This window comes from Alteromonas sp. OM2203, assembly GCF_048517045.1.
Taxonomy (GTDB): Bacteria; Pseudomonadota; Gammaproteobacteria; order Enterobacterales; family Alteromonadaceae; genus Alteromonas; species Alteromonas gracilis.
This window is the reverse complement of sequence record NZ_CP183209.1, coordinates 3112292-3169962: the sequence shown is the minus strand read 5'-3', so window position 1 is coordinate 3169962 and position 57671 is coordinate 3112292. Positions and strand designations below refer to the sequence as shown.

Annotated in this window: 50 protein-coding genes (2 of these 50 running past the window's edge); 26 read left to right on the top strand and 24 right to left on the bottom strand. The window is 40.9% G+C overall.

Annotated elements, in window-relative coordinates:
* Together hldE and ACM0P2_RS14095 are read left to right on the top strand one after the other, a co-directional pair.
* Positions 1 to 403: the 3' end of a bifunctional D-glycero-beta-D-manno-heptose-7-phosphate kinase/D-glycero-beta-D-manno-heptose 1-phosphate adenylyltransferase HldE gene (gene hldE / locus ACM0P2_RS14100; protein WP_159120099.1), read on the top strand. Its footprint begins 1028 nt before the window's first position; 403 of the gene's 1431 nt are visible here — the last part of the coding sequence; the start codon falls outside the window, past its left edge; the stop codon is at positions 401 to 403.
* A 149-nt stretch (positions 404 to 552) separates the two neighbouring features.
* Positions 553 to 1617, top strand: a complete 1065-nt coding sequence (locus ACM0P2_RS14095) for an XrtA/PEP-CTERM system-associated ATPase (RefSeq protein WP_159120098.1) — start codon at positions 553 to 555, stop codon at positions 1615 to 1617.
* 199 nt (positions 1618 to 1816) lie between these two features.
* On the opposite strand, the gene ACM0P2_RS14090 is transcribed toward ACM0P2_RS14095, so the two are convergent.
* The 4 genes from ACM0P2_RS14090 to ACM0P2_RS14075 are packed head-to-tail and all read right to left on the bottom strand — an operon-like array spanning position 1817 to position 6641.
* Positions 1817 to 3448 (bottom strand): TIGR03016 family PEP-CTERM system-associated outer membrane protein, encoded by a 1632-nt coding sequence (locus ACM0P2_RS14090; protein WP_236547205.1) that lies wholly within the window; start codon positions 3446 to 3448, stop codon positions 1817 to 1819.
* Positions 3449 to 3458: 10 nt separating this feature from the next.
* Positions 3459 to 4409, bottom strand: a complete 951-nt coding sequence (locus ACM0P2_RS14085) for an XrtA-associated tyrosine autokinase (RefSeq protein ID WP_159120096.1) — start codon at positions 4407 to 4409, stop codon at positions 3459 to 3461.
* Positions 4409 to 5977 carry an XrtA system polysaccharide chain length determinant gene (locus ACM0P2_RS14080; protein ID WP_159120095.1) on the bottom strand — a complete coding sequence of 523 codons (1569 nt, stop codon included), beginning with the start codon at positions 5975 to 5977 and terminating at the stop codon, positions 4409 to 4411. The genes ACM0P2_RS14085 and ACM0P2_RS14080 overlap by 1 nt, the downstream gene beginning before the upstream one ends.
* Before the next feature lie 31 nt (positions 5978 to 6008).
* Positions 6009 to 6641 carry an XrtA/PEP-CTERM system exopolysaccharide export protein gene (locus ACM0P2_RS14075; RefSeq protein ID WP_159120094.1) on the bottom strand — a complete coding sequence of 211 codons (633 nt, stop codon included), beginning with the start codon at positions 6639 to 6641 and terminating at the stop codon, positions 6009 to 6011.
* A gap of 149 nt (positions 6642 to 6790) precedes the next feature.
* On the opposite strand from ACM0P2_RS14075, the gene ACM0P2_RS14070 reads away from it, so the two are divergent.
* The 6 genes from ACM0P2_RS14070 (at position 6791) to ACM0P2_RS14045 (ending at position 14204) form a co-directional block, all read left to right on the top strand.
* Entirely contained in the window at positions 6791 to 8203 is a 1413-nt protein-coding gene (locus ACM0P2_RS14070; protein WP_159120093.1) for a TIGR03013 family XrtA/PEP-CTERM system glycosyltransferase, read from the top strand.
* A gap of 2 nt (positions 8204 to 8205) precedes the next feature.
* On the top strand, positions 8206 to 9045 hold the full coding sequence (locus tag ACM0P2_RS14065; RefSeq protein ID WP_159120092.1) for an XrtA system polysaccharide deacetylase: 840 nt from the start codon (positions 8206 to 8208) through the stop codon (positions 9043 to 9045).
* A 53-nt stretch (positions 9046 to 9098) separates the two neighbouring features.
* The gene (xrtA, locus tag ACM0P2_RS14060; RefSeq protein ID WP_159120091.1) at positions 9099 to 10586 is read left to right on the top strand and encodes an exosortase A; all 1488 of its coding nucleotides are present in this window, start codon (positions 9099 to 9101) and stop codon (positions 10584 to 10586) included.
* A 68-nt stretch (positions 10587 to 10654) separates the two neighbouring features.
* Complete coding sequence (locus ACM0P2_RS14055) at positions 10655 to 11938, top strand: right-handed parallel beta-helix repeat-containing protein (RefSeq protein WP_159120090.1); 1284 nt, start codon at positions 10655 to 10657, stop codon at positions 11936 to 11938.
* An 8-nt stretch (positions 11939 to 11946) separates the two neighbouring features.
* The gene (locus tag ACM0P2_RS14050; RefSeq protein ID WP_159120089.1) at positions 11947 to 13101 is read left to right on the top strand and encodes a glycosyltransferase family 4 protein; all 1155 of its coding nucleotides are present in this window, start codon (positions 11947 to 11949) and stop codon (positions 13099 to 13101) included.
* The gene (locus ACM0P2_RS14045) at positions 13098 to 14204 is read left to right on the top strand and encodes a glycosyltransferase (RefSeq protein WP_159120088.1); all 1107 of its coding nucleotides are present in this window, start codon (positions 13098 to 13100) and stop codon (positions 14202 to 14204) included. The genes ACM0P2_RS14050 and ACM0P2_RS14045 overlap by 4 nt, the downstream gene beginning before the upstream one ends.
* A gap of 243 nt (positions 14205 to 14447) precedes the next feature.
* Here the strand turns inward: ACM0P2_RS14045 and ACM0P2_RS14040 are convergent, their stop codons facing one another.
* Positions 14448 to 14975, bottom strand: a complete 528-nt coding sequence (locus ACM0P2_RS14040; RefSeq protein ID WP_159120087.1) for a galactosyltransferase-related protein — start codon at positions 14973 to 14975, stop codon at positions 14448 to 14450.
* 205 nt (positions 14976 to 15180) lie between these two features.
* Here ACM0P2_RS14040 and tnpA point away from each other — a divergent pair, with 205 nt between their 5' ends.
* The 10 genes from tnpA to ACM0P2_RS13990 all read left to right on the top strand — a co-directional run bounded on the left by tnpA (position 15181) and on the right by ACM0P2_RS13990 (position 24549).
* Positions 15181 to 15501 (top strand): IS66 family insertion sequence element accessory protein TnpA, encoded by a 321-nt coding sequence (gene tnpA / locus ACM0P2_RS14035; protein ID WP_159120620.1) that lies wholly within the window; start codon positions 15181 to 15183, stop codon positions 15499 to 15501.
* Complete coding sequence (tnpB, locus tag ACM0P2_RS14030) at positions 15498 to 15848, top strand: IS66 family insertion sequence element accessory protein TnpB (protein WP_008305429.1); 351 nt, start codon at positions 15498 to 15500, stop codon at positions 15846 to 15848. The genes tnpA and tnpB overlap by 4 nt, the downstream gene beginning before the upstream one ends.
* Before the next feature lie 86 nt (positions 15849 to 15934).
* Entirely contained in the window at positions 15935 to 17437 is a 1503-nt protein-coding gene (tnpC, locus tag ACM0P2_RS14025; RefSeq protein ID WP_419226713.1) for an IS66 family transposase, read from the top strand.
* Between the two features lie 913 nt (positions 17438 to 18350).
* Complete coding sequence (locus ACM0P2_RS14020) at positions 18351 to 19154, top strand: hypothetical protein (RefSeq protein WP_159119923.1); 804 nt, start codon at positions 18351 to 18353, stop codon at positions 19152 to 19154.
* 117 nt (positions 19155 to 19271) lie between these two features.
* Positions 19272 to 20027 carry a transglutaminase-like domain-containing protein gene (locus tag ACM0P2_RS14015; RefSeq protein ID WP_159119924.1) on the top strand — a complete coding sequence of 252 codons (756 nt, stop codon included), beginning with the start codon at positions 19272 to 19274 and terminating at the stop codon, positions 20025 to 20027.
* A gap of 84 nt (positions 20028 to 20111) precedes the next feature.
* Positions 20112 to 21131 carry a glycosyltransferase family 2 protein gene (locus tag ACM0P2_RS14010; RefSeq protein WP_159119925.1) on the top strand — a complete coding sequence of 340 codons (1020 nt, stop codon included), beginning with the start codon at positions 20112 to 20114 and terminating at the stop codon, positions 21129 to 21131.
* Complete coding sequence (locus ACM0P2_RS14005; protein WP_159119926.1) at positions 21121 to 21972, top strand: hypothetical protein; 852 nt, start codon at positions 21121 to 21123, stop codon at positions 21970 to 21972. Before ACM0P2_RS14010 ends, ACM0P2_RS14005 begins: the two co-directional genes overlap by 11 nt.
* Before the next feature lie 135 nt (positions 21973 to 22107).
* A complete protein-coding gene (locus ACM0P2_RS14000) occupies positions 22108 to 23100 on the top strand; it encodes a glycosyltransferase family A protein (RefSeq protein WP_159119927.1) in 993 nt (330 codons plus the stop codon).
* Complete coding sequence (locus ACM0P2_RS13995; protein ID WP_201282665.1) at positions 23097 to 23801, top strand: SGNH/GDSL hydrolase family protein; 705 nt, start codon at positions 23097 to 23099, stop codon at positions 23799 to 23801. Before ACM0P2_RS14000 ends, ACM0P2_RS13995 begins: the two co-directional genes overlap by 4 nt.
* A complete protein-coding gene (locus tag ACM0P2_RS13990; protein ID WP_419226712.1) occupies positions 23791 to 24549 on the top strand; it encodes a sulfotransferase family 2 domain-containing protein in 759 nt (252 codons plus the stop codon). Before ACM0P2_RS13995 ends, ACM0P2_RS13990 begins: the two co-directional genes overlap by 11 nt.
* A 29-nt stretch (positions 24550 to 24578) precedes the next feature.
* Here ACM0P2_RS13990 and ACM0P2_RS13985 read toward each other — a convergent pair whose 3' ends face one another.
* Genes ACM0P2_RS13985 through ACM0P2_RS13935 form a run of 11 tightly spaced genes read right to left on the bottom strand, consistent with a single transcriptional unit; the run spans position 24579 to position 38938 of the window.
* Entirely contained in the window at positions 24579 to 26051 is a 1473-nt protein-coding gene (locus ACM0P2_RS13985) for an oligosaccharide flippase family protein (RefSeq protein ID WP_419226711.1), read from the bottom strand.
* Positions 26044 to 26913: a glycosyltransferase gene (locus ACM0P2_RS13980; RefSeq protein WP_159119930.1), complete on the bottom strand. Its 870-nt coding sequence runs from the start codon at positions 26911 to 26913 to the stop codon at positions 26044 to 26046. The genes ACM0P2_RS13985 and ACM0P2_RS13980 overlap by 8 nt, the downstream gene beginning before the upstream one ends.
* Before the next feature lie 6 nt (positions 26914 to 26919).
* Positions 26920 to 28200, bottom strand: a complete 1281-nt coding sequence (locus tag ACM0P2_RS13975; protein ID WP_159119931.1) for an O-antigen ligase family protein — start codon at positions 28198 to 28200, stop codon at positions 26920 to 26922.
* Positions 28193 to 29305, bottom strand: a complete 1113-nt coding sequence (locus ACM0P2_RS13970) for a glycosyltransferase (protein WP_159119932.1) — start codon at positions 29303 to 29305, stop codon at positions 28193 to 28195. The genes ACM0P2_RS13975 and ACM0P2_RS13970 overlap by 8 nt, the downstream gene beginning before the upstream one ends.
* Positions 29298 to 30362, bottom strand: coding sequence for an acyltransferase family protein (locus ACM0P2_RS13965; RefSeq protein WP_159119933.1), 1065 nt, complete (start codon positions 30360 to 30362; stop codon positions 29298 to 29300). Before ACM0P2_RS13965 ends, ACM0P2_RS13970 begins: the two co-directional genes overlap by 8 nt.
* Complete coding sequence (gene asnB, locus ACM0P2_RS13960) at positions 30352 to 32232, bottom strand: asparagine synthase (glutamine-hydrolyzing) (protein WP_159119934.1); 1881 nt, start codon at positions 32230 to 32232, stop codon at positions 30352 to 30354. The genes ACM0P2_RS13965 and asnB overlap by 11 nt, the downstream gene beginning before the upstream one ends.
* 12 nt (positions 32233 to 32244) lie before the next feature.
* On the bottom strand, positions 32245 to 33318 hold the full coding sequence (locus ACM0P2_RS13955; protein ID WP_159119935.1) for a GNAT family N-acetyltransferase: 1074 nt from the start codon (positions 33316 to 33318) through the stop codon (positions 32245 to 32247).
* Entirely contained in the window at positions 33318 to 34334 is a 1017-nt protein-coding gene (locus ACM0P2_RS13950) for a polysaccharide deacetylase family protein (RefSeq protein WP_159119936.1), read from the bottom strand. The genes ACM0P2_RS13955 and ACM0P2_RS13950 overlap by 1 nt, the downstream gene beginning before the upstream one ends.
* Complete coding sequence (locus ACM0P2_RS13945; protein ID WP_159119937.1) at positions 34327 to 35436, bottom strand: glycosyltransferase; 1110 nt, start codon at positions 35434 to 35436, stop codon at positions 34327 to 34329. Before ACM0P2_RS13945 ends, ACM0P2_RS13950 begins: the two co-directional genes overlap by 8 nt.
* Positions 35437 to 35438: 2 nt before the next feature.
* Positions 35439 to 36404 carry a glycosyltransferase gene (locus ACM0P2_RS13940; protein ID WP_159119938.1) on the bottom strand — a complete coding sequence of 322 codons (966 nt, stop codon included), beginning with the start codon at positions 36402 to 36404 and terminating at the stop codon, positions 35439 to 35441.
* On the bottom strand, positions 36401 to 38938 hold the full coding sequence (locus ACM0P2_RS13935; RefSeq protein ID WP_159119939.1) for a hypothetical protein: 2538 nt from the start codon (positions 38936 to 38938) through the stop codon (positions 36401 to 36403). The genes ACM0P2_RS13940 and ACM0P2_RS13935 overlap by 4 nt, the downstream gene beginning before the upstream one ends.
* A 188-nt stretch (positions 38939 to 39126) precedes the next feature.
* Between ACM0P2_RS13935 and ACM0P2_RS13930 the strand changes: the two genes are divergently transcribed.
* Together ACM0P2_RS13930 and ACM0P2_RS13925 are read left to right on the top strand one after the other, a co-directional pair.
* Positions 39127 to 40338, top strand: coding sequence for a TIGR03087 family PEP-CTERM/XrtA system glycosyltransferase (locus tag ACM0P2_RS13930; protein ID WP_159119940.1), 1212 nt, complete (start codon positions 39127 to 39129; stop codon positions 40336 to 40338).
* Positions 40335 to 40919, top strand: coding sequence for an acyltransferase (locus ACM0P2_RS13925; RefSeq protein WP_159119941.1), 585 nt, complete (start codon positions 40335 to 40337; stop codon positions 40917 to 40919). The genes ACM0P2_RS13930 and ACM0P2_RS13925 overlap by 4 nt, the downstream gene beginning before the upstream one ends.
* On the opposite strand, the gene ACM0P2_RS13920 is transcribed toward ACM0P2_RS13925, so the two are convergent.
* The 6 genes from ACM0P2_RS13920 to ACM0P2_RS13895 all read right to left on the bottom strand — a co-directional run bounded on the left by ACM0P2_RS13920 (position 40900) and on the right by ACM0P2_RS13895 (position 49057).
* On the bottom strand, positions 40900 to 41961 hold the full coding sequence (locus tag ACM0P2_RS13920) for a GNAT family N-acetyltransferase (RefSeq protein ID WP_159119942.1): 1062 nt from the start codon (positions 41959 to 41961) through the stop codon (positions 40900 to 40902). The two genes, ACM0P2_RS13925 and ACM0P2_RS13920, sit on opposite strands and share 20 nt — an antisense overlap.
* A gap of 113 nt (positions 41962 to 42074) precedes the next feature.
* Positions 42075 to 43112: an EDSAP-1 family PEP-CTERM protein gene (locus ACM0P2_RS13915; RefSeq protein WP_159119943.1), complete on the bottom strand. Its 1038-nt coding sequence runs from the start codon at positions 43110 to 43112 to the stop codon at positions 42075 to 42077.
* Positions 43113 to 43293: 181 nt separating this feature from the next.
* Positions 43294 to 44925 carry an FAD-binding oxidoreductase gene (locus ACM0P2_RS13910; protein WP_159119944.1) on the bottom strand — a complete coding sequence of 544 codons (1632 nt, stop codon included), beginning with the start codon at positions 44923 to 44925 and terminating at the stop codon, positions 43294 to 43296.
* Entirely contained in the window at positions 44918 to 45739 is an 822-nt protein-coding gene (locus ACM0P2_RS13905) for a PEP-CTERM/exosortase system-associated acyltransferase (protein ID WP_159119945.1), read from the bottom strand. Before ACM0P2_RS13905 ends, ACM0P2_RS13910 begins: the two co-directional genes overlap by 8 nt.
* 108 nt (positions 45740 to 45847) lie before the next feature.
* The gene (locus ACM0P2_RS13900) at positions 45848 to 48361 is read right to left on the bottom strand and encodes a tetratricopeptide repeat protein (protein ID WP_159119946.1); all 2514 of its coding nucleotides are present in this window, start codon (positions 48359 to 48361) and stop codon (positions 45848 to 45850) included.
* Positions 48362 to 48424: 63 nt separating this feature from the next.
* Positions 48425 to 49057 carry a YdcF family protein gene (locus ACM0P2_RS13895; protein ID WP_159119947.1) on the bottom strand — a complete coding sequence of 211 codons (633 nt, stop codon included), beginning with the start codon at positions 49055 to 49057 and terminating at the stop codon, positions 48425 to 48427.
* Between the two features lie 136 nt (positions 49058 to 49193).
* Between ACM0P2_RS13895 and ACM0P2_RS13890 the strand changes: the two genes are divergently transcribed.
* The 6 genes from ACM0P2_RS13890 to ACM0P2_RS13865 all read left to right on the top strand — a co-directional run bounded on the left by ACM0P2_RS13890 (position 49194) and on the right by ACM0P2_RS13865 (position 54304).
* Complete coding sequence (locus ACM0P2_RS13890) at positions 49194 to 49994, top strand: trypsin-like peptidase domain-containing protein (RefSeq protein WP_419226710.1); 801 nt, start codon at positions 49194 to 49196, stop codon at positions 49992 to 49994.
* A gap of 389 nt (positions 49995 to 50383) precedes the next feature.
* On the top strand, positions 50384 to 51076 hold the full coding sequence (locus tag ACM0P2_RS13885; RefSeq protein ID WP_159119948.1) for a hypothetical protein: 693 nt from the start codon (positions 50384 to 50386) through the stop codon (positions 51074 to 51076).
* The gene (locus tag ACM0P2_RS13880; RefSeq protein ID WP_159119949.1) at positions 51069 to 51299 is read left to right on the top strand and encodes a hypothetical protein; all 231 of its coding nucleotides are present in this window, start codon (positions 51069 to 51071) and stop codon (positions 51297 to 51299) included. The genes ACM0P2_RS13885 and ACM0P2_RS13880 overlap by 8 nt, the downstream gene beginning before the upstream one ends.
* Positions 51290 to 52156 carry an HprK-related kinase A gene (locus ACM0P2_RS13875; protein WP_159119950.1) on the top strand — a complete coding sequence of 289 codons (867 nt, stop codon included), beginning with the start codon at positions 51290 to 51292 and terminating at the stop codon, positions 52154 to 52156. The genes ACM0P2_RS13880 and ACM0P2_RS13875 overlap by 10 nt, the downstream gene beginning before the upstream one ends.
* A complete protein-coding gene (locus ACM0P2_RS13870) occupies positions 52143 to 53261 on the top strand; it encodes a nucleotidyltransferase family protein (RefSeq protein WP_173360001.1) in 1119 nt (372 codons plus the stop codon). The genes ACM0P2_RS13875 and ACM0P2_RS13870 overlap by 14 nt, the downstream gene beginning before the upstream one ends.
* A 26-nt stretch (positions 53262 to 53287) precedes the next feature.
* Positions 53288 to 54304, top strand: a complete 1017-nt coding sequence (locus ACM0P2_RS13865) for an NAD-dependent epimerase (protein ID WP_159119952.1) — start codon at positions 53288 to 53290, stop codon at positions 54302 to 54304.
* A gap of 23 nt (positions 54305 to 54327) precedes the next feature.
* Here the strand turns inward: ACM0P2_RS13865 and ACM0P2_RS13860 are convergent, their stop codons facing one another.
* Together ACM0P2_RS13860 and ACM0P2_RS13855 are read right to left on the bottom strand one after the other, a co-directional pair.
* A complete protein-coding gene (locus ACM0P2_RS13860) occupies positions 54328 to 55221 on the bottom strand; it encodes a patatin-like phospholipase family protein (RefSeq protein ID WP_159119953.1) in 894 nt (297 codons plus the stop codon).
* A gap of 338 nt (positions 55222 to 55559) precedes the next feature.
* Positions 55560 to 57671, bottom strand: the 3' portion of a protein-coding gene (locus ACM0P2_RS13855; protein ID WP_419226709.1) for a malate synthase G. 84 nt of this gene lie beyond the right edge of the window; only the last 2112 of its 2196 coding nucleotides appear in the window; its start codon lies off the right edge, out of view; its stop codon occupies positions 55560 to 55562.

The window sequence follows — 57671 nt, the reverse complement described above, 5'->3', positions numbered from 1 at the left end:
GACAAACGGCTGTTTTGATATTCTGCACTCTGGCCACGTTGCCTATTTAGAAGAGGCTGCGCAGCTTGGCGACCGATTAATTGTAGCGGTCAATACCGATGCGTCTGTCACTAAATTAAAGGGACCTGGCCGCCCGGTAAATAACGTAAGCCGACGTATGGCAGTACTAGCAGGCCTAAGCGCTGTCGACTGGGTTGTACCTTTTGAAGAAGATACGCCACAGCGCGTTATCGCCCGATTGTTACCCGATGTGCTCGTTAAAGGCGGTGACTACAAGGTTGAAGACATTGCGGGTGGCAAAGAAGTTGTGGCTAATGGCGGTGAAGTTAAGGTGCTTACCTTTGAAGATGGTGTGTCTACCACGGGTATTATAGAACGCATCACGCAAAATAAGCTGCGATAGCATTCAAGGTTTAACAAATAAAGAGATAACACTTCGAGAATGGCGCGTTGTTGGTTACCATATAATCAAAAGTTACGCGCCGCGTCTAGCACCAAAACTATTACGTTTTTTTTGAACGCACATTCTTTAATGGAATAACGGTAAATTGCATGTACGAAAGTTACTACGGACTTAACTCGAAACCGTTTCAGTTAACCCCCGACCCTCAATTTTTCTTCGCGAGTAAATGGCACAAACGCGCCATGTCTTATCTACAGTATGGACTTTCTCAAGCTGAAGGGTTCATTGTTATTACCGGCGGAATTGGAACCGGGAAAACCACCGTTGCCAACAGTCTACTTGAAGAAATTGAAGACGATATAGCCGCGGCCCAAATTGTAACGCCAAAGCTGTCGCCAGATGAGCTGGTAAAGATGGTAGCGTCTAAATTTGATGTTCCTACCGAAGGGCGTTCGAAAGCGGACATTCTCAAGGCTCTTGAAATATTCTTGTATGACCTAAATAGAGCGGGGCGTCGCGCTTTGCTTTTAGTGGATGAAGCGCAGAACCTTCCTCTAGAAAGCATTGAAGAACTAAGAATGCTGAGTAACTTCCAGCTCAACGGCAAGCCGCTTATTCAAAGTTTCTTACTGGGTCAAGAAGAGTTGCAGCCAATTTTGCGTGCGCCGAACATGGAGCAGTTTAGGCAGCGTATAGTGGCATCGTGTCACTTGGCTCCGCTTTCACTAGAAGAGTGCAAAGAGTACATCGAGTACCGCCTACACCATGCCGGTTGGAACGGCTCTGCATTATTTAGTGACGAAGCGTTAGAACGCATTCACATGTTCTCTCGCGGTATTCCACGTAAAATTAACACCCTTATGGATAGGGTAATGCTCTACGGTTTTCTGGAAGAGCTTGAAAGCTTTGATGCTAATGCGGTAAACGAAGTAATTGAAGAAGTAAAAGCTGAGATGTTTGAGCCTGATAAAACGGGCGCAGAAGTGACCGAACATATGGGCTTTGCTGACCACCCAGAAAGTCAAACTATCATGACCCCTAAGGGAAATGTTATACGCGATACCAAGTACTATTTGGACATGCTGGCAGAGCTAGTAGACGCATTAGATGACGCTATTTCACAGAAAGTGAAAATGACCCAATACGTTGATAAACTTATGAAGAAAAAGTTTAAGACCTATGTGCGGTTGAAGAGTGATGATAAGCGAGAGTGAGGGTTAGCATAGTTACTAAAGAGTATTTGTTACAAACCTTCGTAAATGATTTCAAACGCTAATCATGTTCAGCCAAGCCATTTAACAAACGCCCTAAGTAGGGCGTTTCTTGCAGCACATTCTATCAGCCAATGCCCTCTGGGGCTCCCCTATGCATACAAAATTGAAGTTGTTTTAGCGTTGAGCGACGCTTCGAAACTTAGTCGTATGTATAGGTGATAGATGCGCTAATACGTCGATCGGTATAGTTATTTCCGAATTGACCACCGGCGTTCAAATCACCTTCTTGCTCAAGATACCGTGCGTCAATACTTGCCTTTAATCGGCGACCGAACTCTCTTTCTAGACCGATAGATGCATTCCAATTATCACTTTCTCCACTGAAAGTTTCTTCTGCTCCCAGACCCGTAATGTTGGCGTAATTAATACTGCTCGTTAAGTTGGTATAACTACCAATTTTATAGGCTAGGTTGGTACCAAAAGAATAGGTGCGCCTTAGTCTATCTTCATCTAAGTAATCATCTTCAGAGTAGCGCCATGAAAAAGCGAGAGTTACGCGAGAAAAGTCATAGCCAGCTTGAAAATTGGCACTTTTACGCAAAATAATATTGTCGTCGAACTCTACGTTTTGAGACGTAATCTGTACTAACTGCTCACCGGCACTGGGTGTGTAGTTTAAGCTATTGGGCTGAAAACAATCGGCGATAGATGTTGTTGCCGTAGGGCAAACGAATACGCCTAAATTCTCTGGGTCGGCAAGAAGCCTTGAGGTATTAGTCACGTCCTCCGTATAACTGAACGATGTTCGCAAATATTTAGAGTTATAGCCGATACTTGCTGAAGCAGATTCACCATAAAAACGACGTCCATAAGTCGCAGCTATGCGAGTGCGGGTGCTTAATGCCCATTGCATGTCTAAACCAATAAAGGTTTCGCCATCGTCTTCTTCGAGATCAGAATCGCTCTTATTTGCCGTAATTGATATATAACGATTTTCAGCCCGACGATAAGTTAAACCTACACCGTACGAATTAAACTCTCTTACTAAGCTGTTTGTATCGTCTCTATCTGATATTTGGTTCGCTTCATGGCGCGCTGTTAGGCGGATGGCCCAGTCGCCATAAACTCGCGTGTCTATAAAGCCGTCACCAGTTCTCGATTCAAAGTCGCCCGTATTTGCTTGTCCGCGCTCGGTATTCTGATAAGTACCGGTCACTGACCAGAGAAAATATTTGGCTTCATCACCATTAATTAAGTTACCAGTAAGTTGGTAACTGTCATTGTTAAGAGCATTATTGTTTGTTATCGACCGTTCAGACGCTGTGTCTGAATATGCCGCTGTGCCTTGGCCTCTGACCCAGTCACCTTGATCAAGGGTGAGCGTTGATGAAAGGCGATTGGACCTTGTTTTCGCGAGACTGTCAGAATTAGCAATAAAGTCGCTAACTAAAAAGTTCGCAGAATTAGTGTTTTGATAATTTAAAGCGCCAGCGGCTTGAAAAGATAACAGGTTTTCAAATGGTACCCACTGCGCTGAATAGCTGTACTCTGCATAATCCTGCCGCTGATTTGCATCGTCATTGTCCCGTTCAAGGTGGGTATAAGTGCCAGACCACAATCCTTGAAATGTTCTAGTTTGATAGGTGGCATTAACTTTTGGGGCAACTGTCAACGTAGTCAGAGAACGGGTACCGTTTTCCTCAGTTTTCACGTTCTGGTGAATGGTGTCGGCAGTAGCCAGAGCATTAACTTCGAGCTTGGCTTGTGCAACGAAGCTTGTTGCTACAGACATAGCAACAAGCGAAAGCTTCATAATTCTATTTTTGGGCATCAAATAACGCCTAATCGTTACGCTCTGAGTAGTAGTACCCATAATATCCGCTTCCGTCGGTGTCATTATGAACAGATTTGTTAACCACAAATCCTATGGCCATGTCTGGGTTTAGACGTTCTACAGACATCTTTATATCGCTTATTTTTGCCTTACCTTCTTCCACTACAACCACCGCTTGACCGGCGAAATTTGCGAGTATCGCACTTTCATTGATACCAATGAGTGGTGGAGTGTCGAAAATTACTATTCGATCAGGATATCGGTTAGCAAATTCATCTACGGTTTCGTGCATCTTTTGGCTAGCAAGCAACTCTGTAGATAAGTGGTGCGACTTTCCGGCAGGAATTATTTTTAGTTTGTCGATGTTCGTGGGGTACAGCACATCTGAAATGTCGTCAACATCACCAGTTAAATATTCCATTAGCCCTTTACGACGCTCTAGTCCTAAGGTATTCAAAACATTTGGTTTAAGCACATCGGCGTCAACAAGAAGCACCGTTTTATCCTGCTCTGAGGCTATACTCATTGCCAAATTCGTCGCCGTGAAGGTTTTCCCTTCAGAAGGTCGACTACTTGTAACCATGATAATATTAGGGTTATGTAACGTTTTTGAAAGTGAGCCGAAAGCGTTAGCTAAAAGCTTACGCTTAATTTCTCGATACTCTTCGTTTATTTGCTTGCGCTCACCATTCAAAGAGATATGCCCGTTCTTATCGAGCCTATCAAAATTTATGGTGAACTCATCAAGCGGCGGCCGCTGATTAACGAACTCTTTCTCTTCCGCTACTATCTCTACAGCAGGCAGCTCTTTAGTAGATGAGGTTTCAATGGAAACTTCCGATTCTTTTACTTTGCTTGAAGAGCTGGCTTCTTCAAGTTTGTCTTCTGGTAAATTATTCTGCTTTGCAGCTTTAGCTTCTTTTTGCTTTTGAAGCGCTTTTTCAATGGTGTTTTTCATTAAAGAAGCCCCCCAAATAAATCTATATTCATAATTTCAGCCGCGACTAGCGCTCCATACATAGCCAAAATAGTACCACTAGAGAGTAAAAACACGATAAGTCGAGTTCTATTGGTTTTGTTAATCTGCTCAATGTTCAAGTGCGTGACCGTACCCCAGATAGGGTAATCTGACACATTTAGTAACTGCTTAGGTCGTATTAAAATTGGATTAAGCTGACTAATTAGAAATGCGACAGCTATTCCCGCGCCAAAACCTACCACCAAAACTGCGGTATAAAAAATAAGACGGTTAGGGCCCGAAGGGCGTTTAGGTAATAAAGGTGGTTCTATTATTCTAAATTGAAGGTCTTCCGCTGATACATCTGCTCTTCGAGATAGGTCCGCTGATTCACGGCGAGAAAGTAGCTCTTCGTATTTCTGTTTGGTGACACCGTATTCTCGGTTTAAAGAAGATGACTCAGCTTCAATTTGAGGGATTAAATCAACTTTACTTTCGAGTTCAGAAATTTTGCGTAATAAATCTGTTTCCTTAACTTGAAGTGAGGCAATCTGACTCTCTAAACGGCTTGCTTCTAGTTTAATTTCGCGGTTAAGTTCAGACAGGGGTTGATTGTTATCGCCTTCGTCAGCGCTTAGGAAAGCCTCAATTTCTTTGTCTCTAGAGTCTTCTAAACTTTCTAGTAGTGCTTTAGTTTCTACCACATCAGGGTGCAAATCCGTAAAGCGAAGCGTAAGTCTGTCGAGCTCTTCTTCTAACGCACGTATACGTTCATCGTAGCGGGTGCGAAGGACCGGTTCGTCTTGGTTTGTTACACCAAAACTATCGTTGCGTTTCACACCGCTTATTTGTTTAGTAAGCGTTTCAGCTTGCTGCTGTGTTTGCTTTATCTGAAGGCGCGTAGCTTCTAGCTCATCATTCAAGCTTTGCAAGCTAGAATAATACGAGCCCGCCAGCGGCAGAATGTCGTTGTACTGACGTTTGAAGTTAGCCAAACGTTGCTCTGCTTCTGTAAGGCGTGATTCATATTCGGCAATCTGCTCGTCTAAAAAGCGTCCGGCAGTATCTGTATCTTTGCGGTTATTGCCTAAAGCACCCTCAACGAACAGATCTAATGTTTCTTGAACTACTCTTTGAGCAACCAAAGGCTCTTTATTAGAAAACGAAATATTGTAAATGTTATCTCGTCCAGTCGACGATAGTTTAATTTCCTTCGTAAGTGACGTTACAAGAGATTCAAATTCGTTTTCTGTAGTCGTGGTAATATCAAGATCGCTTTCTCTGGCTATTTTCTCTACGTTACTTCTACTAAGTAATGTTTTGGCCATCATTTGAATTTCTTGGTCAGGATTTGTCTGTATAGCGAGCCCACGTAATAACGGCTGTAATACAGAACGCGTGTCTACGAACACTTGGGCTTTCGACGAATAGACATCAGGAAGGCTGGCTACATACAAAAAGCCAACAGGGCAGATTAACCATGAAAAGATAATAACGTAACGCTTTTTAATCCAAACTCCTTTTACATAATCAAGGATCTGGGTTAGCGTTTGTTGTAAGTCCTGCATTTTATTATTTGTTCCGTTTACTACTTAACAACTAGAACCAAGCTTCTGGAATAATTACGATATCGCCAGGTAGCATATCGACATTTTTAGAGATGTCGCCATCTCGTATCAGGTCGTCGATATCGATTTCGAAGGTCTTTTGTCTTCCTTCAATAACCCTTACAAGTTTTGCGTTGTTTCCGTCAGCAAATTCAGTAAGACCGCCAACGGCTATCATTAAATCAAGAAGGGTCATGTGTTCCGAATAACTGACTGCGCTGGGGTTCGTGGCCTCGCCAATTACTCTAACTTGCTCACTCAATGGGCCTGTGAAGTTATTTACACTTACAGTAACTCTAGGATTGTTGATATAAGTCGAGAGTTGCTCTTCAATTTCTCTGGCTAGCATTGTTGGCGTGCGGCCGGCCACATCGATATCTTCGACTAATGAGGTAGTAACCTTGCCATCGGGACGAACAATGAAGTTTCCTGACACTTCTGGGTTACGCCAAACAAAAATAGTTAACGAGTCGCCTGGGCCTATCAGGTACTGGTAATCGTTCACGTCGGTGGTCAGCGAAGGTCGCGTGGTCGCTTCGGGCAATGCCGCGGTATTACTACAACCGTTAAGACCAATAAATAAAATAGGGGCACAGCATGTAATTAGCGTTCTAAAGCGGAACATAAGAGATCATCCTACACTCATTATGGTTAATATATGGCTTTTGTCGTTTACCCTACGGTAAATGCCACTATAATGCCAATAACAATTGTAGTCTATTGGAATAAATCCCTTTATGATGGGAAAAACGCCGCAGTTTTAGGGGGCCAGGGGTGGCAGTAAACAAGCGCAATCAAAATAAACGCTCAAACATACTAGTAATAACAGAAGCGTTGCTCATAGCTTACATGGGCTATATTTCTCATTTTATACTCACGCAAATCGGAATGTCGCCAAATGTTTCGGTTGAAAAACTTGTTATAAATGTGGGAATGCTTACCGTTTCCATATTACTTTGCTCGTTATCTGTCGGCTTGTATGAAGCCAAACTTAGAGAAACGTTTCGAGGCATAATTCGCCGTATTTTTGTAAGTGTTGGCCTTAGCTATTTTTTAGTAGAAGTATTGAGTCGTGCGTTTTTCGACGACTTGGTCATGGATTCGTATTTTTTACCTGCTTCGGTGTGTTCAATAATTATTACTTTGGTTGTATTTAGATACTTCACTAATCGACTAGGGCTGTTGGGCCTAGGTAAAGTGCGTATTTTAGTGCTTGGTGCCGGAGAAAGGGCATCAATTATTGAAAAACGGATGCGAAGAGATGTTGACCGAATAGGGTTTGAGTTAGTGGGTTTTATCCCTATTCCAGGTGACAATCGCGAAGATGGCATTAAAAAAGAAAAAATAATCCATCTAAAAGTTGATGAGAGCTTCCAGCAGTTTATTGTAGACAATGAAATTGAAGAAATAGTTATTGCTTGTGACCAAAGGCGAGGAACGTTACCGGTAGAAGTTCTGTTTGATTGCAGATTGCGTGGTATAGAAGTAACAGAACTTTTAGATTTCATGGAGCGCGAGACAGGGCAAATTGTAGTTAATCTGATGTATCCAAGTTGGGTCATCTATTCGAACGGTTTCCAAAGTCAGAACTATTTAAGAGATGCGTTAGATTACACGCTTAATGCGATATTAGCATTTTTCATATTTCTCTTTGTTTGGCCAATCATGCTGACAACAGCATTAATAATCTATCTTGATGATGGTCGCAAAACAGGTGTCTCTGTGTTTTACAAACAGGAGCGCGTGGGTTTAAACGGTAAGCTTTTCAAAATCATTAAGTTTAGGAGCATGCGACCTGATGCAGAGAAAGACGGTGCAAAGTGGGCAAGTAAAAACGATGATCGTGTCACCCGCATAGGTCACTTCATTCGAAAATACCGAGTAGATGAATTACCCCAGCTTTTAAATGTATTTAAAGGCGAAATGGCATTTATCGGCCCTCGCCCAGAAAGGCCACAATTTGTAGAGCAGCTTGTTCGTGAGGTGCCTTATTACAATCAGCGCCACAATGTTAAGCCAGGTTTGGCTGGTTGGGCGCAGCTAAATTACCCCTATGGCGCAAGTGTTGAAGATTCCATGGAAAAGCTAAAGTTCGACCTTTATTACGTTAAGCACCAGAGTCTATTGTTAGACATTCTTATTTTAATTCGTACCGTTGAAGTTGTGCTGTTTGGTAAAGGGCGATAATTATGAAATTAGATAATCGTCTTAATGCAATGACGGTAGATGTGGAAGACTACTTTCAAGTTTCTGCTTTTGAAGGCGTAATCGATAAAAAAGATTGGGATAACATCAGCCTTCGAGTGGGTGACAACACCCATAGGCTATTGGATTTATTCTCAGAGAATAATGTTAAATCCACATTTTTCACGCTTGGCTGGGTAGCACAGCGCTGTCCTGATGTAATAAAACGAATAGTGAGCGAAGGGCACGAGCTAGCCAGTCATGGCCTAGCACACCAGCGCGCTACCACTATGAGCGAGCAGGAACTTTTCAATGATATTAAGCAAAGTAAAGATATCCTCGAAGATATAGGCGGTGTGGCGTTAAAAGGATATAGAGCGCCGAGTTTTTCTATCAACGATTCTAATACTTGGGCGTACGACATTCTCAAAGACCTTGGGTTTGTTTATTCATCCAGTACTTACCCAATTAATCATGACCTTTATGGTGTGCCAGAATGGCCTCGCTTTAAGTACGAGCGTGATAATGGCCTTATTGAAATACCTATTCCTACAGTTCGTAAAAAAGGAAACAATGTGGGAATTGGCGGTGGTGGTTATTTTCGTCTTTATCCTTATTGGTTATCTAAACGTCGTATTACTGAGTTCATGCAATCTGAAAGTGCGCCATACAGTTTCTATTTTCATCCTTGGGAGATAGATGCTGATCAACCAAAATTTAATTCTGCACCATGGAAGTCTAAGGCTCGTCATTATATCAACCTTTCTAGAATGGAAGGGAAGGTAGAAAAACTACTTGGTGACTTTAATTGGGTGACTATGGCTAAAGCCTACGGCATTGAGTAAACCCGACACCTTCTAAATGAACTTAGGAAGCTAGTGAGATAGGATGCTGTAACATGGACAAAGGTGATAAAGTGACACAAGAAGAAAAAACAGGAAGCCAAGAACAGTCACTTTCTTTAGCGTTCGATAAGCAATTTTATTTATCGAGTGCATGCTTTCTTTTTTTATGGATTTGGCTGTGTTGGGAAGGATTAGTATCCGTAATTGATATCTGGTACGGAAACGAAATATTCAATCATGGATTCTTTATTGTTCCCGGCGCACTCTACCTTATTTACTTAAAGAAAGAGGCGTTACTAGCGTCTCCAAAGTTGACATCAAGTATGTCTTTAGCTCTTATTATACCTGCAATTCTGTTATACGCGATCGGTATAGCAGGTGATGTACAGCTCTTTACTCATACTGCGACGTTCACTCTTCTTCCCGCGCTTATCTGGTTGCTAATCGGTGATGTTGCTGCAAAAAAAATCTTTTTTCCTCTATGCTTCATGCTATTTAGCATCCCTGTTGGTGAGCAACTTATACCGTATCTTCAAGAAATTGCTGCGACAGGTTCAGTAGCATTGCTAAATTTAACTGGTATTCCTTTGTTTAGAAGCGGTTTGTACATTGAAATACCGCAAGGGCGTTTTTTAGTAGCAGAAGCTTGCTCGGGCGTAAGCTTTTTCATAGCGAGTTTCGTTATAGGAAGCCTTTACGCTTATCTGAACCTACACTCATTTAAAAGAAAGATTATCTTTGTTTTCATTTCTTTAATTTTTCCTATAGTGGCAAATGTGGTTCGTGTATACGGGATTATTCTTATTGCTTACTCAACTGATATGGAGTACGCAGCTGGTGCCGATCACCTTATATATGGGTGGTTCTTTTTTGCGTTTGTGATTATTTGTTTGCTTTGCATTGGTGAGTTTATGAGAAATGCGCAGTCCAAAGTTAATGATGATACAGCGTTTTATAAAAAAGTAGAAAACCGAAATAGTGTTCTATTGACTGTATTTTTTATATTGGTCGCGTCAATAATTTGGACTAATTGGTTGATGCACAACACTATGAAAGAATCTCAGCAGGGCGACCCTATATTTTCTCATCTATCGAATGAGCACTTATGTGCGCCCAGCAAAGAATGGCAACCCATCTTAAACGAACCAACATATCAAGCTACCAAAGGGATTCAAACTAGTGATGAGTGCGTTACAGTTGTTTACGCTTGGTATGACGGTATTGATAATGAACTAGTTAGTTCACTAAATCGCTCTTACTCACCTGACATGTGGTCGCGTGAAAGCGTAAACTCTTTTAACCATATAAAAATTGCTAACACATCCATTGAAGTTACTAAATTGGCATCACCGTCTGGTAAAACGCGATTTGTAACTAAGTGGTTTGTTATAAATGAAAAGATTTTCAGTAGTGATTTAAAAGCGAAACTGTATCAAATTTATTTGGTGTTCTTAGGTCAACCTGTATCCGGAAGTCTGATTTTTGTTTCAAGCGAAAATCAGGAGTATGTACCTGAAGCTATTAGTACCCTTTATCATTAAATTAGGTCTGTATTTCTTTTTTAGAAAAACTCTTAAACCTCGCTCTGCACTAGAGAACCTTGTTAGATATGAAAAAGTTTATAAAGAAGTTGTTGGACGGAATGGTCATGGGCCTGGGCTTCACTATATTTTGTTTGGTTGTCGGTGGAGTTATCTTTTATTTTTTCGCTGACTTCAAAACGAAAGCGAGTATTCGAGCAAAGCTTGAAGATAAAGGGTTTATCGAGGAAGTAGTGCAAGAGCCTGATAGCGTGCGTTCTACAGTGGAAAGAGTTTATTTGTCGCGCCCTATCGATACTCCAAAGGGATACGAGGAGATCTGGGTAAGTAGTACCGAAGAATTCGGGAGAGCTATGAAAAGGGCTAATGAACAGGGGCACACTGCAGTAATTCTTGAACAGGGCTTGTATGAAATAAACAATACGATATACGTAACAGCAGATCATGTCATGGTGAAGTCTGCAACTGGAAACCCGTATGATGTTGTTCTTAAAGGAACGGGCATGGCTAAGGGCGGCCGCGTTAAAGGAATATTTCGAGTAAATAAAAACTACTTCACGCTGGATGGCGTGACACTTACAGATGTGCCAAATCACTTAGTTCAAGTTGCTGGTGAAATAAATGCTAGTTATCCACACTTTCGAAACGTTATTTTTCAGGATTCTTATGAACAGATGCTTAAAGTTTCGTACAACTATAAAACTGAAGAATCACAGAATAATAGATCTTTCGGTGGGGTTGTAGAAGGTTGCATATTTCAATACACAAAAGGTATTGGTCCTAACTACTATATTGGTGGTGTTGATGCTTTAGGCGCAGTCAACTGGACTATCAAAAATAGTATCTTTCGAGACATTGCAAGCCCAAAAGGGAGAATCGCTCAACATGCGGTGCACCTTTGGGATAATGCTGAAAATAACTCTGTAATTAGTAATATTTTCGTTGATAACGACCGAGCCATAGGTTTTGGTATGAGACTGCGAGACAGGGGAGTGCGTTTCGCGCACCGAAATGGTGTAGCAAAGGGTAATGTCATTTATCATACGGATAATGGAGACCCCTTTGCGGACGTAGGTATAGTCGCAGAAGGTAACTTAGGAGTACTAATCGAAGACAACCTAATCTACCAAATGCACCCTTACGATAACGCCATAGAGTATCGCTGGGAAGACTCTACAGGCGTACTTATTAAAAGAAACAGTACCAACAAAAAAATCCAATCAAGAGATGGCGCAGAGGCTTCTTTAGAACTAAATGATGAACTGGAACTCGATGATTTTCTTATTAAGTTTCAAAAACAATCTACTCTATTAAATGTCGTCGATTATAAAAAAGTTATTCAGGGGCAGTAGTAATTAGAATGAAGAAAGTTTTGTTGCTGACAGAAAACTTTCCTCCTATTGAGGGAGGTAGTGGGCGCTGGTTTTGGGAGTTATACTCTAGACTCCCTAGAGACAAAGTGCTCGTTTGTACTCATCACTTTGAAAAAGGTTTTACGTTCGATAAAACACACAACATTCCGATTATCCGTATACCACTTCACTCTCCTGAGTGGGGAGTGAAAAGCATTTTTGGTTTGCAGTTTTACTTCTCCTGCGTAAAAAAGCTTTTAAAAATCATAAAAGAACATGAAATAGAGGAAATTCATTGCGGCAGAGTTATTCATGAAGGCGTGACGGCATGGATTGTTAGCATGTTAACTGGCACTCGATATAGCTGCTTTGTACATGGAGAAGATGTTGAAACAGCTGCAACAAGCAGAGAGCAGAGTATATTAGTTAAACAAGTTTGTAAGCATGCCTTTTCATTAATATGCAATAGCCACAACTCTCAAAAACTTGTTGAATCATTAGGGTTTTCTAATGTAAATAAGTGCGAGGTACTTCATCCTGGTGTAGATATTAGTACGTTTCAACCAGCTTCAGAAAATCAAGAAATAAGGAAACGCTTCGGTTGGGCCAAAGATTCACTGTTGCTGTTGACGGTAGGTCGCTTGCAAAAAAGAAAAGGGCAAGATTTTCTCATTGAAGCCATGCCTCGGCTGCTTCAACAGGTGCCAAACCTGCAGTATGCTATTGTCGGAAGGGGCGAAGAGCTAGAAAATCTACGCAACCTCATATACAAACATAAGTTGCAAGATAATGTATTCATCCATACAAACTTCGACGATAACGACTTAATAAGTGCTTACCAACAATGCGATGTATTTATTCTTCCCAATCGAACTATTCAGAATGACATTGAGGGCTTTGGTATGGTTCTAGTTGAGGCTCAAGCTTGCGGTAAGCCAGTGATCGCTGGAAACTCAGGAGGGACTTCCGAAACATTCAAAGAAGGTGAGACAGGGTTTATTGTCGACTGCTCATCACCACATGCTATTGAGACAGCGTTGCCTAGTATTTTAAAAAAATGCAAAACGCTGGATCGTGAAAATATTTCTGGAAGTGCGGCACAATTGTTTAATTGGGACAAGCATGCTGAAGCCTTTATTGAGCTAATGGACACAAATAAATGACAGCTATTGATAGTAAAAAAAACCAAGTGCTTTTTGCACACAGTAGCTCTGCGATGGGCGGTGCAGAAAGAGTCACGTTGTCAGTAATAGATTCCATAAAGGAAAAGTATACTGTCAGTTTAGTTTGTCCCGAAGGGGATTTACCTCGCTTTGCAGAAGAGAGTAAAACGACACACATAGAGTGGACTTTTTTTCAGTATAGTTTTCGCAAACCCTTTTCATCTTTAAAGTATCTGTACAACTCCTTACTTTTACTCAAAAGATTAGCACCCAAGCTTATTCATACTGGTGATATATTAGCTCTCAGAAGCCTCGCGCCCGCGTGTAAAGTGCTAAATATTCCTATTATTTGTCACGTGCATTTTCCATACGAAACTAGCTTTATTGATTGGGTTTTTTCCAAACGCCCTCTGGTGCACACCTTCATATACTGTAGTCATGAACTAAAGACAAATCTAAGTCCTAAATTAAGGGGGAAGGTGCCCCTAGCCAATCACATTGTTATTCATAATGGCGTTGATATTCAAAAGTTTAAACCCAAGGATAAACCGCTTAGCAACTTTGTGCCACGAATCGGAATCATAGGAAATCTGCAGAAAAGAAAAGGGCATGAAGAATTTTTGCAAATGGCTAGAATACTCACGAAGAGCGGCGTGAAAGCGCAGTTTGATGTGATAGGTGGAGATATTCTTCAAGAGCCGAGGCAACCTTTTCTTGAAAAAGAGGCTGCAAGGTTAGAAGTACACCACTGCACAACGTTTCATGGCCAAGTAGACAACGTTTTTGATCTCTTAAGTGATTTGGATATCGTCGTATGTGCAAGTCATCAAGAAGCATTTCCCGTCACACTATTGGAAGCCATGGCAGCGGGAAAAGCTATAGTTACAACCAATGTAAATGGCATCACTGAAGCGGTCGATCAGCACTGCGGTATTCTTACCGAAGCTCACAACGCCAATGGCTTAGCCGATGGTGTTCGATTCTTATTGGAAAATGAAAGTGAAAAAGTACAGTTTGAGAAAAACGCCCGAGAAAAAGTAAAAAGAGAATTCTCCAGTGATAACTTCAAAGGACTTGTTTTAAGCGTTTATGAAAGTATATAAATAATATATTTCATCTAAATTTAGATGCGGGATAGAGAGTTATTTCGCCGTTAGGAAGACGTTAGACCGATAAGTTCTGGGTCATCAATCATAAAGCTGCGTAACGAGTATTGATAAATGGTACTAAATGGATTGCCACTTAAAATAATTTCCATCAAACTTAACCCAGTCCTCTACTGTGTTTCCTTTCGTGAGTAAAAATGTGCAAAATTTGAGGTTGGGTTAGGGAATTGTGGGACCGACCTAGGGTTTTTTTCGTGATACAATCCGCATTAATTCAATGATTATTTGCTTAGCTAAGTATTTCCGTGCTGCGAATATACCAGTTTGTTTTAAGTGTAAATAGGTCTGACTGCTCAACCATACTTTCGTGTAAAAGATGTTTTTTTCGAGGTCATTACTTCTCCACGTTACTCCCGCATCGTGTTTTATTCCCAAGTTACGTGCAAAAGAGGTAGTCAACCCTAATTGTCTAACCCTCAAACATAAGTCAGTGTCTTCACCCCAAAGGAAAAAATTCTCATCCCAGCCAGATAGGCGCTCAAATATTCTTTTTCTAATTATGTAGAGACAACTAATAGCTTTATTCGATACATCTAAAATAGTTATGTCTTGTGAGTTTCCTAGGTTATTGGAAGTGTCAATAAACAATAACCCTATGGTTTCAGAACTTTTAGTTACGTCAACTAAATATTTGATTTGCTCAAAGGTAGAATGTATGTCTGGATTGCAAAAGACTAACATTTCAGATTGTGCACTTTTTGCGCCCAAGTTACATGCCCGAGCGTATCCACAATTCACGTCACAATATAATACTTGGCAAGTTCGTAGTATTGCTTCAGAAGCTATTGCTCCACTATTGGATACGACAATAACTTCAAACTGTCTTTAGGTTTTTCGTGTCCGTCCGGTAATCCCCACATTCAATTCATAAATTAGCTACGGCATGGTGTTCGCTTTGCAAAGGAGAATGACCATGCAGCAATATCAACGAAGAGAAGTGCAAGATTGGCTCAATTTATTTGAGCAACAAAAACAAAGCGGACTCACCGCAGTGGAGTTTTGTCGTCAGCAGCAGATTAACGTTCAAACTTATTATACCCGACGTCGCGATATTCGGCTTCAACGAACAAGTAGCAAGTTTGTTCAGGTGAACCGTGAAGTCACGAAGGTTGAATCCTACACCGAAGCAATGGGTGGCGAACTTCTCTTGCAACTTGGAAATGCCCAACTTACCGTGCCAACCAATATTAACCCTCACTGGGTTGCTACTGTGATGAAGGCATTGGCCGAATGAAGATGTTCGTAGAGCCTGCCGACATTTACCTGTACATGGATATCGTCGACTTCCGCAAATCGATTAATGGCTTAATTGTCGTGGTTGAGCAGGATATGAAACTGAATCCGTTTCGCGATGCGCTGTTCGTCTTCTGCAACAAAAAGCGCGATAAGGTCAAAATACTCTATTGGGATAAAACGGGCTTCGCACTCTGGTATAAACGCCTCGAAAAACATCGCTTTAAATGGCCTGTCGATGCGAACTTAAAACAGATGCATATGAGTGAACAGCAACTACAGTGGCTGTTATCGGGCTACGATGTCATAGGGCATCAGCCGTTGCACTACAACGCATCCGGCTTATAACCTGTGATCATAAGTAGCGATTAACGATCACGAAATAGTCTTAATAATGTAAGGTAATCAGCAGCTTAATACGGGATAATAGCGGTATGAACGAGAAAGAATACCAATCCCGCATCGCTGAACTTGAAGCGCTTCTTGAAGAGAAGCGCGCGCGGATTGCCTATTTAGAAGAACAGTTCCGTGTTGCCCAGCACAAGCAGTTCGGAAAAAGCACCGAAGGTCACCCTGGGCAAGGTGAGTTGTTCAATGAAGCGGAAGAATTAGTTGTTGAGGCTGAAACTGAAACAGCTGAAGAAGCGATTAGCTACACTCGTAAAAAGCCCACACGTAAATCGCTACCTAAAGACCTGCCTCGTGAAGTTATCGTTCACGATATTAGCGACGAAGAAAAAACCTGTGACTGCTGTTCGGGCGAATTACACCGCATTGGTGAAGATAAGGCAGAGACGCTTCAGTTTATCCCTGCTCAGGTAAAAGTGATTGAGCATGTTCGCCCTAAATATGCGTGCCGTACCTGTGAAAAGGGCGGTATCAGCAACACGATTAAACAAGCGCCCGTACCTCACAGCGTTATCCCAAAAGGTTATGCGACGCCAAGCTTATTAAGTCAAATCATTACCAGCAAATATCAGTATGGCTTACCGCTGTATCGACAAGAAGCGATGTTCAAACAGCATGGTATCGAATTAAATCGTAAGACGATGGCGGACTGGATAATCCGCTGTGCTGCGTTGTTTAAACCGCTTTACGAGCAGCTTCGTCAACACCTGTTAAAGCAAGCTGTTATCGCGGCGGATGAAACCACGCTGAAGGTGGTTGAATCTGATAAAGCGACTAGCTATATGTGGCTGTACGCCTGTGGTGCTGACTCACCTGGCGGAAATATACCTGGTACAGAGACACCCAATATCGTGCTGTACGACTATCACAATAGTCGCGCAGGGCAATGCGCGGTAAACTTCTTGAAAGGCTATAACGGCTACTTACAAGTGGATGGCTATCAAGGCTATGAGCAAACGCAAGCGACACTCATTGGCTGTTGGGCACATGCACGTCGTAAGTTCATGGAAGCCAAAAAAGGCGCAGGTAAAAAAGGCAGTGGCAAAGCAGACTGGGCACTCAATCACATCCAAAAGCTCTACCGCATCGAAACACAGTTAAAAGATAAAACAGTGGAAGAGCGCTATCTCATCAGACAAGAAAAAAGTCTGCCACTACTCAATCAGTTCCATACATGGCTCACAAAGTCAGTGCAACAGGTGTTACCGAAAACCAAATTAGGTGAAGCGATACAATACTGCTTGAACCAATGGGAAAAGCTTGTACGTTATACACTCGATGGGCTACTCAGTATTGATAATAATCGTGCTGAGCGCGCAATTAAACCGTTCGTCATCGGCCGGAAAAACTGGCTGTTTAGCCAAACTGCCACAGGCGCAAACGCCAGCGCAGTGCTCTACAGCATGATCGAAACTGCTAAAGCCAACGACCTCAATGTGTTCGAATATATGATGACTTGCCTTGACGAACTCAGCTTCCCCAACGTCGATATTGAGCAACTGCTACCATGGCAGTTTGCTAAGCGCTAGGTGGTATTGCCGGACGGATACGGTTTTTCTTTGCTCAGCAGGCCGAGTAAGTTTTCAATTTGTTTCTCGGAATTGTAGTTAACCACGATCATTGAGAAAAGCATGTCAAATACTCCTTTTTACAAATATGTCCCTTTATGTCCAAATTATTATTCAGTATTCGTGACGACAGTTACTACACGTACTATTTTAATTTTAAATTAATATATACTTATAGCAGCTTAATGCTGGCTTTCTTGGGTTGGCTAAAAAATAGCCATCGAGAATAGTGGTAACAAAAATATGTTACAAAATAGAGATTTTAAGTAGAAATGTTTGTAATTTAATGCTTTAAGCGGATAAAGAAGAATTCACAAGAATAAGATTACAGTGTTGGTATCTCATAATTAATGACATGTCCCACTCGCAATTTAGTTAAAATTAAAACAAAAAAGGCGCGAGTCAAAGTCCTGAGTACACTATCTAATGAAACTTTTTCTCGAAGTGCACTTATTTACCGAAGCTACGTTAGCGCGATCAAAGTGGATAATGGCTACGGGTTTTGTGACATTGAAATGATAACCTAGAAGTTGAAAATGGCTATTTACTTCTCCATCTCTCTGAGTCACGAGAACGAAGACAAAATGAAAACTTCAACGGTCTGTTGAGTCAGTATATACGAAATGGCACTGACTTAAGGACAGTAACCGATAAGCAGAATTGAAGTTAAAAAAGTAATGAATGCCAAGTCAAGTCAAGAAAGTGACTAGGCTATAGCCACACTATTGCAGTATTCAATGAGGTATGAAAGGTAGTTAAGCGAAAGATTTACTTCGGACTTAAATTTGTGCGCACAACTAAGCAAATCGATTATTATTGCAACTACAACCTTTCAAGATTAAGTTATGACTAACAGTATCAAAAAGGAATTGATATGACTGCTTTTATGCTTTACGCCACAGCAAACGAAGGTGATTATTCTTTAGACTTTCTACATTTCAAACAGTTGAAAAAGTTTTCATCGGGAGTCGATGTAATAAAACTAGTATTGGTTGTAAGCCTGGTAATTGAGAAAACGTCAAAGGACGAGCTGTTTGAACTTGCTGTCAGAAAGTTTTTTTCATATACAAGCTCTATCAAACTAGATAGTGTTATTTTCAAGAGTAATGTTGGTCGAGACTTTAGTTCCGTTGCATTGGGACTCGCTCATATAAAGAATACCTACGGCTTTCACGATAGCTTTATTTTGGTTAGAAATAGAAGTGCCTATGGTCCATTTTCTAATTACTGGTTTTCGAAGTTCAAAGACCAATTGATGAAAGCAGATATTGGAATGGTAGGCGCGACTCTAAATTTTCTTGAGCATCCCGATATCGGCAAGAGAGTTCGACCTCATGTCCAAACCTATGTTTACATGATAAAGCCATGTTTACTGGATAAATTACTTGACGATTTTCCTGCTACAAACTGCGAAGAACGTTTACAGTTAATCGATGAAGGTGAAATCAGACTCAGCGAGAGGATATGTTCTGAAGGATTTAAACTTTTGAGCCTACAGTTTCCTGAGCAAAAGGTCGGAGGAAATACTCCAATTTCAGATGGTAGATTAGTACGTGACCCAAGAGACTATTCTTCTAAATTGGTATTCAAACACAGAAATGTTGTTAAATACTACCCATCTTTTCTGGAGCTTTTTTTATCGAAGGTGAGGAAGAAGGTTTCTAAAATTTTTCGATAAGGCATTTTTTCAAATTGAAGTGGTGAGCTAATTTTGTTCAGAAGTTTAATATTATTTTTTTTAGCTTTTATATCGATAGCTTTAATTTCGCTAAACATATGGGGGTTAACCCAAACTATGGATTTGGGTAATATTGAGGTAGAGAGTTTACGTTTCAAAGATGCCGACGTTACTCTTTCGAAAGACAGTATGCGTTCCCAACTTTTACGTTTGAAAGGTGAGAGTGAACCAGATTATGCAAAAAGAGTTACAAAGGTTATTGCTTCGGGAATTGCTCACGTTCACTGGGAGCGTTATTCTCCCGCACGCTATCATCAAACAGTTCCGATTTGGGAAAACTATATACTTTATGCCATGGGAAGATGGTCAGGCATTCCTGAATTCGAAAGGTACCACTTTAGCTCTCCTATAAAATCTATTGAACGTGGTATTGGTATTTGTGGTGACGCATCAATTTTGCTTTCCCAAATATTAAATGAAAATGGAATAAAAAACCGTATCGTAACTGTACCTGGGCATGTCATGGTTGAAGTACAGTTCAAAGAAAGTGCCCAACTCTTAGACCCTGATTTTGGCGTCGTCTTCGATAAAGGGGCAGAGTTCTATCACAAAAATATCGAACAATTGCAAAAAATGTATAATACAGCGGGCTTTGATGGTAATGGTGAAGACGTTGTTGTTAATGGATTAAGCCAAAAATATAAATACTGGAATGGCGTCTCCCATTTTATTACCAAAAAACACTATTTTGAAAAATTGAGCTATATTGCCATTTGGCTCTTACCCTTGTTTATTCTATTTCTTTGTTTCTTTATTTGGCAAAGTCAAAAGAAGAAAAGTAATCAAATTTGGTTGTTTTGGCGGAAAAAGTAAGTCTTTTGGGAAGAATACAAACTACTAAGCTGTTAAGGTAATAATATAAGTTATTTACCGATGACGATTAATGGATAACATAGTGTGACTAAAAATAGCGCTTTAAGCCACGCCCCGATGGTGTCAATAATTATCCCTATATTCAACCGAGAAGGACTTGTTGGAAGGGTGATAAATACAGTTCTCAAACAAACCTTTCAGAATTGGGAATTGCTTTTCATTGATGATGGAAGTACAGATAAGACAAAAAACAAAATTTCATTACTGTGTGGCAATGATGTTCGAATTCGATGTATTGACAATGTACACACTAAAGGGCCGAGCGGCGCCAGAAACACTGGGCTAGACAATGCTCAGGGTAAATATATAGCCTATCAAGACAGTGATGATGAATGGATTGAATCTCATCTTGAAACGATGGTTTCATACTTGGAAAAATATCCTGATAAGATCGATGTGATGACAGCTGACCCTCTACGCAAGTATGAGGAAACAAGAGAAGTATTTAATTACGATAAATTAGATTTATCTGATTTTAAAACTACTGATTTAGGTGGCGCATATTTGTTTGATAAATCTGAAATTTTTGATCGTCAGTTGAGAGGAAGGGTCGTAACAACTCAATGCATTGTAGGAAAGGCTGACATACTAAAATCAGTTCGGTGGAACGAAAGACTTAATGCTGCTGTTGATATTATGTATAACTTGGAGCTTTGTTCCAAAAATATTAATGTTTGTCATGTAAGTCAATACCATGCAGTTTACTGGGCGCATAGTGATAATTTGACAAATGTTTCTGGTGGTCATAGTCCTGAAAGAATGGAGCGTATTCATAGTGCCTTTGCACTTTACTGGGAGTTGGTGCTTACGACGTTAAAACTCGATCAAGCTCAAACAGAATTCGTTGAAATGAATCTGGCAAAGTGTTACGCGTGGCATTTGGCTTATCATACGTTTGAGCCTCAGAAGAAATATACAGTTGCGATTCAATATTATCAGAAAGCCCTAGCTTTGCTTCCTAATGACAATCATATTAAAAAGGCAATGAAGAAAGCCAAGTTCAAGCAGTTTTTTAATAAGCTTAGGGCAGGCCATGGAGACTAAAAGAATTGCTATTTGTTTCTTTGGTATTACGAGGTCATTAAGCTTTACTATTGAAAGCGTCGTTGAAAATGTTATTGATCCGGCTAAAGAAACAGGTGAAGTAAAGGTTTTTGCTCATTTCTTCAAACAACGCAAAATAGAAAACTCAAGGACAGGAGAATCTGCACTTTTAAACCCAAACGAGCATCATCTTCTAAACGCAGATGAAGTAGAATTGGAACAACCTGATAAGTTCTTAGCCTCATCGAACTTTGGGGCTGTGAGCAAGTTTGGTGATGGCTTCGGCGATCAATTCCAGTCTCTACGGAATTTGTTCCATCAACTGTACTCGTTGCAAAAAGTCACGTTAAATGCATTGGAGTGGAACCCTGATATAGTTGTTTTTGTTCGTCCAGACCTTCAATATCACGATAGCATGTTTAATATATACAAAAGAGCTAGCCGGTTATCTGATGGAGTGTTTGTACCAAATTGGCAACATTGGGACGGATTGAATGATAGATTTTCAGTTGCTGTGGGAACAAAAGCTATTCGTGCTTATGGACTACGCTTTGAGCAGGTTTTATCTTATTGTGAGCACATGAACGCTCCATTGCATAGTGAGAAACTACTTAAGTATGTACTCAGGAATGAACGAATTAGAACAATGGGAATTAGAGCATCAAGAGTTCGGGCTAATCTTACCCTTGCAGAAGAACCATTTCATCACTATAGAATACTTTCCTTACACAACTATCTAGCGCATTTGTGCCGCTGTAGCTTCGACAATAAATTACTTGTTAGTGCAATGTGGAGCCTTCAAGTTCTTATCTATGGCAACCCTTATAAAAACTTAAAGTAGTTGATGACTTACGACATGGTTTACCTTATTAATCATAATAAATTCGTTTGGAGAGTGAGATGCATGCTAACTAGACACATTGGTGCTAAATTTCTCGCCAGCTCGAGGCATCATAGTGGCAAAGAGAACTAAAAAATGACAGCTGTAAGCATTATTCTACCAACCTATAATCGTTCACATTTTTTAGACAACGCTTTTCAGTCTCTTTTAGCGCAGACATTTAAAGAGTGGGAGCTTATAATTGTTGATGATGGAAGCACTGACAATACAGAAGAAAAAGTTAAAGAGCTTCAATCAAAAAATACTTTCCCTATTAAATATTGTAAAAGAGAGAACGGCGGAGCTGCTTTAGCACGTAACACGGGCATTCCACTAGCTAAGGGAGAGTTTATTGCATTCTTTGATAGCGATGACTACTGGGATGCAGACCACTTAAGTCGCGCTATTTCAGCACTCAAGAAAAACCCCAGCTTAGACTGGTTATATTTTGCGTGCCGTCGTAAAGATTTTTTGACTGGAGCGCTGCTGCTTCCTTCAACGTTTTATACCAATAATCAGAAAAACCCGCTTTTTTCATGCGCTTCCCATAAATCTGATGATATCTACTTTCTTGAAAATGAAAAAGCCGCGCTCTGTCAAATAAAAGTCGGAATTGATAGCGGACTACAGAATTCAGTTTTTAGACGCCATATATTTAATAAGTTTTTACTTCCGAATTTTAGAGTTGGTGAAGACAGGCTTTTTATTCTTCAAATACTTAAAGCCAATTTTAAAGGAGCTTTCGTTGATAGGGTCACTGTGACCTATAATGTACATGATAATAATACGTCAGATACAAATTTGAATGAAAGCAATAAAGAAAAGCGCATACTAGCCATGGAGAGGTTAATTGCTAGCTATATTGAAACATTTAAGTTGTCTTCTCTTTCTTTACGCGAGAAAAATGCGCTGAGGAAGCGTCTTTCTGAAGATTATGTTTGGAAACTCGGATATAGTTTGCAGCGTGAAAATGGGAACTACAGAGATGCTGCTGCATCTATGATCAGAGGTATCAGATATTGGCCGTTCAAACTAAGCTATTGGAAAACTCTGTTGGTAACGTTGCTCAAGGGAGTTAAAGGCGGGTGAAATTCGGTTTGATAGAAAAATTTAAGGCGAACGTGCTAAAGAAAAAGAAGGTACTCGTTCTTGGTGATTCTCATACTGCTATCTTTTCACATAATTTGCTGAAACAATTTTTTGAACCAAAATACCTATTACTGGTTCAAACTGTTGGCGGGGCAACAATATCAGGTTTATCAAACCCTAATTCTCAAACTCAAGCATTGCCAATTTTCACGAAATCATTCGAAACCGTTGATCCAGATGTAACTATAATCCAACTTGGAGAAGTAGATACGGGGTTTTTATTATGGTACCAGGCGGATAAATACGAAATATCGATAAATGATATGCTTCAAAGATGTATTGAAAATTATAAGTCATTTATTCGTAACTGTAGCGGAAAATTAGGAGCGGTCGTTGTAAGCGCCCCCCTTCCTACCATAAGAGATAACCAAGATTGGGGGGACGTAGCAACTGCAAGAAAGGATGTAAAGTCTTCGCAACACGAACGTACTGAGCTTACATTACGATTTAACCAAGCCGTAAAAAAGTTCTGCATTGAGCATTCAATTCATTTCATTGATTTAGACCCAGAATCCGTAGGTGAAAATGGGCTTGTTAGTGATAAATTGCTCAATGCAGACCCCAATGATCATCACTATAACACCTGCTACTATAGTTCACTGTTAAAGCCTCATTTAGCACAGATATTCTATGAAGAATAAATTTATTCAGTTATTACCCGTTAAAGCCTATCTTCACATTCGTTGGTGGGACTTTAAAATAAATCGTAAAAAGTATTTTAATAATATTCAGGCATTGAGGCTTCGAGATACTCACGAGTGGTCTTCGTACAAGCCGTTTGACCAATCTAAAAGTATATTCGTTCATGTGCCAAAGTGTGCCGGTATTGCTGTAAATAAAGCCTTGTACGGAAACTTAGCCGGAGGTCACACTTCTTTAGATGAATATATTAATATTTTCGAACCTTCTAATTTTACGTCTTATTTTAAATTTACTTTTGTGCGCAACCCTTGGGACAGATTGGTTTCGGCTTACACCTTTTTACAAAAAGGTGGTTTTAACGAATGGGATAGAACTTTTTTCGATGATGAACTCTCACGTTATGACAATTTTCATGATTTCGTACGTAATTGGTTGACGCCCGAAAATATCACTAAACATCACCATTTCAAACCTCAATATAGCTACATTATTGATAAATACAACCGCGTCTCAGTCGACTATATAGGGTATTTTGAAAATATTGAGGATGATTTTGAAACAATCAAAACGAAAATTGGAGTTGATGCAAGGCTTGAGAAAAAAAACGCTGTCAACCGAAAGAGTTATACTGATTATTATGATGATGAAACTATAGCTATTGTAGAAAGTGTATATGAGAAAGATATAAAGCTATTTAATTATTGCTTCACTGGACCTAAAAGCTTTGTGCGAACATTAAAACTATAGTCTCGTATTTTTAAAAAGTAGGAATGTCGCTAGGCAATCTTACTTTTTAAAAGAGAGATTCCTTTGGTTATAAGTCCTTCAATATAACCCCACTCCTCAGTTTTTCTCGCTGCCGAATAATGAATGATACTGAGCGTTAATACAAAGAGACTCATAAAAATAAATCCATTCAATATCAAGTTCAAAACTTTATAGTGAGTGTCTAAACTTACCATGTTAACGACTGAACTAGCTACCACTACGGCAATTAGTGCTGGAAGGCTTATGGTTAATAGTCGTAGGCAGTTTCTTAGACCGGTATACGAAGACGTAATATAAATAAGAAAAATTAAACATATCGCATTTTCTAAACCTACGCGCATTGCTCCGAATAAAAATAGATCTTCGAGGCCGATTAAAAAGAGGCTGCCATAAATGGTTAAAAAAGATACTACTTCGTAGTACAACATATGTTTTGTTTTGCCAAAAACTACTAAAACTCGCCGCGCTTGATTTAAAATAGCAAATGCCGGTATTAAAAGACTAAAGCAAGCGAATAACTCAGAATATTCTACCCAATTAGGCCCCAAGAATACGTAAATAATAAGCTGATGTTGGCTAGCCATAAAGCCACTTATTGGCAGGGCTAATAACATAGTACCTATGAAGCTAATGTTAAATTGCCTGGCGAATAGGGTTGCGTCGTTTTTCGTCTTATTGAGCTCTACAAGTAATGGCTGTGTTGCAGGTAATAATATTTCTGAACTTGGAATAAAGGCGAGATATTTCAAAATGTGGTAAGAGCCCAAAGAGGCTTTTCCAAAAGTACTACTAACCATGATTGTATCTAATTGAGTTCTAAAGTAGCCAAGAATAGATTGCGGAATAAGCCATCCAGAAAAGTGCCACTGCTCTTTAGCATTTATAAGAGTCAGCTTTGGTTTGTGTGGGTGAATAAAATAGGACCCCGCCACCATTGTTATCCCGTTAGCACATTGACCTAGAATCAATGCCCAGTAAGATTCAAATATCAGAGCAATACTCACTGCAATTGACACCGACAAGAATTTGGCGATGATACTTACTTTCACTAGCGGAGCGTAGTTTTGCTCTCTTCTAAGAAAGGCTACGCCTGGATTTCCTAAACAGCGAAAAATCATAAGGGCTGCAAATACATAAAAAATTGCAGTTAGCCGCGAATCTTCGTAGTAATCGGAAACAAACGGCGCTACTGCTATCATTACGAGGGCAATAAATGTCCTCAAGATTAAATCTATCGTCCAAGATGTATTAACAGTGTCGCTATCTATAGTATCTGAGCGAAGGAGGTATTGCGTAGTACCTGTATTCGCTAAAACATCCAAAAAGCCCATAAATAGAGTAGCAATAGCGACTAATCCAAAATCCTCAGGAACAAGGACTCTCGCTAGTATTAGGGTACTAACAACGCCTATAAGTTTTTTTGCGAGAGACTCAGCTACTAACAATATGCTACTTATTAGCCCTTTTTTAACGTTACTCATTATAACTAGCTTTTTTTATGAGTTTTCTTAACCTTTGCTTTACCATAACTTTTTTATAGATTGGAATGTTGTCAGAGTGTTTACTGAAGTTATTAAATATTGTGAGGTTGATTTCGTCTAGATCATTAGGCCATTTCGATACAGGGATAGCGTCCAGATAAAACTCTTGCATTTTACCTAGTTCATACCGTGCGATCCTGTTTTTATACAAAATTAGGTCATTAATTTTTAAAGGAGAAAGACTTACAAAATTATATCCCGTACCCGGTAAATGTGTAACACGATTGGGTAAATTTCTTGGCTTAAAATCTAAATTTGTATTCACAGCTTTTGTAATAAAGCTATCAATCCAATTTAATCCTCGAGGGAGTCTAAATTCGGATTGCTTTATGTGCTTAATGAAAGTGCCCTTTAGCCCGTAAAGGTTTCCAAAAAGGCAGCTCCTTTCCGTAACTAAACTTTCATAAAAAACTTGATTTCTGCCAGATAGTGGTAAACCAGCAATAGCAACCGTTTCAGGCGAAGTTGAATAGAGTTTTGAAGCCATTTTTTGAAAACAGCAAGCTGAAAATAAAACGTCGGCATCTACGAAAAAATGTATGTCTGCTTCGTCAGCAAGTTCGTGCATGTAATGATTCCATGCATTGCACTTATCACCAATGGCTAATTCTGTTATAGATAATTTGTCGAATGATAGTAAAGATTTTATTTCGTGAGCTTTTGTTACGGTATCGTCAGTACATCCATTTGCAACCAGGTGAAAAGTGCCTAGGCCTGTATCTGTGTTTTGCCATACGGACTCTATGCTCGCTTGGATATTTTCAGACTCATTGTAAGCGAACATCGTGATGTTATATTTCATTGGAATTCAACTTTTCTTATGCGTTTCATTTGTACTTTTTATAAGGAAGTAATTAACACTTAATAGTAAAACTATAAAGTAAAATGGCTCGAAAATGATAAGGTCGAGAAAAATTGCTCCAACAAAAAAACCAAGTAAACCACACATACACGCATTGTTTATGTAAGCGTAGATACTGTCCGGTTTCGCGTGCAGCTTTACGTATTTAAAATTTGAATAAGATTTTACGAAAAAATACAAGTAAATAAGTCCTGCAAGGATACCGGTATTGGCAGAAAAATTCAGTAAAGTATTGTGCGCAACGTGCGGTGACTCTCCGGGAAAATGGACACGAGATGCAATCTGAAATCGTTGGGGACCCACTCCGAAAAGAGGGTATTCTCCAGTGAGTTTTACACCGACGCTCCAAGACGCTAATCTCGGGTTGATGGGCTCATCACTGTGTTCTGCTCTACTCACAGTTTCCGATGTCCTGTTTAACAGCGCGCCTCCTTGCCAGATCACTGCGCCAACGAATGCCATCAATAATATAGTGTTAAGCTTCTTTGACCGAATTAGTGTTGTAGCAAAGAGGGTAGATATTCCTGCGCTTAACAAAGCACCTCGAGAGGCGCAAAGTATAAGAGCGTGCCACAAAAACGGAATAAGAATGATGAGCCCTATCTTTATCCTCTTATCCTTAAAGAAAAAAATGCCGAAAAGAATAAAATGCATGAGTATGACTAACAGGATAGAAAATGCATTTTCGTCTCTATATGGGCCGCTAGGAAGCCCTGAAAACCTACCTGCTTTGAACATACCCCAGTCTTGTGTGAAATATGCCTTATTTGTCCAATAAGTGTAATATACAGCTATTGCCAACATGGTATAACAGAAAATAACCAGTGCTTTTTTATTTTGAATTAAACCCAACACAATAGTGTACATAATAAATATCGTACGCATTGTGCTGAGAACAATTTCAGCTCCAGTACCGGCGAAATAGCTATCAAAGGGGGTTAACCAGTTCGAAATGTGCATAATAGCAACCAGCAGTGCTAAAGCACGATATTGACCAGACCTATATACAGCCCAGTTTATTTCACCTTTTGCAGCTTGTATCGCCCAAGCTATTATGGATAGACCTGCAGTGATTTTGAACAAAGGAATCCCTTCAAAGCTCCAAAACCAAATATATTGAGGCTGCATGACAGAAACCGTTGTATAACTCAGTGCGGCTAAATAGGGCGCGCTTACTAGCATTATTGTTGTAAACAACAATGCTAGTATGGTTAGGATTTTAACCATGGCGGCTAAGCTCCTCATAAATAGCCGTATATTGTTTATTCATAATGTTTGCATGGAAGTTAGTGTTAAAATGAGGTAAGCATTTTTCCTCCATTTTTTGGAGTAGGCTTGGATCGTTGATTATAACGCTAATCGCTTGAGAGAATGCTTCTATATCATTATTAGGGGCTACTAGACCAACCTCTCCATTTAATATAATTTCCGAGTTTCCGCCAGCATCTGTTACTACACAGGGTGTTTGCAAGGCCATCGCTTCTAATAGAGTCATTGATGTTCCCTCGCTTAAGGACGAGAGTAAAAAAAGATCCATAGCATCTATAAACGAGGACGCATTTTCCTTATATCCAGTTAAAATAACGTCACTTTCCAACTGTAGCTCATTAATAAGTCGTTCAATATTTTGTCTCTCGTCGCCGTCCCCCACCATGAGCAACTTGATATTGTTATTGCATTGTTTTACACGATGAAACGCATGCAGCATCATTTTATGATTCTTTATAGGGTCAAAGCGAGCAATAGTACCGAGTAGAAAAGTTTCATCTTTAACGCCAAGTTCTAGTCGTATGCTTTTTCGATTTTGCAAATCTTTAAATCTTGGAATTATACCGTTGTAAACAACGCTAGTTAGATTTTTAGGAAGGTACTCAAATTCTGCGAGCGCTTGCTTGGTCGCTTCAGATATAGAGGTGATTTTAGAAGTACACTGAACAAGGAATGGGTTTACTATTTTTCTCTTGTAACTTCGACTATCAGGGTAGAAGCGTCCGTGTTCGGTGAATATAACGTGAGCGTTCGTGAAGATGCTTGCCAGAGCGCCATATACCCAAGGAGTGTATTGATGGCAGTGAACAACATCAATTTTTTCCTCTACAATGTAACGCCTTAATTTCTTCACGATATCTGTATCGAATCCAGGCTTTCTTTTTTCAGCTACAATCGCTATACCTTGAGAAACAAGCGATTTACCCCAAGGGCCTATTGGAGATTCTATGCAAAAGATAGACATCGGGTGCTTAGATAAGTCACTACCTTCGATAATGTTTTTAATTACCATTTCGGTGCCACCTATCCGCATGTCAAAGGTGACGTGTAAAACTCTAGCCATTGGAGTAACTTTCCCTGTTTATTACTTTTTCATTGTGTTCGCGTGACTTCGAAAACGAGAAGTTTTTCCTAGCATTTATGAAAGGCATTTCTATAATTCTGTACATCACTTCTGATAAAACAAGAGTTATGAATAAAGTGGTAGTGTAATAAAACACAATATTTTCTTTATTTATGATATGGCCTGCAATTGCAAGGGCGTCTACATGAAGCAGATACATTGCATAAGAACGTGTGGATATATGCATAATAATCGAATGATACCGGTGCTCTCTAATACGTTTTTGGCCGTCAGCCCAGATAATCCATATTCCGAAAATAATCGCTAATTGTAACTTACCTGGTTCTATTATATGCCACTCTGGGTAATATCTTGCTACGTAATAAAAAATGTAGAGCGCTATGGAAAAGTAAAACAATCCTTGTATATGTTTTGCGAAATTTTGCCAAGTTTTATACTGGTTAAACTTTAAATAAGCCAGCAAAACTCCCATTGCACAACAATCAAGTCTTACGTGTGTTTCTTTTAAAGAATTAAATAACTCTAAACTGCGAAAAAAAGATGGGCTTAAAAGAAAAATGAAAAGAGCTGTAACCTGGACTTTATGACCAAGGCGAAAGCCCACAACTAATAGTGGTGCAATAAATAAATAAAACTGTTCCTCTACTGAAAGTGACCAGCTCACGTAAAATAAATTTAAATCAGAATTATAGTTTTGAGTAAAAAATAGATGGCTCCAAGGGAACTCAAAGTTGTTCTTGGTTAGGTATTGTTGAGCGATAGTCACAGCTAGTACTGCATAATAAGCTGGCAGTGTTCTCATCCAACGGCGAATCCAAAAGCGTGAGATGTCGATATTGCCGAACTTAGATTGTTCTTTAAAAAGCTGGTTTCCAATCAACCAACCCGAAAGAACAAAAAACAGGTCAACGCCAGTGCCACCAAATTGTAGAGGCGCGAGTACCTGAGGAGAGCCTAGGCTATTTATCGTATGACCCGTAAACACAAGCATTATTGCCAGCGCTCTAAAGCAGTCTAAAGCAAAATTACGCTGCATAACGTTCAAACCACATTTGATACATCAACATACTCCACAGCACTATGCCGTGATCGGCTTTGCGCGTTTGATGTTCTTCCCAAAATTTCTTTATAACACCGCTATCGAATACGTCGTTAAGACCACGCTGTGAATCGATGATTTGAGATTCAGACAGTGATTTCAATTCACCTCTAAACCACTCATCCAGCGGCGTACTGAAGCCCATTTTCTTTCTATACAACAGTGAATCGGGGATAAAGGGCTTAAAGACTTCTTTAAGTAGGTATTTTTTCTCACCGTCGCGATATTTCTGTGAAGAGGGTAGGGTGGCGGCGAACTCTGCAACTTGGTAATCCAGAATAGGCGCTCGTACCTCTAACGAATTTGCCATACTCATGCGATCAACTTTCACAAGGATATCGCCCGTCATGTAGGTCTTGATGTCGGTGTAAAGAATCTTGCTTAAATGGTCCGGACCGTCGGCTTTGTTATACATGTCTAAGGTATATTGACTAGGGTGGTAATCGGCGAGCTGCTGTGCAACTTCAGGCTTAACTAAGCTTTGCCACATTTCGTCAGTCATCATACTGTTTGTGATATAAAAGCCCATCGCCGGTTCGTGAGACAAGCTCGTAAGCAACGATTTGGCTTTTTTTCCGAGCGTGCCAGGCACTTTTCCAGCCAATTTCGCTAAATGTGGAAAAACAGACTTTCGGACCGCTTCGGGGAATTTGCTTCTTAGCTTGTTTTCGACATCGTCAATCGAGTACTTTTCGTAGCCAGCGAACATCTCATCGCCGCCGTCTCCCGCGAGCGCAACGGTTACAGCCTTTCTTGCCAGTTCCGAAACGAAGAAGGTCGGCACTAACGAGGGGTCAGCAAAAGGTTCATCAAAAAAGCTCACGATATGTTCTAGTCTGTCGCTAACGTTTTGGTGAACGGTAAATTCATGGTGCTCTGTTTCGTATTTTTCAGCTATTTCACGAGCGAAATCAGCTTCGTTAAATGCTTTATCATCAAATCCTATGGTACAGGTTTTTACGGGAGTTTCGCTGGCTTGTGCCATCATAGCGACAACACCCGAGCTATCCACACCGCCGCTTAAGAAAGCGCCAAGCGGAACATCACTGATCATTCTTTGTTTAGTGACTTTTTCAAGTAAGGTTTTTAACTGCGCTTTATTGGCATCTTCACTGGCACTTGTGGTGTTTTTAAAGCTCAAATCCCAATATTCATGAATGCTGAAACCGTCTTTATTAAGCATTAAATAATGAGCAGGTGGTAACTTGTGAATGTGCTTAAAAATACTCTTTGGGTCGGGAACGTATTGATATGCAAAGAAGTCATATACGGCGTCTAAGCGAATTTCTCTTGGAATGTTCTCCAGCGCCAATATAGCTTTAATCTCAGAGCCAAACGCAAATCGACCATTATCATTAAAATAGTAAAGGGGTTTTTTACCCAATCGGTCGCGTGCAATAAACAGTTCTTGCTTGTTTTTGTCCCACAGAGCAAAGGCAAACATTCCGTTTAGTTTATCTAAACACTCGGTTCCTTCGCGTGCATATAGCTCTAAAATAACTTCGGTATCTGTATGGCTTTTAAATGTAACACCGTCGTTTTCAAGCTCGGCTCGCAATTCAAGGAAGTTGTAGATCTCGCCATTAAAAACAATAACCAAGTCACCCTCTTTCGAGTACATGGGCTGATTGCCTGCTTCTGAGAGATCAAGAATACTCAGCCGCCTATGACAAAGGCCGATATGTTCATCGATATACATGCCGCTGGCATCTGGGCCTCTGTGATGAATAGCCTTGTGCATAGCTTCTAATGAAGTTTCACCGCCTTCGTTGAAATTAAAAAGGCTAAATCCTGCAATGCCACACATGAATGGTTATCCCTACAAACTGATATAAGGTCGAAGAATTGACCCAGTTACAATGGTAAATTTTAAGGGAAGTTCACGCCAAATGTTTTCGGCTATTTCTCTTACCCTGCTTGAGCCTGACTCAGCGTCGCTTTTAGTGTCTATCAACTCATTATTTTTATCAAAACTCTGCCAGTTAAGCAGCTGAGGTTCTGCGCCCCATTGTTTTTTAAATTTATATGTACCTTCTTCAAAGGTTGAGCGGCCAAAGTCAAAAACTTTCACGCCATTGTCGGCGCAATGGGAAAGCAAAGACCAATACAACAACATATTAGGAGCAAGGCGATTGAAGTCACGAAGTGTTGAGGCCCATGGAATAGAAGCGTTGTCACCCGATTTTATGATAATGCCACCACCAATAGGCTGGCCATCGTGATAAACCACGCTAATTAAACTACTTTGGCCGTAACTTTTTATAACTGCCTTAAACCATTTTTCAGCGTGAACAGGAGAGCCGAGATCTCTCATGTTTTGAGCATATACGTTGTAGAAATCACTTACCAGAACGTTCGATGTGCCTAATTCAAAGGTAAGCCCATTTTTTTCAGCCTTTCTTATTTGGCTACGTAATTTAGATTTGAAACTTGATAACAGTATTTCACTTGACTCAGGCAGAGGCAAAAGCATACGCACTTTTTTGTTCTCAAACTGGGTTTTGTCTAAAGGTGATTGTTCTATACCTCTAACTTCTAATCTTTTTCCTGTTACGTTTCGCATCTGCGCAGCAAGAAGCGCATGCATGTCATTTAACACCTTGTCGTTGTCGGCTAAGCCATAGCCTACATCGCAATAAGGTAAAGAACATATTTGCTTGCCCAGCAAAGGTATATTCATTAAAACAGCAGGGAAAACACCAACAACTTGCCCCGTATTAGCACATGTGGCAATAACGCCAAGCATTGAATGACCGTAAGCGGCTTTTACTGCTTCAAGCCACGCAAACTTGTGATAAGCGGAAGCATTTTTGTGTTGTGATACATAGGCATCCCACAAAGGTTTGTCGCTGGCTGACGCTATTCGTAACTTTGTATTTTGATGTGCCGTCATTAATTTTGCTCACCTTTAATAACACCGCTTGAAGCGCTGCGGTTACTTAAATGCACCTTGGCTTCTGAGATAGTGCAAAATCTAACATTGGCATGTTTCGCTAAGTGTTGAGTTACAACCTCAATGCGCTGGCATATTGTTTCAAATGCATTTGGCCCATCTAAAAGGCCCGTTGCTCCGTCGATTAAACTAGAGCTGTGTAAGTACATGTGAATAACGGGTTGTTTTTTCTGAATGCTTTGGTCGACTAACGCAAGCATGTCTTCGATTTCGGTAAGCTCTGGACTCAAATAAATCTTTCTTAAAAGTTTACTGTGCCAAAGCAGACCGACAGATTTAACCCAATTAAAAGGCGGTTTAGATAGTCGATTATGAATGCGTTCACCAAGAGAGAAGTTTTGAATATTAAACCCTGCGGTAACAGGGATCTCAAGCAGTTGACGCTGCTCTCCAGGAGCCAGTGCGTTGTCAAACGAAGGCCAATAAGGCGATTCTGGTGCACCAAGGCAGCTAAAATAGTCGTTCCTGTAAAAGGGATAAACGCTTGAATCTACTACATAGCCTCTTGATGCAAGTAATCTAAGCATTTTGGCACTTACGCCCCATCGCCCGCTTCTAAAGGACTGTGGGCGAACGCCTATTTTGTCGTGTAAAAGGGCGTTTAGTGCATCGAGTTTTTGCTCTACTTGCTCTAAAGGAAGGTTTATTACATGAGATTCCGCTTCGGTTGTTTTACCGAAATAGGGAGGGTTACACCAAGGGTGTAGATGTGCTCCAATCTCCGCGCTGTTAGATTTAGCAAAGGTTCGCAGAGTTTGACTACCAACATTATTGCTTGCAACGGCGTAATCAACAAAATATGTAGGACGGATACCAAGGCTTTCACAGAAAGTTTGAAATGCAGGAAGCTTTTCAACATTTTCAACTGAACAGTTATGCTGCGGAAACTCTTCGTCCCACTGCCATTCTTCTTCAGTATCAATAGTTAAAACAAATAACACGTCCTGTTTATGCATTTACACTCTCTTTCAGGATTCCTTTGAATAATTCAAGGTATTCATCAGCCATTCTCTTAGCAGAGAAATTGGCTTCTACAAACGACTTTGAGTTTTGAGCTAGTGAGGTGGCGAGCGCTTTGTCGTCTAGCAGTCTCTCCCAATCTTTCTCAAGCTGCTTGCTGTTGTGAAGAGGAGCCAATAAACCAGACTCGTTGTGTGTTATTAGCTGGTCGATACCCGCAATGTCATAAGCAGACACCGGAATTTCCATGGCGCATGCTTCCATTAAGCAGCGAGGGATGCCTTCAAGCGTCGACGTCATTACGAACAAGTCAAAGTCGCGCAGCAGCTGTAGCCTGTCATTTCTAAAGCCTAAAAAATGAATGTCGCTGGCACTAGCCAGTGTTTTCGAATACGCCTCTAAGCTGGGGCGGTCTTCGCCGTCACCCAGCAGTACTAATTCAATATCTTGACGCTTTTTATATAAAGACTCGAAGCAGTCTAAAATGGCTTTTATATTTTTCCGGCTGATCATTTGGCCCACAAAGCCAATGGTCTTCTTTTCTTTTGGCTTGTCTGTTTTTGTTTGTCTAACGGCTTCTACTTCAGACAAGTCTACGCCATTTTGGATATACTCAAGCTTTTCAGGCGATATATTAAACTTCTCCACATCACTCATTAGTTGCTTAGAAAGTGGAACAACTTTGTCGGCAAAGCGCATCGACTGACACCCTAACCAAATAAAGAGACGGAGTTTCAAGTCGGCAGCATTTTCAAAGCCGTGGGGTGTTACAACACACGGAATACCTGCTTTTCTAGCCGCCATTACGCCCAAAATATCTGACTTATAGCCGTGAGTATGGATAATATCGATATCTTGTTCTTGAATTAAATCCGCCAATTTCGAAACGGCACGCAGGTCAAAACGACCCTGCATAGGAATGTGGTGAGTTTTTCCTATCGCTTTGAACTGTTTTACTAGCTCTAGCTCTTCTGTACCCGGCTCTAAGGTAACAACAAGTTCACTCGAAACACTATCTGGCAAATGCTTTGATAACGCTAACACCCATCTTTCTGCACCGTAAAAACCGGTTGAACAAATAAACTGTAAAACTTTCATTGTTATTTATGCGAGCTGGTACTAACAGCGCCGCGTACTCCTATTAATGTTCCAAGTGCTCTAGCCGGAAAATAAAGCAGATAAAAAAGTGAGCAATGCCACCAAGTTACTTGCTGCTTAACAAGCCTTTTTAGTCGCCACGTGTACGCTGTAAAAGGCAGAAAAGCGCCTACTAACATAACTATAGCGACAATAGGTTGCGAGAATATTATCGCGAGAAAAGCCAGTAAAAGACCACCTGTAAATGCAAAAGGAACAACAAAACTTGGCCATTCTCTCAGCGGAATGCGCCTTCCTTTTAAAGATGCAATATTGGACTGGCCGCGCCATATTTCTTTTTTATACATCGGTGCGTAAGCTTTGTCTTCGCCAATGTGAATATACTGGGTTTGTGAGGTGTAAAACAACTCACCTAATTTATTAACCTTATCGGTAAAGAAATAATCTTCACAAGTAAGAAGGTGTTCAGGAAACTTACCTGCTGCCTCAAAAGTTTCCTTTAAAAGAAATAAGTTGCGGCCAGGCAGAAAACTGACAGGCACATCAAGTTCAGCATTGCTTAACGCCGTTCTTATTCTCTCTAAAGGCGGAGCGTTAGGGCTGTTCACCTGCATGGCGCTAACTAGAGCCGTATTGTCTCGCGTTTTGAGAGTATCAATCATCACGTCTAGCCAATTCGAAGCAAGTGCAACATCTGCGTCTAAAAATGCCAAGTATTCACCTGTCGCCAAGCCGGCGCCCAGATTCCTAGAATGTGAAATCGTGTTATTTTCGTCGTTATATACAACTCGCAAATTTACTGTTTCGATAAATGCGCTGAGCGTATTTGAAATTTCTTTATTCTGACTTACCAAAACAACTTCGTATTGTTCTTTAGGTGTTGTTAGGCCCGCAATACTTGTTAGTGTTTCAATGAGCATGTCTTCACGCCCCTTATGAGGAATGATAAAAGACGTATTAATACTCATGGTTTACCTAACCATTTTTGAAGTTGTGGAAAACGTTTCACTAGCTGTTTTCTCTCTCTTGACGGAGATAAATCGATAAGGTTGGACAAAAGAAAACTCAATGAATTGGATTTCTCTGTTGAGGCCTGACCTTTTTGTGTAGAAGTCGATGAAAGAGGGCGGGCAGCCTGCTTAAAACCTGAGTAATGGCCGTTTTGCATCATCAAACAAAGTAGGCGCGTGGTACTCGTCTCAGCACTCGTACTAAGGCGATGATAAATTGTATCTGCTAGTTGTTCGGCTTTTTGTTCAGCAAGCGTACGTTGGGCTTCAGTTAGATAGTTAGACGCAAAATGCAGTACGCATAGTTTTCTTAGGTCTTGCCCACTCCACGTTTGATTCGGAAACTCAAGAATGTCAGGCTTGTCTAAATAAGCGTATTCGTTCACTGCCATCCAATTGGCATAGTGAGTAAGGGAGTTTACGGCGTATTGATAGCTCGAGTCACATTCACAGCGCTGTTCTTTAAGTGATATAAATCGGCAAACAGCTTGTAGGAAGACAGTATAAAACCACGTTGCTTCGACATTATCCAATTGCAACTGGTCGAAGTCATCGGTGGGGGAGACCGTATTCGCTATAATATAGGCCGCGGCTTCAATATCGCTATCACAACCTTGTAGTTCGTATCTATCTAGCCTTGCTTGCAGGTAGTTACCCGTGCCTCTGTCTAAAGGGTACTTCCCTGTTTTTACATTTTTAACACCAGGAATATCGCTATTTTTAAAAGCAAGTAGGGCGCCTAAAAACGTACCGTCGCCTTCATAATAATTGGTTACCCATTGCGTTATGGATAATGCGGCGTCTCGAGACGGTGTGTATCCAGTAAGCAGATAATGCAAAGTGAGACCATTGGTATAACAATGCTGCCCACCCGGTCCGCCGCCTCCAGCATGATCATCGTAAACACCAGTCGGCTGATGTTTAGAGTACGTTCTATGAGAAGCTGTATATGCCTGAACATAATGGTCGGTATGCCAAAATAATCCGCCGCTATACTCTGGCTTATCGTCACGGGTGTGATAAACATCAATATCTGCAACATGCTTGGCAAGGTCATCTGCTAGTTCAAACCAACGAGGTTCGCCGCTTAACAACCACTGTATTAGCATTCCAAATATGGGGTCGTATTGATTGTTGTAATGTGACACGAAAAAGGGCTCGTCAGGTGCGAGTGCCTTTTCGTGATCCGCGTACAGCTCACCGAAGTGTCGCCAGCCAAACTCGTCGATATCGAGCCGCTTTTGATAAAAAGAAGACGGACCTTCAATGCCACTTTTTATAAGAGAGTCAAACTTGCATGATTTAGAAGGAAGGAAAGGTAAAACAGATGCGTTTTTTAGCCAAGCGCTATCAATAACCACTTGTAGAGATTGCATCTCGAAAGGTGCGATCGAAACGCATCGTGTTTTTTGTTCCCCAGGCTGTAGTTCAGTACTCTCACTATATCTAGAACCTAACAAGCTAACGCTCAACCTGTCTGATGTTAATTGTGCTGAACTAGGAAAGTTTTGCCAAAATTTATCAACATGAATATTAAAAGTGCTACCGCTGTTTGAAATCTTAATTTGCGGTTTTGCTTGGTCACCCGAAAGCAATAAGTGGTCTGGTTGGTAAAGTTTAAAACCGCGAAACGGAAGCGAGTTAACGTTGTCTTGATTTACATGGACTGGACTTTGCCAGTTTTCAAAACCACTGGAGGCCTGATGAAGTGTCAGCTCTTCATGTTCAGATGAACTAAAGACATCAGAATTTAGCGTCAGCGTAGGCTCTAGCGATTTACCTTTGAACGAGATACAGCACTCTTTTAAATAAATACTGTTTGGGTCTCCCAAGTCCCACTTCCCATTTGGGTGTGCCGCAGCGCTTGGGTTTCGCATTGTTAAATGAGCACAAACCGTTCCGGTACTAAGGAAGATTGACGCTTCTGTTTCAACAATCAGCTTTTTATCGCTGCCGAGCCTAATCTCGTATTTTTGTTCAACGGTTAATGCGCTGTATTCGTTGTTATTGCAATGAAGAGCATAAGAGAGTGCAATAGGGGTTATCGATTGAGGAGTAATATCAACCATATCGAAAGAGCTGGATAAGTGCTTGTTGGTTGCAAACTCAAAAGGCTTGGCTTTGTTAATTGTGAATGTTTCGCCACAGCCTAGTGACAGTGAAAGCGCCTCATCGTTATCGTTTACAGGTGAGACAAGCTTGTTCGATGGTGAGTCGCTCTCCACCGCTTCTAACGTCAGAACTATTTCATCGCTTACCGAATGGTGCTGTAAATCAATCAAACCTTCACATAACAACCACTTTATTGAACCATCTGGCCATAGCTGCGAGGTTTTGATAAAAGTATCAGTTAAGAGTATTCCGTTTGCGGCAAGCCGAAATTGAGTGACGGCGGGCCACATTCCCTTAGGGCAGGGCAACCCTGTTTTAAAATGTCCGCACGTCTCTTTGGCTAAAGAGGCAACCTGGATAGTTCCAACCGTTTGTGTCATTACTGCTTTCTTTATTTCTTCCGTGAGCAATATTCTTGATGAACATATGCATAATGACTCTAGTATGCCAATGGAATTGCCACTTGTGTAGCCTTCATCACTAATTTGTTACTTTGACCTTATATTTGCTTCGAAGTAGTATGACAATAGGACAAATAAAAATACTAAAGATAGCTTGGAAGGCGCTGATGTCGAAAGTTTGCGTGTTGTCGCAACGAGTACCGTATCCCCCAAATAAGGGCGAAAAACTTAGAACATATCATCAAATTGAATTTCTAAATCGCTTAGGGTACGAAGTCGAAGTTTTTTCTCTCATAGAAACTGCAGAAGATAAGAAAAATGCCGAAGCGTTAGCCAAGCATCTTGGAATTTCGGTCAACTCTTACCAGTTAGGTAGTAAATTCACGCGTTATGCTTCGGCCTTACTGCAAGGTTTGCCCATAAGTGTTGGGGCGTTTTACTCAAAAACACTTCAACGTGTTATTGATGAGAAACTGAAAGAGGGTGATGATGCGCTGCTGTTAACTGCGTCGAGTTTAAGCTATTACATCTTCAGCTCGCCTTATTACAACAATACCCATTGTCGATTGTTTATGGACTTTATGGACGTTGATTCAGATAAGTGGGCACAATACGCAGATTCTTCTTCTTTCTTGATGCGCTGCGTATACAAGCGTGAAAGCAAAGGTATAAAAAAACTTGAGGCTAAAACAAACCAACGGTTTGATGAGTGCTTTTTGATTGCAAGCGAAGAGGCGCAGCTATTTAATTCTTCAGTAGACTCATCGAAAGCGATAACAGTGCTTGGAAACGGATTAGACCTCGATGCGTTTTATCCAGCGAAAGCGCAGCCTTGCGCGGCGACAATAAGCACTGCACCGCATTTCTTGTTCACGGGCGTGATGGACTACAAACCTAATGTAGACGCGGTACTTTGGTTTGTTAAAAATTGCTGGCCACTCATTCGTGAAAAAGCACCCAATGCAAAATTTACCGTGGGTGGTATGAACCCTGTTGAAGAAATAAAGGCGTTGTCAGACCGCGATGGCATAGATGTCACGGGCTTTGTCGATGATATATTGCCTTATTTTCACCAAGCTCATGCGTTTGTTGCGCCATTTAGGTTGGCAAGAGGCGTGCAGAACAAAGTGCTTCAAGCGGCAGCATGTAAACTACCGATAATAACCACGTCTATGGGAGCTGAAGGGATCTCGTTTGCCAACGCCGACAGCATGTGGATAGTAGATGACGTAGACAGCTTTGTAGCTGCATGCGTGGAAAGTATTGAAAACTTTGAGCTATCACAACATAAAGCACAACGTAGCTACCAAGCAATAGTTAGCGAATATAGCTGGGAACAACAATTGAGCCCGTTGAAAGTGGCAATGGCAAGAATATGAAATCAATAATTAAGACAAGTTTTTTTGCTCTTTGTGCACTGGTTATGCTTCCTTTCACGCTTTTGTATTTAATGCTGTCTATTGTGGTAAACAAAGACTCGCTGCTTTCCTCTTTTAGCCAGCTGCTATCGCTTATACCCGGTAAACTAGGGTGTTATTTACGTTCGGGCTTTTATCGGTTTGTCATGACCTCGTGTGCGCCAAACGTTCTCATCGGTTTCGCCACGTTGTTTTCACAACAAGATACTGAGATTGACGAGGGGGTGTACATAGGGCCGCAATGTAACATTGGTAAATGCGCAATTGGGAAAAATACTTTGTTGGGAAGCGGTGTGCACATTATGAGTGGCAAAGGACAACATAATTTTTCTGACCCAGAAAAGCCGATAAAAGATCAGGGCGGCGTTTTTACCAAAGTCTCTGTAGGAGAGAACTGTTGGTTGGGCAACGGTGCCTTAGTTATGGCAAACATAGGGAAGGGGAGCGTTGTCGCAGCAGGTTCTGTGGTTGTTGATGATGTTCCTGAGGGTGTTATTGTTGGAGGGAATCCGGCTAGAGTACTTAAGAAAGTCTCTGCTTAAGGCGTTGAAGTAAACGGGCTAGTCGTCCTCCAGTCGACTTGGTATAAAAAGTTAAGTTAGTGAAAGCATATACTTGTGTGCAAAGACTTTCTTTATATCGACTCTCTCCGCCCAAGAAATCATACCAATGAAACCCCTGTTTGCGATAATACTCCATCAAGGTGAAATGCAAAGTATACCCAGGCTTAATTTTATTGTTTGCAAACTGATAATTTATGCCTGAGCAATAAAAATACACTGTATCACCAAAAACGAAATTATAAGTGTAGCCCAATAAAGTAGTGCCTGCCTTTACTTCTGCAATACTTACATATTCAGAAAAATTTTCTAAAAAATAGGTGTGGTGGGCGAGAAAAGATGGATTTTCAAATCCACTACCTTCTGTGCTGTCGCTCCACTTCTCTTTATGCAACGCGCCTAAATTATCCAAAAAAATATGACGCTGGGTTTCTGATGCTTCATTCACCGAAATCGAGCCATATTGGTCTTCAAGCAATCTAGTAGAGCGGCGAATTTGAGAACGGGTGTTTTTTGAAAATTGCTTTTCCAAGTCTGGTGTAAACATTGAAGTTCGATAGCCATTAATTGTTTCGGCTTTAATGCCTAAGGTGTTTTCAATTATCTCTTTGCTAATTGATATATCGTTCGCCATAGAAATATACAGCTTACAAACATGACTTCTATTGGCTTCCTCTAAGAGGGATATAAGGCATGCTTGTTCGTGTTTTTTTGAGCAAATAAGAGTGTTATATTCAATCCAAACTTGGTCCTCATTAATTATGCCAGATTGGTTTAAATACCATGAATGAATGGGAGGAAAATGCAGCGTCTTTTTACTCGCTATCCAACAATAGCCGATAGGCTGGTTTTCTAACTTGAAGATGTAAAGACTAGGAAATAGTTTCAGGGAATATGCCCAAGATTCCTGCCAAGCTAGAGAAGTAAAGGGGGTACGTGTGTCAATATGCTCATGAACTTCTCTTAGAAATATTTTAACCTCTTCAAATGAAGCAAAAATTTTACGCTCTAGGAATACTGCCATAAACAAAATTTTAAGTTGAGAAAGCTTGATATCAAGCCTAACGATAAAAATGGTTTCAGTAAAATGAAAAAAGCCCTCTTACGAGGGCCTTTTAGTAAACTTACTATCGTATCTTACGATTTTCTGCGTCGCGCCGCAGCTAAGCCTAGAAGGCCTAAGCCAGCGATAGCTAAAGTTCCAGGAGCCGAAACTAAAGACACGCCTGCTGATGAAGCTTGTACAATTGATACTTGATAATCACCGTTACCAACACGATAAAACCCAGTTGCACTAGAGCCGTTTTCAACAGAAACGCCCGTATCACTGCCAGTAAAGTCATCGCTCGCCGATACTAAGCTCTGAGGGAATAGTGGAAGAAGATTAGTAACGTCTACGAATCCTGCACCAGTGTCAAAACCAACTGACCCGCCATCTTGGCTTGTACTGTCAGTTCCAAGGGAGATAGTGAAGTCAGCCGATGCAGTGGCATTAGCAGTCTGTGATGGATCGGCAGCAATGTCGGGTGTCTGACTTGCATCTACAAAAAGTGAATAGCTTGCTGTAAATGAAAGATAAAGTTCAGTAACACCCTGAATCGCAAAGTTTACCACAGTAGTCAATGAATCAGTAATATCAGAAGTTGCCGAAGCGTTATTGTTAGCTCCGCCGACCGATGCGCCTGCGTATGTCATACCTGACGCTGAAACGGCAGGGTTGACCAATGCACTACCATCAACGATCGAATCCGCGACTGCATAACCATAACCATTCGCGAGACTGTCAGCGTGAATCGCCTCAACGTTACTGTGCTGACCAATCAGACTGTTGTTTGTTAAGCCAAGAATGTTGCAAGAAGGACCTGCGCAATCAAATACCCCATCAGCAGTACCTGTGCCATTGGGGCCAGTCGCGAACACTCGAGTATCAGGTAAACCGACACCGTTGAAACCCGTACTAGTTTGAGCCGAACGAGTACCGCCACTTACTTGAATAAACGTGCCCAAGTCTTGCGGGAGCACAGGTTGTGTCATCGCTTCGTCATAAAAAGCAATAATTCCAAAAGACTGCACGTCCAAATAAGACGTTGCCACAACGCCCGCATTTGCGGAGAGTGAAGCGCCCGCTAGAACTGCGCCAGCTACTAAGCTCTTTTTAATTTTAGAAAATTTCATGTCTTTTCCTTTTGAATAAGCATTCTGTTTTTCGCGACTATTTGACTGCACGGCGTTAGAAGCGATTGTCTCAAAAGAACACGCAGATAATGTGCCATTATTTCAAGTGTCTGATTTATCTGTGTTTTGTTCTTTGTTTTGTGTTTGGTGGGCGACTTTTGTTAAATAACCTGACACATTATCAGAGCCCGTAACGCCCTGACGCTATCACTGAGTTGGGGTCGAGTGTTTGTTTAATCTCTCTAATGCTTTCTATCAACGTAGAAGAATAGTATTTGTCATAATCACGATGCTGTAAGCTGTTGAGCCGGTAGGTCAGGTAGCCGCTCTCTATGAGTCGTCTTACCAATGAATTATGGCAGCTCTCCGCATGATGATCTGAACTACCAGAACGTCTGTCGTATAACAAAGAGATTACACATTCAATTGCTGTTGAGGTGAGTACAGTCATCGATATTGCAGACTCAACGTCGAATTCCTCTAGAACTTCAGAAACGATAGATACGAGTTTTTCGGCATTTTTACCTGTAGCTGGGGCAGTAGGTGCAAGCCATATAAGACCAACTTTGTTCCTCTCGAGTTTTGTGAAGTCATTGTCAGAAGGTAGTTGGGTCAGTTTATAATGCACACTCTTTAGAAAGTCATTAGTAGGTTCACCGCGTTTCAGTTTCATTAGGCTATTTAATTTGTCGAGAGTTTTGTCGACTTTTAAACCGCTTAATTGAGAAACTTTTGGGGCAATTCTCTTTAACCATTTGAATTTGGCTTCACTAATAAACTGTACTTTAAACTCTCCATTTGCAAACGTGCGTTTAATTTTCTTCTTCCAAACTTCTACTTCGTCGCTACTCCCGTAAAGTGCACCTGAAGCAGTCCATTCGTTTAACATGTAAGCTTTTGTATGTCTCTTTCTGTCTTCGTCTGATAGTGAAAGCTTTGATAGGGGCCAGTCACTTTCATCAAGGGCTGCCTGCAGGGATTTATCGAGATTTGTTATGTGGACGCAGCTTTTTATAATTTGCCTTTCTCGTAAATCACGAATTCTATCGACCAACACATTAATGTTTGTGTCTTTCTGTGTCGTAATGAAGAATGGAAGATAGCATTCAGGTGCAGCTATAAGTTTAAGTGTTGCCTCAGTCACAATACCCAGCGTTGATTGAGAAAAAATCCCGTCGACATAAGGGCCCACGCCCCATTTGTATATGCCTTCACTCGCAAATCGTTTTGATTCGTCAGAAAATTGTCTAAACCCAGTTGAGATAGCTTTTCCATTTCCTAAAACTACGTCAAAGTCGCTAATGAACTCAAAGTGGTTTCCGGCGGGAGTATGACCAAAGCCTCGTTCCAGACTGTTGCCCAAAACGCTGCAATCTACTGATGAGCCTGTTGCGTCCATCCAAAACTTAAGGCCTTTTTCCTTTAAAAATTCATAAAGCTGCTTTTGGGTAACACCAGCCCCAATTCGTACTGTACCCAAAGTGTCGTCATATTCTGTGATGATATTAAGGTTGACTAGATACAGTAAGAAAGCATTGTCGCTTCCCGCTTCCGAGCATGTATAGCCCCAGTTTTTTCCACTACTTATAGGGTGTAATTGGAACTTTTCATCGTTTTGACTATTTGCGTCGTTGAACAATTTAACTATCTGGAAAACTTCATTTTTGTCATTGGGTATGATTACAGCACAAGGGTGTGTTTGTTCCTTTGTTGTACTTGTAGAAAACTCGTCAAACATTTCGCCATGTGTAAGAACATTCGGTTTTCCTACGATAGCTTCAATTTTGTTCACTAATTCCAGTTTTTTAGGCATTATCGAGTTGCTCTTTCATGTCTTTTCCAATGACCATCATCAACTTCTTAAAACCAGGAGATAGAGTTTGGAATAACACTTTGGGGTCAATATGATAAGGTGCTCTTTTCCCATGATATTCAGTCACCTTTCCTATTTGCGTAAAAGGGATTCCTACAAATCTGAGACTGCGCGCAAGTCTGGGTTCCATCATTACGAAAATATGATTGATGCCCTTTTGTTGTGTTACCGTCGCGGCCATAAAGTATAAACTTATAGCAATGAAGGGAAAACAACGCATTTCGTTTTGTGAGAAGCTATGTTCATCAATTACACCAGTACCTGCGCCCTCATACTGGTCAGTTTTCCGTTTACGAAATTGCGCGGGAACAGCGAGACGTGATATTTCACAAATCTCTTCACGCCTATAATTTTTTGGATGAAGGACTTCATCTTCTATTGCATGACTACAAAATTGCTCGATGGGGAGTAGTTGCTCTGAAGAATTCGACATCACCATGCGAACAGTGCCTGCAAAGTTTTTTGACCCTTTATGCTGGACTAAGCAATGGATCGAGTGCTCGTCAAATTCATCTTTCTCCAAGCCGTCTGATTTTTCCGGTTCAAACGCTAGCTCAGTGCAGTAAACATCATGTCTTATCCTGAATGATAGTTCCTTCGTGGCCTGGTCATTTGCTATCGTGGTATTAAAAAACTGTTTAAAGTGGGTAGCTATTTTACTTACTTCTCTGTTTGCAAGCGTGGTCTGGAGTGATTTAGACACATTCCTAAGCAGTGGGTTGCTATCCATTTTTTTAAACAATTGCTTTAGCATTGTCATTCTCTTATTGGCAACGGTGTTACTATTAGATAAGCATAGCCCAAATAGGCTGTCTAGACCTACTTTGGGCTACAATTGTTTATGTAGACCTTGAAGATAAAGTTAATTTTTTATTGATCTCAGTGTATCTTCGTAATTAGGGTTATTAGGTTTTAATTCTAACGCTTTTTCAATTAGTGTTAATGCATTCTGTTTATTACCAAGCTCATTCTCGATCCAAGCCAAGTTATTCATGACAGCATGGTTATTCTGCGTTGCTTCAAGCAGGAATATGTAATAACTCCGAGCTTTTAGCTTATCTCTCTCAACTAAAGCGTCTGCCAACAAGCGCATATTGATAATATCTGACGGTAGATACGAAACATGCTTTTCTAAGAATGAAATTGCTTCGCTAGCTTTTCTTTGGTTCATCAGTGCGCTGAACATCATGGAAGCAACTCGCGGGCTAGGTGCTTTTTCATATGCTTCGGCGAGTCGTTCTTCGGCTAAAGCAAAATTTTTACTCGTCAATGCAAAGCTTGCCGAGATCCCCCTGCCTAAAGGAGTATTTTGAGTTGCTTTCGGTATTTGAGCGAATTTCTGTTTAGCTAACTCTAACGAACTTGTTAACAACAAAAAGTTGACTTGAAGTAACTGTAATCTAGGATCATCAAATTTCTTAAGAGCTTGCTCTGTTGTTTCTAGTGCTTTATTCGCGTTTCCTAACGTCTCAAGATAATTTATTTTAGCAATATAGGCATCCGGAACGTCGGGGGTGTGTTTTATCCATTCATCTAACGCTATCAAAACCTCTTCAGGTTCTGTCGCCATTACTTTATTTTTTAATAGTAACTTCCAATAAGCAGAATTTAGTTGTTGAGCATTTTTTTTGTAGCGAGAAAGAGAACTTAAGGATTCTTTATTTTTGCTCTCTAGTAGTAAAAATTTGGCTTTCAAAAGCTCAAATTCAAAAGACTTTTCAATGAGTGAGTCAGTAACTTTATAGACGAAGTTCTGACTATAGTTATTTTCTGAATTTACAATAAACAGCTGATTAAGCAATAGTAGGTCAGGTTTGTCAGTTGATATTGCTTCCTCTAGATATTCACTTGCTTGCTTAGCGTTCTGAGTTGCTAAGAGTGACTCAACGATGAGCGTATGTTTCAGAGGACTGACGACTTTATTTGCCTGAAGACTATCAAGAGCAGCGTCGTAATCGCCTTCCAGGTAGCTTGCGACGCTGCCAGCAAACATTGCTGCCTCTTTGTTTTTGCTTTGCCATGTGTCAGCAATCTGTTTTAATTTCTCTACTTGATTGTACTGATAAAGTGTCCCAATCATTACCTGCGCTAAAGCACCATTCTCAGGTGCTACTAAAGGAATGAAATCAAAATTCATTTCCTCTGAATTTGCTTTAAATTTATTTAATTGAGAAAACTTTTGAAATTCAGATGATAAAGAAGAAGTTTCGATCGAGGCGATACTTTGGATGAGTTGATTTCTTGTATCAATATCGCCTTCTGCTTGAGCAGCGTTAGCGGCAATAGCAAATAGCGAAAGATTAGCTTCGTCGCTATCAACTAAACTATTTTTAAATACCTCTATTCCTTTTTTGTAATTCCCAAGCTTTATCTCAGTTATAGCGAGGACTTTTCTTGCAGGATGTCCTTTCGGAAATACTGAGTTGGCCCCTTTTAGCTGTTGAAATGCTTTCTCGTAATATCCCTGTTGGAGGTATAGCGTGCCAAGGTAAGTTTTGAGGGCGCTGTCATTGGGATAAAAATCTGCAGATTTAAGTAGATATTGTTCAGCTTCTCCAAGAGAACCGTTAAGAAAATTGATCGTTCCTTTCAACCTGTTCGCTAATGGTTGATCGGGGAATCGAGACAAAACTTCATCGGAATACAACAGTGCTTCATCATATTCTTTGTTATTGTAATAGCATTGCGCCAACCGTAGGGTGGAGTATGGGTGAGTAAAAAGTTGTTCATTTACTTTTTCAAAGGTATCAATGCACTTTGTAGCCTCACCGTTAGCAAGATAATAGTGCCCTAGCATGGGTAAAAAAATACCATCGCTTTCTGTTTCGATGGCAGCAGTTTCGTCTTGAGATAGCTTCAGTTTTTGGTCCGAAATATTGTTCTCTAGTGCAATGAGCGCTTGGTCTAATAAATCTTGGGTTTTGGCGCTTTTTTTCTCAGTACTCCCCACAAGGATCAAGAATCTATCATTAAGTTTACTAATTCTTGAGTTCTTTTGTAACTCTGGAAATGTAGTATTGAAAGACTCAATATCTTCGAATTCCTGATTAAAAAAACTCAGTAAAAAGTAGTTTTCTATCGCCGAAAAGGCTTTGTCAGCATTTTCTTCTTTAATATTTTCGAGTATGCGAGTGTATTCCCTCTTAGCATTTAATATCTGACCAGTTTTCAAATATGCGTCCGCTAACAGAAGTCTAGCATCCAAAAACGTTTCATTTTCCTGAACTAAGCTTTTCAACTGAATAATTGACTTTTCGTAGGCGCTAGCTTCATAGTCCTTCTCAGCTAATAAAAACTTCTCTTGGTCAGTTTCTTGTGTGCACCCTAGTGACAGAAGGCTAGTTAAGCCTAGAAATAAAATTTGTTTTTTATTCATGGTTGAATCCATTTCCTTTGTTTCGCTAACATTACTCACTTCTTTTCGGCTTTTCAAAGCAATTTAGTTTAGCAAGAAATATTTTACGCGGGCTCCGTATTCGTACATCGCCATCTCTACTCGACGCATTGCGTTTGCAGATGGCATCTTAACGTATGGGGTAAGGCTTCCCGAACTGTGGAAATCTACTGGGAAAATACTGACCTCGTTACAGTATTCAGAAAGAAGTAATGACGCTCTTTTCGTATGTTTTGCTGAAGTAACTAGAATGATATTTCTTTTAGTTATATAGTCTTTTATCGATTCAACTTCACTCGCGGTGTCTGTACCTTTAGCTACTAATATTAAATTTTTTCGTGAAACGCCAAGGTCAAAAAGCAATTCAAACGCTTTTTGGGAGTAGTTTATATCAGGGTCATGTAAAAAATTTCCACCCGTCACCAAAATTGGTTTATCTAGTTTCTTTGAAAGCTTACTTGCTTGAACTAGTCTTTGTAGGGAGCAATGACTCCATCTTGATATTTCTGACACTTTGCCGACTGTAGAGTAATAACAAGCGGGAGTGACGATAAAGTCTGTTACTTCGGACTCCGCCAATGATTCTGAGTATGCTATATCATGTTCCAAAGGATATAAAAGAAGATCTGCAACGTAAGGCTGTGTTGTTAGCAACGCTAGTGATATAACACTATACATGCATGCCTTGCATAATCGTTTGAAATTAAACTGTCTCAGAATTAAGGCAATAGCTAAAATCAAGCACATTAAGCTTAATGGTGAAGAAATAATGAAAAACAGCTCTCGTAAAAGATGCACAGTTAGCAACGTCCTAGTGTTAGCTCGATTTTTGAAAATGGTAGGTAGTTTAAACAAGCTAATGGGGTTTTGTACTATATTCTTGTTGGCCACATCAACTCATTTACGCGCAGAACAACAATTTATTGATGTAGTTGAGAGCGTTACAAAGAGTACCGTTGCGATTGCGTTAGATGCTCCGTATAAGCATGCATCTCCGAGGGTTTTAGGAACGGGCTTCATAGTTGATGATGGGTCTTATGCTATTACCAACTATCACGTGGTATCTGAACCGCTAGATCCGAAGTATGTTGAAAATTACGTAGTGCTTAGTGGTGAAGGTACGGTTGTTAAAAAAATAAAAGCAGAGATTATTAAAATAGATCTTAAGCACGACTTAGCTTTGTTAAAGCTAGATAGCATTTTGACTCCTGTAGCACTATCTTCTAAAAACATGCTCAGGCCAGGTACTGACATAGCGTTTACTGGCTTTCCCATTGGAGCGATACTAGGGATTTACCCTGCGACTCACCGTGGCTACGTATCAGCAATAACGCCTGACGCTATACCAGCAATGAATTCGCAACAATTAAACTTAAAGATGATGGAGAGATTAGATAGCGTTAGTCTGATATATCAACTGGATGCTACTGCTTATCCAGGAAATAGTGGTAGCCCTATGTACGAACCCAGAACAGGTGAGGTTATTGGAGTAATAAATAAAGTCTTAGTTAAAGACACGAAAGAAAGCGCGTTGTCTTCACCTACAGGAATCTCTTATGCGATTCCTGTTAAATTTGTTATTAAGTTATTAGAGAGTAATTTCGGTAAGGATTGATGGTATAGACATTTGATTGTGGTTGAACAATCGTCGGTGTCTCTGTGTTTCTAGAGAGATAGTGTTATTTTCTATAAGGTCGATTATATAGTAGAGCTTAGGTTTGAGTATCTTTATACCTGTGTATCATTTGAACGAATGTAATGGAAGTTGCTTATCAGGTAACCTTTAATAATTCAAAAGGTGAGTTCTCAAACTTTTCTTGCTACAATTCAATGAGAAAAGCTCTGTAATCTCAGCCTATACGGTTAGTCTATACTGAAAGGGTGTATGATTTTTTTACAGTTTTTTAGAGAATAGAATAAAAAGCTCTATACAACAAAGAATTAAGTTTCGGTATGAAACTTGTGTGTCACAGTGCGAATTGATTTTTCTAGGATGTGGTTAGAATGGATAACAAGATAAATAACGATGAAGCGAAAAGAAACGCTCGTCGTAAATTTTTAAAGAGAACATCCGCTGGCGCGATTTTAGCGTCATTACCCGCTGCATCTGTGTGGGGGCAGGATTCTCTTATTGCAGGTTCCATTGCGGCATCCGGTACCGGTTCTGACTATGCTGGAGGCTCGTCAATAGCGCTGCTTTCACCAGGATACTGGAAGAACCACACCCAAGAGTGGGGAGTTGTTTCAATTACAGCTAGTTATTACTCATATACCAACAGTAAACCTTTTGGTTATGGGATATCGGGTTCGTTGATGAAAGACTCTGATGGTAACGTCCTATCTGACACGGATATGCAAAACCTTACCCTTCTTAAAATATTGCAAAACCCTGGGGGCGGTAACGGTGAAGGTAATATTAAGGGAAAATTTGCAGGTCCAGGTAACATTAATTGCTACATCGCTGAAATGATCTTGAATGCAGCTAATCATGGAAAAACTCTTGATGGGCAACTAATTAACTTTCCGGTTTTGTATGATTCAGCGAATGTAGGGTTAGGCAGCAATAGCGGTACACCGCACAGGGGTCTATTTCCTAGTTTAAATGCGTTTGCCAACTATCTTCATACCAGCGCTATTGGAAAAGAAACCGCCATGGCACTTGAGTTGGAAGCGTTGCTTAACGGAAATCATGCCTAAGAAGCTTGATAAGTACCTTGAAGAAGGCGTGATGTACCACGCCTTTTCTGATCTAAGTGGCGTAACATTTTATTCGACGATAAGTAACGAAATTTTCGTGGCGGCTGTTTCAGAGAGTGACCTGCTTAGTGCTTTTCACTTGAAAAGTGATATGACGGCGGATGTTTCAAATGTTGCGAGCGTTCTTGTCAAACAGGGGTTTATAAAAACTGAATGGCATTAAGCAGTTTTGTGCTAAACACTCACCCATTTTCTTTTCGAGTGTCGACAGATATTGAGCAAATAGTTGAAAGTGTCAAGCTTCTTTACGGCGATGCTGTAGAATTAGACTCTCGAATTTCCCTTCCTTATTACGAAATTAAAATCAAGCATACTAGCCTTGCTAGAAAGCTGTTTAAATCACAAAGCCAGTTTTTCTGCGATCAGCGCGAACCTTTTCTTCCAATGCCAATCGATAAGTGTCTGGCCATGTTCGAATGGGGCCTCAATTGGGTGGTGAGTGCTCATGAATTCAGGCATGTGATTCTTCACTCGGCGGTATTAGCTAAGGGTGACAAGGCGGTATTGTTTCCTGCGCCTCCTGGCTCAGGAAAAAGCACGTTGACAAGTTGGTTGAGTCATAATGGTTGGCGACTATTGTCTGATGAAATGGCTTTAATGACCCCAAATACTACACAAGTTACCCCTTTTGTTAGGCCTATTTGCCTGAAAAATAACGCAATTGCTTTAGCGAAAGAGTGGTTCCCTGATGGGCGATTTTCACATATTTCTCCTAACACTCATAAAGGTGATGTAATACACCTCTCACCACCTCAAGCGTCGTGGCATGAGCGATTTAATACAGCAGAGGTAGTTGCTATTGTTTATCCTCAATATTCTACGAGCACATTCTGCGATATTTACGAGCTTACCAAGGCTGAAGCGTTTTCTACGCTTACTACAAACGCATTCAATTATGGCGTTCTAGGTGGAACGGGGTTTACAACACTGACGAATTTAGTTGAGAAATGTCAAACTTTTGAAGTTAAGTATAATAATTTAGAAGAACTACAGAGCTTCTTGGAAAATGATGTCCTCTAATTCGTTACCTATAACCGAAGAAGCAATTGTTCGAGCGCTTCAAGACCCCGAGAGCTGCATAGGTAAAAGTGATGCGTGGTGGTTTAGTTTTATAAAAATTTTGCGTTTCGAGCGCTTACTGTCACTCTTTGCTTTTAGATGTGAAGAGTTAGATTTACTTGTCAGTTTTCCAATGGTAGTGCAAGGGCACCTTAAAAATGCGTTGATCATGGCTCAGCGACAAGCCGATCATTTAAAGTATGAAGTTTCGCTTCTATCTGATTCAATCAAAACCGTCACGCCTCAATGCTTGTACTTGAAAGGCGCAGCTTACTGCCTAGCTAACATGACAGTTTCTAAAGGCCGCTTGTTTTCAGATATTGATGTTTTAGTACCGAAGGAATGTTTGGATAAAATTGAAAAGAGCCTTTTATTTAAAGGTTGGCTGAGTAAACCGATCAATGATTATGATGAACGGTACTATCGAGAGTGGGCACACGAGATTCCTCCTCTTGTGCAGTCTAGACGAGGCACTGTTGTGGACATTCATCACAATCTGGTCCCTCCTATATCAGGGAAAGCACCAGATATTGAAGCATTTTTATCTCAGACCATGCATGTTAATGGTGTAACGGTACTCAAACCTCACGCCATGCTGCTTCACTCATGTATTCATCTTATCTTTAATGAAACATTCAAGCAGGCACATCGCGATTTGTATGACATTTCTTCTATTATCAAAGACTATGGCAATTCAACATTTTGGGATGAGGTTATTCGTCTCGCGAAAGAAACAGGCTTTTATAAAGAACTATTTTTGGGGTGTCGCTACAGCAGTAAGAAGCTTGGTTATGAACTGCCGCCTAAACTCATCAGTGATGTGCCCTATACAAGCGCTAAACTAATGTTGTTAGACTTGGTAATGCTAAAAGCATTGTCGCCTCATCACCCACTATGTAAAGTACCCGGTAGAGGTGTCGCTAATTTTCTTGCGTGGGCGAGAGGCCATTGGTGTAAAATGCCCTTAATGTTGCTCATTTATCATCTTTCTATCAAATCTGGCAGAGCGCTTGCACAGTCTATTTTGGGTAAACATTTTTTTGATGCTGAAGGGACACCTAAATAGTGGGTAATAATCTTATGGAGAAAAAATTGAAAATCTTAGTCACCGGAGCAGCTGGTTTCATTGGTGCAGCTGTATCGCAATACCTTATCAATCGTGGTGACCAAGTTGTCGGGATAGACAACATTAACGATTATTACGATGTCAATTTAAAGCATGCTCGTCTAGACGAGATTAAGTCATCAACTGCAGCTGATTTGTTTTCATTTGTAGAAATGGGCGTTGAAGAGCGCGACAAAATGGCCACGCTGTTCGAAGAACACAAGTTCGACAGGGTAGTGCACTTGGCCGCTCAAGCGGGTGTGCGCTATTCCCTTGAAAATCCTAACGCTTATGTCGACTCTAACATAGTCGGTTTTGTGAACATTCTGGAAGGCTGTCGCCATAATAAAGTCGAGCATTTAGTGTATGCGTCTTCTAGCTCAGTTTACGGCGCGAATGAAACAATGCCGTTCTCAGAGCAGCACAATGTCGATCATCAGGTAAGCTTGTATGCCGCCTCTAAAAAGGCCAATGAACTGATGGCGCACACATATAGCCACTTATATAACCTACCTACAACTGGGCTGCGCTTTTTTACAGTGTATGGCCCTTGGGGGCGTCCAGATATGGCGCTGTTTAAGTTCACAAAAGCTATTTTGGAAGGTAAAACAATACAGGTTTATAACTACGGTAACCACCGTCGCGATTTCACCTACATTGATGATATCGTAGAAGGCGTTATCCGTTCTTTAGATAATGTGGCTAAACCCAATGAGAGTTGGGACGGCAGCAACCCAGATCCAAGTACGAGTAAGGCACCATACAAGGTATACAACATTGGCGCGCAAACACCTGTTCACCTTCTGAAGTTTATTGAGACGCTAGAAAGTGCATTAGGCATTGAGGCGAAGAAAGAACTTCTTCCAATGCAGCCAGGCGATGTGCCTGATACTTATGCTGACGTTTCATCATTGGTCAACGACACTGGTTATCAGCCTTCAACAGACGTAGAAACGGGCGTGAAAGCCTTTGTTGATTGGTATCGAGACTTTTACAAAATTTGATTTCCAATGAGTACTTGATTAGGTTACGACACATCAAGTGCACTGCGTTTCATTACGCCCGCACACTTTTTGGGCAAAAATTCTTTTGTGGTTGCGTAACCAAGCTCAAAAAGTGTGTTCTTTATCTCAGGCGATAGTGAGAAGTCTACCGCTGAAATCTCACCTGTATTTACCACCACGGTATTATGCCAATACTTTGCATTAACGTATTCCCGAGAAATTGCCGTCATAAACGTTCTAATAAGCATGCTGACATACTGAGGCAGTTGAAGCATATTCTTCTTAATTGCTTTGCGCTTTTGTTCGGTGCTTTGCAGCCGGAAACATACAGAGGGCGTTCCATCACCTCGCCAATCTTCAAAAAGTGCGTCTTCTGATAATATTGCGCCATCCACTAGTAAATGTTCTTTGAACGGCTTAAATGAAAATATAAGTGGGATTGACATGGAGTAACGCACAGCCTCTGACACTTTCATATCAGGCGCAGTCTTTTTGTTGAATAACACAGGCCCGCCGCCGTTCACATCGGTGGCAAGAATGTTCAAATTCATCGGCATATCGTTAAACACTGCCCCTTCGAGTTGCCTATCAATCCATTTTTGAAAGACATCACCAGATGAGAGACCGCCTTCACGCAGCAGTCTTACGAGTGAGAACTCAGTAAATTGTTTGAAGTCAGTGACTAGCGCTAGCTCTCGCATTTGCTCAACGGAGTAACCTTTGGCGTAAAGCGATGCGACAATAGAGCCCCCCGATACACCTACTAGCGTATCGAAGCCAATATGCATATCGTTCAAGGCCTTAATAATACCGATGTGTGCACTTAGACGTGTGCCGCCACCTGAAAAGATGGGCACAATTTGTGTGATGCCCGCTCGTAATAGGTCATTCGGAACTGTTGCTGGGGCTATCTGCATGTACATACTCCATAATGATGAGGCTGCTACAACCGCAGTTTTTTGCTTTCGTTGTCACTGCTTAACCTCTTATTAAAAGCGTAGTTTACTGAGCTCGTAACGGCAAAATAGAGATGCTATTTAGTCAGGAACTTTAGTCTAGGGTGTTGCTTTTTCGCTACGAGATGGGATGGGGTGAGATGGAGTGTGGGGAGAAGGAACTACCTCGTGTTAATTTCCTGATGTAAAGCAATAAACGAGAAAAGGTAGCCAATAGAGATGAACAAAACAAAAAGCCCACCTCTGTTACAACAGTAGGTGGGCTCTATTTCTCTAGCGTATAATTTTCAATAGCTAAATTAATTACCAGCTAGTTTCGCTTTCATCTCCCGTCGACGGGCGTGCAACAAAGGCTCGGTGTAGCCGCTAGGTTGCTCTTTACCTTTAAAGATAAGGTCGCTCGCGGCTAAGAAGCCGATAGAGTTGTCTAGGTCCGGGCTCATCGGAATATATTCAGGGTCGCCGGCGTTTTGCTCATCCACTAGCACTGCCATACGCGCCAAAGACTCTTTTACCTGATCAACGCTCACAATGCCATGCTCTAGCCAGTTGGCGATGTGCTGGGATGAAATACGCAAGGTTGCGCGGTCTTCCATCAGCCCTACATTGCTGATATCCGGCACCTTTGAGCAACCTACGCCTTGGTGAACCCAGCGTACAACGTAGCCCAAAATACCCTGAACGTTGTTGTCGATTTCTCGCTTAATACCGTCTCGAGTGAGTGTTGAACCATCTTCTAACAAAGGAATGGTGAGAATATCGCTTAACCCATCAAAATCGGCATCAAGAGACTTCTGAACGTCAAACACGTTTACGTCATGATAATGAAGCGCGTGAAGTGTCGCGGCAGTAGGTGAGGGCACCCACGCCGTATTAGCCCCAGCCTTTGGATGGCCAATTTTAGTGGTCATCATATTTTTCATTTCATCAGGTATTGGCCACATGCCTTTACCAATTTGGGCTTTGCCAGAAAGGCCGCAGCGAAGCCCCACAGCCACATTTGCAGTTTCATAAGCCTTAATCCACGCCATCGACTTAAGCGCAGCTTTTTCTGCAAATGGCCCTGCAAGCATTGAGGTGTGAATTTCATCACCGGTTCTATCTAAGAAACCTGTGTTAATAAACACAACACGTGAGGTGGCCTCAGCAATACACGCTTGAAGGTTGATGCTCGTGCGGCGTTCTTCATCCATTATGCCCATTTTAAGGGTGTTGGCTGGCACATCGATAATCGTTTCGATAGCGCCAAACAGTGCGTTAGAGAATGCGACTTCCTCTGGCCCGTGCATTTTAGGTTTAACAATATAAATACTGCCTTCGCGGCTGTTTTTAAATTTGCTGTTACCTAAAAGATCATGCTTCGCGATAAGAGATGTCACTATACCGTCCATGATCCCCTCTGGCACTTCTTCTCCGTCAAAGAGCATGGCATTGTTAGTCATAAGGTGGCCCACGTTTCTAACGAACATAAGGCTTCTGCCAGAAAGTACTAGCTCTCCTTCCTGTAGCTTGTTCTGCGATACGTGCTTCGACGGTTGATAATGTCTATCGTCGTGCATAGCGCGAACAAGCTGCTTGCCGCCTTTTGTCATCTCAATGCTAAGCGTGCCTTTCATAAGGCCTAGCCAGTTGCTATACACCAAGGTTTTGTCTTCGGCATCAACCGCGGCAACGGAATCTTCACAATCCATAATGGTGGTTAGTGCGGCTTCAACCAGAACGTCTTTTACGTTTGCGGCATCGCTCTCACCGATAGGGTGTGTGGGGTCAATTTGAATTTCAAAGTGCAGGCCGTTGTGAGCGAAAAGCAGGCTCGTGGGAGCGCTTATGTCACCTTGATATCCTTGCCATTGCTCAGTGTTTGCTAGCGTAGTTTCATCACCATCGGAAAGGGTAATAGCCAATTTACCTGTTTCAATTTTGTATTTGGTAACGTCGGCATGACTGCCCTTAGCAAGCGGTATCATGCTATCTAAGTAGTCTTTCGCTTTCGCAACAACTTTGGCACCGCGAACAGGATTGTAGCTTTTACCTGCTTCAGCACCGTCTTCATCACTTATAACGTCAGTGCCGTACAATGCGTCGTACAGGCTTCCCCAGCGCGCATTTACCGCATTAAGAGCGTAGCGGGCGTTATTGATTGGTACAACTAGCTGAGGACCAGCCATCGTTGCAATTTCAGCATCAACATTTTGTGTTTGAGCACTTACATTTGAAGGTTGTTCAACGAGGTAGCCAATATTTTTGAGGAAATCAGTATATTGATTTCCACTTACTGGGTTGCCAGCCTTGTGGTAGTCGTCAATTGCACGTTGAAGCTGCTCTCGCTTTTCTAACAGCGCGCGATTTTGAGGAATGAATTTTTCGAAGAGGGCTTCAGCACCTTGCCAGAAAGCATCTTTATCTACGCC

Excerpts from the sequence above, each read along its gene's own strand:
- ACM0P2_RS13880 (WP_159119949.1), top strand. The coding sequence starts at position 51,069 with ATGCCTAAGAAGCTTGATAAGTACCTTGAAGAAGGCGTGATGTACCAC.
- ACM0P2_RS13875 (WP_159119950.1), top strand. The coding sequence starts at position 51,290 with ATGGCATTAAGCAGTTTTGTGCTAAACACTCACCCATTTTCTTTTCGA.
- ACM0P2_RS14020 (WP_159119923.1), top strand. The coding sequence starts at position 18,351 with ATGACTGCTTTTATGCTTTACGCCACAGCAAACGAAGGTGATTATTCT.
- ACM0P2_RS13925 (WP_159119941.1), top strand. The coding sequence starts at position 40,335 with ATGAAATCAATAATTAAGACAAGTTTTTTTGCTCTTTGTGCACTGGTT.
- ACM0P2_RS13990 (WP_419226712.1), top strand. The coding sequence starts at position 23,791 with ATGAAGAATAAATTTATTCAGTTATTACCCGTTAAAGCCTATCTTCAC.
- ACM0P2_RS14095 (WP_159120098.1), top strand. The coding sequence starts at position 553 with ATGTACGAAAGTTACTACGGACTTAACTCGAAACCGTTTCAGTTAACC.
- tnpC (WP_419226713.1), top strand. The coding sequence starts at position 15,935 with ATGAACGAGAAAGAATACCAATCCCGCATCGCTGAACTTGAAGCGCTT.
- xrtA (WP_159120091.1), top strand. The coding sequence starts at position 9,099 with ATGGACAAAGGTGATAAAGTGACACAAGAAGAAAAAACAGGAAGCCAA.
- ACM0P2_RS14055 (WP_159120090.1), top strand. The coding sequence starts at position 10,655 with ATGAAAAAGTTTATAAAGAAGTTGTTGGACGGAATGGTCATGGGCCTG.
- ACM0P2_RS14075 (WP_159120094.1), bottom strand. The coding sequence starts at position 6,641 with ATGTTCCGCTTTAGAACGCTAATTACATGCTGTGCCCCTATTTTATTT.
- ACM0P2_RS13930 (WP_159119940.1), top strand. The coding sequence starts at position 39,127 with ATGTCGAAAGTTTGCGTGTTGTCGCAACGAGTACCGTATCCCCCAAAT.
- ACM0P2_RS13910 (WP_159119944.1), bottom strand. The coding sequence starts at position 44,925 with ATGCCTAAAAAACTGGAATTAGTGAACAAAATTGAAGCTATCGTAGGA.
- ACM0P2_RS13900 (WP_159119946.1), bottom strand. The coding sequence starts at position 48,361 with ATGAATAAAAAACAAATTTTATTTCTAGGCTTAACTAGCCTTCTGTCA.
- ACM0P2_RS13945 (WP_159119937.1), bottom strand. The coding sequence starts at position 35,436 with ATGAAAGTTTTACAGTTTATTTGTTCAACCGGTTTTTACGGTGCAGAA.
- ACM0P2_RS13935 (WP_159119939.1), bottom strand. The coding sequence starts at position 38,938 with ATGACACAAACGGTTGGAACTATCCAGGTTGCCTCTTTAGCCAAAGAG.
- ACM0P2_RS13940 (WP_159119938.1), bottom strand. The coding sequence starts at position 36,404 with ATGAGTATTAATACGTCTTTTATCATTCCTCATAAGGGGCGTGAAGAC.
- ACM0P2_RS13895 (WP_159119947.1), bottom strand. The coding sequence starts at position 49,057 with ATGTATAGTGTTATATCACTAGCGTTGCTAACAACACAGCCTTACGTT.
- ACM0P2_RS14085 (WP_159120096.1), bottom strand. The coding sequence starts at position 4,409 with ATGAAAAACACCATTGAAAAAGCGCTTCAAAAGCAAAAAGAAGCTAAA.
- asnB (WP_159119934.1), bottom strand. The coding sequence starts at position 32,232 with ATGTGTGGCATTGCAGGATTTAGCCTTTTTAATTTCAACGAAGGCGGT.
- ACM0P2_RS14090 (WP_236547205.1), bottom strand. The coding sequence starts at position 3,448 with ATGCCCAAAAATAGAATTATGAAGCTTTCGCTTGTTGCTATGTCTGTA.
- tnpA (WP_159120620.1), top strand. The coding sequence starts at position 15,181 with ATGCAGCAATATCAACGAAGAGAAGTGCAAGATTGGCTCAATTTATTT.
- ACM0P2_RS14080 (WP_159120095.1), bottom strand. The coding sequence starts at position 5,977 with ATGCAGGACTTACAACAAACGCTAACCCAGATCCTTGATTATGTAAAA.
- ACM0P2_RS14065 (WP_159120092.1), top strand. The coding sequence starts at position 8,206 with ATGAAATTAGATAATCGTCTTAATGCAATGACGGTAGATGTGGAAGAC.
- ACM0P2_RS13980 (WP_159119930.1), bottom strand. The coding sequence starts at position 26,913 with ATGAAATATAACATCACGATGTTCGCTTACAATGAGTCTGAAAATATC.
- ACM0P2_RS14000 (WP_159119927.1), top strand. The coding sequence starts at position 22,108 with ATGACAGCTGTAAGCATTATTCTACCAACCTATAATCGTTCACATTTT.
- ACM0P2_RS13965 (WP_159119933.1), bottom strand. The coding sequence starts at position 30,362 with ATGCAGCGTAATTTTGCTTTAGACTGCTTTAGAGCGCTGGCAATAATG.
- ACM0P2_RS13905 (WP_159119945.1), bottom strand. The coding sequence starts at position 45,739 with ATGCTAAAGCAATTGTTTAAAAAAATGGATAGCAACCCACTGCTTAGG.
- ACM0P2_RS14050 (WP_159120089.1), top strand. The coding sequence starts at position 11,947 with ATGAAGAAAGTTTTGTTGCTGACAGAAAACTTTCCTCCTATTGAGGGA.
- ACM0P2_RS13915 (WP_159119943.1), bottom strand. The coding sequence starts at position 43,112 with ATGAAATTTTCTAAAATTAAAAAGAGCTTAGTAGCTGGCGCAGTTCTA.
- ACM0P2_RS13985 (WP_419226711.1), bottom strand. The coding sequence starts at position 26,051 with ATGAGTAACGTTAAAAAAGGGCTAATAAGTAGCATATTGTTAGTAGCT.
- ACM0P2_RS13920 (WP_159119942.1), bottom strand. The coding sequence starts at position 41,961 with ATGGCAGTATTCCTAGAGCGTAAAATTTTTGCTTCATTTGAAGAGGTT.
- ACM0P2_RS14005 (WP_159119926.1), top strand. The coding sequence starts at position 21,121 with ATGGAGACTAAAAGAATTGCTATTTGTTTCTTTGGTATTACGAGGTCA.
- ACM0P2_RS13950 (WP_159119936.1), bottom strand. The coding sequence starts at position 34,334 with ATGCATAAACAGGACGTGTTATTTGTTTTAACTATTGATACTGAAGAA.
- ACM0P2_RS13870 (WP_173360001.1), top strand. The coding sequence starts at position 52,143 with ATGATGTCCTCTAATTCGTTACCTATAACCGAAGAAGCAATTGTTCGA.
- tnpB (WP_008305429.1), top strand. The coding sequence starts at position 15,498 with ATGAAGATGTTCGTAGAGCCTGCCGACATTTACCTGTACATGGATATC.
- ACM0P2_RS13975 (WP_159119931.1), bottom strand. The coding sequence starts at position 28,200 with ATGGTTAAAATCCTAACCATACTAGCATTGTTGTTTACAACAATAATG.
- ACM0P2_RS13885 (WP_159119948.1), top strand. The coding sequence starts at position 50,384 with ATGGATAACAAGATAAATAACGATGAAGCGAAAAGAAACGCTCGTCGT.
- ACM0P2_RS13860 (WP_159119953.1), bottom strand. The coding sequence starts at position 55,221 with ATGCAGATAGCCCCAGCAACAGTTCCGAATGACCTATTACGAGCGGGC.
- ACM0P2_RS14045 (WP_159120088.1), top strand. The coding sequence starts at position 13,098 with ATGACAGCTATTGATAGTAAAAAAAACCAAGTGCTTTTTGCACACAGT.
- ACM0P2_RS13970 (WP_159119932.1), bottom strand. The coding sequence starts at position 29,305 with ATGGCTAGAGTTTTACACGTCACCTTTGACATGCGGATAGGTGGCACC.
- ACM0P2_RS14015 (WP_159119924.1), top strand. The coding sequence starts at position 19,272 with ATGGATTTGGGTAATATTGAGGTAGAGAGTTTACGTTTCAAAGATGCC.
- ACM0P2_RS13955 (WP_159119935.1), bottom strand. The coding sequence starts at position 33,318 with ATGACGGCACATCAAAATACAAAGTTACGAATAGCGTCAGCCAGCGAC.